The organism is Cellulomonas sp. A375-1 (assembly GCF_001040865.1).
Lineage (GTDB): Bacteria > Actinomycetota > Actinomycetes > Actinomycetales > Cellulomonadaceae > Cellulomonas > Cellulomonas gelida.
This window is the reverse complement of the sequence record NZ_LFKW01000012.1, coordinates 1-41,144: the sequence shown is the minus strand read 5'-3', so window position 1 is coordinate 41,144 and position 41,144 is coordinate 1. Positions and strand designations below refer to the sequence as shown.

At 71.7% G+C, this 41,144-nt stretch carries 32 protein-coding genes; 30 read left to right on the top strand and 2 right to left on the bottom strand.

What is annotated here, in order from left to right:
- The first annotated feature begins 284 nt into the window (after positions 1–284).
- From CWIS_RS01410 to pyk, 11 genes are all read left to right on the top strand, one after another.
- The gene (locus tag CWIS_RS01410; protein WP_048341442.1) at positions 285–590 is read left to right on the top strand and encodes an HGxxPAAW family protein; all 306 of its coding nucleotides are present in this window, start codon (positions 285–287) and stop codon (positions 588–590) included.
- A gap of 88 nt (positions 591–678) precedes the next feature.
- Positions 679–1,695, top strand: a complete 1,017-nt coding sequence (locus CWIS_RS18560; protein ID WP_197080740.1) for a hypothetical protein — start codon at positions 679–681, stop codon at positions 1,693–1,695.
- Positions 1,696–1,728: 33 nt separating this feature from the next.
- Entirely contained in the window at positions 1,729–2,148 is a 420-nt protein-coding gene (locus CWIS_RS01400) for a DUF2752 domain-containing protein (RefSeq protein ID WP_229747527.1), read from the top strand.
- 86 nt (positions 2,149–2,234) lie between these two features.
- Positions 2,235–2,786, top strand: coding sequence for a DUF4190 domain-containing protein (locus tag CWIS_RS01395; protein WP_048341441.1), 552 nt, complete (start codon positions 2,235–2,237; stop codon positions 2,784–2,786).
- Positions 2,787–2,936: 150 nt separating this feature from the next.
- Positions 2,937–3,749 carry an indole-3-glycerol phosphate synthase TrpC gene (trpC, locus tag CWIS_RS01390; protein ID WP_048341440.1) on the top strand — a complete coding sequence of 271 codons (813 nt, stop codon included), beginning with the start codon at positions 2,937–2,939 and terminating at the stop codon, positions 3,747–3,749.
- A gap of 26 nt (positions 3,750–3,775) precedes the next feature.
- Positions 3,776–5,029: a tryptophan synthase subunit beta gene (trpB, locus tag CWIS_RS01385; protein WP_048341445.1), complete on the top strand. Its 1,254-nt coding sequence runs from the start codon at positions 3,776–3,778 to the stop codon at positions 5,027–5,029.
- Positions 5,030–5,034: 5 nt separating this feature from the next.
- Positions 5,035–5,886, top strand: a complete 852-nt coding sequence (gene trpA / locus CWIS_RS01380; RefSeq protein WP_141368527.1) for a tryptophan synthase subunit alpha — start codon at positions 5,035–5,037, stop codon at positions 5,884–5,886.
- Positions 5,883–6,848, top strand: a complete 966-nt coding sequence (gene lgt / locus CWIS_RS01375) for a prolipoprotein diacylglyceryl transferase (RefSeq protein WP_048341438.1) — start codon at positions 5,883–5,885, stop codon at positions 6,846–6,848. Before trpA ends, lgt begins: the two co-directional genes overlap by 4 nt.
- A 181-nt stretch (positions 6,849–7,029) precedes the next feature.
- Complete coding sequence (gene gltB, locus CWIS_RS01370; protein ID WP_048341437.1) at positions 7,030–11,589, top strand: glutamate synthase large subunit; 4,560 nt, start codon at positions 7,030–7,032, stop codon at positions 11,587–11,589.
- A complete protein-coding gene (locus CWIS_RS01365; protein ID WP_048341436.1) occupies positions 11,582–13,051 on the top strand; it encodes a glutamate synthase subunit beta in 1,470 nt (489 codons plus the stop codon). Before gltB ends, CWIS_RS01365 begins: the two co-directional genes overlap by 8 nt.
- Before the next feature lie 81 nt (positions 13,052–13,132).
- Positions 13,133–14,560, top strand: coding sequence for a pyruvate kinase (gene pyk, locus CWIS_RS01360; protein ID WP_048341435.1), 1,428 nt, complete (start codon positions 13,133–13,135; stop codon positions 14,558–14,560).
- 100 nt (positions 14,561–14,660) lie between these two features.
- Here the strand turns inward: pyk and CWIS_RS01355 are convergent, their stop codons facing one another.
- Positions 14,661–15,548: an alpha/beta fold hydrolase gene (locus tag CWIS_RS01355; RefSeq protein ID WP_082156129.1), complete on the bottom strand. Its 888-nt coding sequence runs from the start codon at positions 15,546–15,548 to the stop codon at positions 14,661–14,663.
- Positions 15,549–15,627: 79 nt separating this feature from the next.
- On the opposite strand from CWIS_RS01355, the gene CWIS_RS01350 reads away from it, so the two are divergent.
- The 15 genes from CWIS_RS01350 (at position 15,628) to aroC (ending at position 34,162) form a co-directional block, all read left to right on the top strand.
- A complete protein-coding gene (locus tag CWIS_RS01350; RefSeq protein WP_048341434.1) occupies positions 15,628–17,301 on the top strand; it encodes a GspE/PulE family protein in 1,674 nt (557 codons plus the stop codon).
- A 139-nt stretch (positions 17,302–17,440) separates the two neighbouring features.
- On the top strand, positions 17,441–19,228 hold the full coding sequence (locus CWIS_RS19750) for a type IV pilus twitching motility protein PilT (protein WP_082156128.1): 1,788 nt from the start codon (positions 17,441–17,443) through the stop codon (positions 19,226–19,228).
- Positions 19,228–20,451 carry a type II secretion system F family protein gene (locus CWIS_RS01340; protein ID WP_048341433.1) on the top strand — a complete coding sequence of 408 codons (1,224 nt, stop codon included), beginning with the start codon at positions 19,228–19,230 and terminating at the stop codon, positions 20,449–20,451. The genes CWIS_RS19750 and CWIS_RS01340 overlap by 1 nt, the downstream gene beginning before the upstream one ends.
- A 262-nt stretch (positions 20,452–20,713) precedes the next feature.
- Positions 20,714–21,160, top strand: a complete 447-nt coding sequence (locus CWIS_RS01335) for a type II secretion system protein (RefSeq protein ID WP_048341432.1) — start codon at positions 20,714–20,716, stop codon at positions 21,158–21,160.
- 203 nt (positions 21,161–21,363) lie between these two features.
- On the top strand, positions 21,364–22,428 hold the full coding sequence (locus CWIS_RS01330) for a prepilin-type N-terminal cleavage/methylation domain-containing protein (protein WP_048341431.1): 1,065 nt from the start codon (positions 21,364–21,366) through the stop codon (positions 22,426–22,428).
- A complete protein-coding gene (locus CWIS_RS01325) occupies positions 22,428–23,186 on the top strand; it encodes a PilW family protein (RefSeq protein ID WP_048341430.1) in 759 nt (252 codons plus the stop codon). Before CWIS_RS01330 ends, CWIS_RS01325 begins: the two co-directional genes overlap by 1 nt.
- A gap of 20 nt (positions 23,187–23,206) precedes the next feature.
- The gene (locus CWIS_RS01320; RefSeq protein WP_229747526.1) at positions 23,207–25,135 is read left to right on the top strand and encodes a hypothetical protein; all 1,929 of its coding nucleotides are present in this window, start codon (positions 23,207–23,209) and stop codon (positions 25,133–25,135) included.
- A gap of 164 nt (positions 25,136–25,299) precedes the next feature.
- A complete protein-coding gene (locus CWIS_RS01315; RefSeq protein ID WP_048341428.1) occupies positions 25,300–27,072 on the top strand; it encodes a prepilin-type N-terminal cleavage/methylation domain-containing protein in 1,773 nt (590 codons plus the stop codon).
- Positions 27,065–27,757 (top strand): PilW family protein, encoded by a 693-nt coding sequence (locus CWIS_RS01310; RefSeq protein WP_170210849.1) that lies wholly within the window; start codon positions 27,065–27,067, stop codon positions 27,755–27,757. The genes CWIS_RS01315 and CWIS_RS01310 overlap by 8 nt, the downstream gene beginning before the upstream one ends.
- Positions 27,758–27,774: 17 nt before the next feature.
- Positions 27,775–29,346 carry a hypothetical protein gene (locus CWIS_RS01305; RefSeq protein WP_048341426.1) on the top strand — a complete coding sequence of 524 codons (1,572 nt, stop codon included), beginning with the start codon at positions 27,775–27,777 and terminating at the stop codon, positions 29,344–29,346.
- Positions 29,347–29,350: 4 nt separating this feature from the next.
- Positions 29,351–30,136, top strand: a complete 786-nt coding sequence (locus CWIS_RS01300) for an A24 family peptidase (protein ID WP_048341425.1) — start codon at positions 29,351–29,353, stop codon at positions 30,134–30,136.
- 130 nt (positions 30,137–30,266) lie between these two features.
- Positions 30,267–31,331, top strand: coding sequence for a type IV pilus assembly protein PilM (pilM, locus tag CWIS_RS01295; RefSeq protein WP_048341424.1), 1,065 nt, complete (start codon positions 30,267–30,269; stop codon positions 31,329–31,331).
- Entirely contained in the window at positions 31,328–32,083 is a 756-nt protein-coding gene (locus CWIS_RS01290) for a PilN domain-containing protein (RefSeq protein WP_048341423.1), read from the top strand. Before pilM ends, CWIS_RS01290 begins: the two co-directional genes overlap by 4 nt.
- Before the next feature lies 1 nt (position 32,084).
- Positions 32,085–32,882 (top strand): hypothetical protein, encoded by a 798-nt coding sequence (locus CWIS_RS01285; protein ID WP_048341422.1) that lies wholly within the window; start codon positions 32,085–32,087, stop codon positions 32,880–32,882.
- 92 nt (positions 32,883–32,974) lie between these two features.
- Entirely contained in the window at positions 32,975–34,162 is a 1,188-nt protein-coding gene (gene aroC, locus CWIS_RS01280; protein WP_048341421.1) for a chorismate synthase, read from the top strand.
- A gap of 115 nt (positions 34,163–34,277) precedes the next feature.
- Here aroC and CWIS_RS01275 read toward each other — a convergent pair whose 3' ends face one another.
- Positions 34,278–38,177, bottom strand: a complete 3,900-nt coding sequence (locus tag CWIS_RS01275; protein ID WP_048341420.1) for a fibronectin type III domain-containing protein — start codon at positions 38,175–38,177, stop codon at positions 34,278–34,280.
- Positions 38,178–38,384: 207 nt separating this feature from the next.
- Between CWIS_RS01275 and CWIS_RS01270 the strand changes: the two genes are divergently transcribed.
- The 4 genes from CWIS_RS01270 to CWIS_RS01255 form a co-directional block, all read left to right on the top strand.
- The gene (locus CWIS_RS01270; protein WP_048341419.1) at positions 38,385–38,990 is read left to right on the top strand and encodes a shikimate kinase; all 606 of its coding nucleotides are present in this window, start codon (positions 38,385–38,387) and stop codon (positions 38,988–38,990) included.
- Positions 38,987–40,108 (top strand): 3-dehydroquinate synthase, encoded by a 1,122-nt coding sequence (gene aroB, locus CWIS_RS01265; protein ID WP_048341418.1) that lies wholly within the window; start codon positions 38,987–38,989, stop codon positions 40,106–40,108. Before CWIS_RS01270 ends, aroB begins: the two co-directional genes overlap by 4 nt.
- A gap of 91 nt (positions 40,109–40,199) precedes the next feature.
- Positions 40,200–40,631: a type II 3-dehydroquinate dehydratase gene (locus CWIS_RS01260; protein ID WP_048341417.1), complete on the top strand. Its 432-nt coding sequence runs from the start codon at positions 40,200–40,202 to the stop codon at positions 40,629–40,631.
- A 63-nt stretch (positions 40,632–40,694) separates the two neighbouring features.
- The coding region (locus CWIS_RS01255; RefSeq protein WP_048341416.1) for a hypothetical protein at positions 40,695–41,144 on the top strand (450 nt) is incomplete at its 3' end.

Sequence of the window (41,144 nt, the reverse complement as noted above, 5' to 3'; positions counted from 1 at the left end):
CCGGCGCGGGACGGCACGACCGGACCGCTGGGGCAGCCGCCACGGGTGCTCGCGACGGCGCGGCGGCGGGGTCGACGGCGCGTGCTGCCAGGCCGGTCGACGAGCGGGACCAGTGGGACGCGCTGTCGCGCGGCGACGACCCGACCGAGCAGGCGGACGACGAGCCCCACTGACACCGCGTGACCCGGTACGCAGGCGTGTGTCCACCGTCGCAGCGGACGTGCCACGAAGCGCCCTGGCCTGCACGCTAGGGTGAGCGCAGAACCACTGGAGAAGGGTCGACCATGGCCGACAACACCCTCGCGCACCGCGCGCAGAACCCCACCGTCACCGAGGCGGTGCACCTGCCGCCGAGCGCTCCGCCGACGAACCACGGGCACACCGTGGCGGCGTGGACCACCACCTGGGTGGTCGTCGCGGGCGCCGTGATCGCCGCTCTGGCGATGGTCTTCGCCCAGGTCTGGCTCGTGTGGGCCGGGCTCGGGGTGTGCGTGCTCGGGATCGTGATCGGCAAGGTGCTGCAGGTCCTCGGCTACGGCCAGGGCGGCGCCGCGACCCTCGCCAAGCAGTCGGCCCGCGGTGGTCACTGAGCTCTGGGCGGACGGCCGGTAGGGCGCGGACGCGGTCCGGTCGCGCCCGGTCGGTCGGCGTGATCGTGTTCCCCGACGAAGAGGACAGATGAGCACTCCTGCGCAGCCGCCCAGCCCCGACGAGCCACAAGAGCCGTCCGCACCGCTGGACCCGTCCAGGCCTCTCGCCGACCCGTCGGAGCCCGAGCCGCCGTTGCTCGAGCCGTCGGAGCTCGTGCCGTCGGAGCCCGAGGTCGCGAAGGTCGAGCCAGCGAAGGTCGAGACAGCCAAGGCTGAGGTCGCGGGTGCCGAGGCGCCCGGCCCCGGTCCGGAGACCGGCTCGGCGGCCTACACCGCCCCGCCGGCGTACGAGCCGCCGCCGACGTACACCGCGCCCCCGGGCTACCAGGCGCCCGCGACGTTCGGGGCCGCCGTGGCGGACCTGTCGTCGCCCGCGGGCCAGTCGCGTGCCGGCGAGGCGCCCGGTCACCACGTGCCCGGTGGGCACGTGTCCGGTGAGCAGGCGTCCGGTGAGCGGGGGTCCGAGGAACCGCCGACTGCCCTGCCCGGATCGAGCATCCCGGAGTACGGGACACCGCCGCCGAGCCCGGCGCACGACGCTCCCGCGTACGGCCCGCCCGCCGGCTACGGCACGTCGCCGACGTACGGGACGCCCCCGCCCTACGGGACGCCGCCCGCGTACGGCGCGGGCTCCGGCCAGCCCGGGCAGTCGCCCTACGGCCCACCACCTGCCTACGGCCCACCGCCTGCCTACGGGCCACCGCCCGCGTACGGCGCTCCGCCCGCGTACGGCGCTCCGCCCGCGTACGGCGCTCCGCAGCATCCCGCCGGGCCGGGCAGCTCGAGCGGCTCGCTCTCGACCTGGGCGCTCGTGCTGGGCATCCTGAGTGTCGTGCTCGCCTGCGCGTGCACGTTCCCGGCGCTCGGTGCGGCGATCGGGGCGATCGTGGTGGGTGGCCGGGCGAAGGCGTCGGCCGCGCGCGGCCTGCCCGTCAACCTCGGCGCGGCGAAGGCGGGCGTCGTGCTGGGGTGGGTCGGCGTCGGCCTGACCGTCCTGACGTTCGTCGCCCGCGGAGCCAACTCGCTGAGCTCGAGCGGGTTCTAGGTCGGTCTCCGGATGCATCGGGAGGGGGCGCACGTGAGCACGGTCGAGCACCGCGTCCGACGCGACGTGCGCGCGTGGCGCGGCCCTGCGCTGACGGCGGGCGTCGTCGGTGTCGCGACCCTCGTCCTGGCGGTCCGTGACCCGCACCAGTCGGGCAGCTACGGGTTCTGCCCGTTGGCCGCCGTGACGGGGTTGGCGTGCCCCGCCTGCGGCGGTCTGCGGGCGACGCACGACCTCGCGCACGGCGATCTCGCGGCCGCCTGGTCGATGAACCCGCTGTGGGTCTCGATGGTGCCGGTGCTGGTGGGTCTGTGGTTCTGGTGGGTCGTGCGGGTGAGCCGCGGGCGCGGCGCGCCCGTGCTGCCCTCGTGGTCGGCCTGGCTGCTGCTCGTGCTCCTCGTCGGGTTCGGCGTGCTGCGCAACCTGCCGGGCTTCGAGGTCCTCGCACCCTGACCGGCGCGCTCCCGCGTCGCAGGGGCCCGGCCTGGCAGAGTGTGACCTGAGAGAGCCGTCCTGAGATCCGAACGGGAGAACGCCTGATGAGCACGCCGGACCAGCCCACCGACCCGCAGCAGCCGAGCGAGCCGGGTGCCGGCTCGTCGCCGTACGCCCCGCCGCCCGAGGGCGCGTCGTCCCCCGCGGTGCCCGAGCCCGGTGCGGCCCCCTCCTACGGCCAGCCGCCCGCGTACGGGCAGGCTCCCGCCTACGGCCAGCCGCCCGCGTACGGTCAGGCACCCGCCTACGGCCAGCCGCCCGCGTACGGGCAGCCTCCGGCCTACGGCCAGGCGCCCGCGTACGGGCAGGCCCCGGGCTACGCGGGTGGCTACCCGGCCACGCTGCCGAAGAACAGCCTGGGTGTCTGGTCACTCGTGCTCGGCATCGCGAGCATCGTGCTGTGCGGGTTCTTCTCCGGCATCCCCGCGATCATCGTCGGGAACAACGCCAAGCGCGCGGTCGCCGCGGGTGAGGCGAACAACGAGAGCCTCGCCACCGGTGGCATCGTCACGGGCTGGATCGGCACGATCCTGTCCGGCGTCGGGGTGCTCATCGCGATCGTCGGCCTGCTGTCGGTCTGGCAGACGTCCCCCTGAGCCCGTCCGGGCGTTCCCGGGTCCCGGGGTCCACCAGGCGGGCCGTGTTCGGGGTCACTCTCGGGCCCCTCTACGATGACGGTGAGAGGACCCGCACGCGCCGCAGTGCCGTGGGGTTCCCCGGGGTCGTGAACGAGGGGTGAGGCTGCCATGAGCGTGCTCGACGAGATCGTCGCCGGTGTCCGGGAGGACCTGGCCGCACGAGAGGCTCTCACGCCGCTGGCGCAGGTCAAGGAGCTGGCGGCTCGCAGGCCGTCGGCGATCGACGCCGTCGCGCGGCTGCGGGTCGAGGACGCCGTCACGGTGATCGCCGAGGTGAAGCGCTCGAGCCCGTCGAAGGGCGAGCTCGCCGCGATCTCGGACCCGGCAGCCCTGGCCGCCGAGTACGAGACCGGCGGTGCCGCCGCGATCTCGGTCCTCACCGAGGAGCGGCGGTTCAACGGGTCGCTCGCCGACCTCGACGCCGTGCGGGCGCGGGTGGACATCCCGGTGCTGCGCAAGGACTTCGTCGTGACGCCGTACCAGGTGTGGGAGGCGCGGGCGCACGGTGCCGACCTGTGCCTGCTGATCGTCGCCGCGCTCGAGCAGACCGTGCTGGAGTCGCTCGTCGAGCGGGTGCACTCGCTCGGCATGACGGCGCTCGTGGAGGTGCACGACGAGGACGAGGTGGCGCGCGCGGTCGACGCGGGCGCCCGGGTCATCGGCGTGAACGCTCGCGACCTGCGCTCCCTGGAGGTCGACCGCGGCACGTTCGCGCGCGTCGCGCCGTCGATCCCGTCCTACATCGTCAAGATCGCGGAGTCCGGCGTGCGCGGCCCGCACGACGTCATGGACTACGCCCGTGCGGGCGCCGACGCGGTGCTCGTGGGGGAGGCGCTCGTCACGGACGACGCGCCCCGCCGCTCGGTCGCCGACCTCGTCGCCGCAGGTGCCCACCCGTCGCTGCGCGCGGTGCGCCAGTGACGGCGGACGTGGGCGGTCGCCCGCTCGTGCCCGGTCAGGAGGAGCGCGTCGGATCGCTCGCGACGCACGTCGGGCCGTACTGGGGTGAGTTCGGCGGCAGGTTCGTCCCGGAGGCGCTCATCGCCGCGCTGGACGAGCTCGACACGGCGTACCACAAGGCGTTGGCCGACCCGGCGTTCGGCGCCGAGCTCGCACGCCTGCACCGCACGTACACGGGACGGCCGAGCCCGCTGACCGAGGTGCCGCGGTTCGCGGCGCACGTCGGCGGCGGCGCGCGGGTGTTCCTCAAGCGTGAGGACCTGAACCACACCGGCTCGCACAAGATCAACAACGTGCTCGGCCAGGCGCTGCTGGTCAAGCGCCTCGGCAAGACCCGCGTGATCGCCGAGACCGGGGCGGGGCAGCACGGCGTCGCGACCGCCACGGCGGCTGCGCTGCTGGGCCTCGAGTGCACGGTCTACATGGGCGAGGAGGACACGCAGCGCCAGGCGCTCAACGTGGCGCGCATGCGCCTGCTGGGCGCCGAGGTCGTGCCCGTGACGATCGGCACGCGGACGCTCAAGGACGCGATCAACGAGGCGCTGCGGGACTGGGTCGCGAACGTCGAGACCACGCACTACCTGCTCGGCACCGTGACGGGGCCACACCCCTTCCCCGAGATGGTGCGCGACTTCCACAAGGTCATCGGCGAGGAGGCCCGCGCGCAGCTGCTGGCCGAGATCGGGCGCCTGCCCGACGCGGTGGTGGCCTGCGTGGGCGGCGGGTCCAACGCGATGGGCATCTTCAACGCGTTCCTCGACGACGAGGGCGTCCGCCTGTTCGGCTTCGAGGCGGGTGGTCGGGGGCTCGGTCACGGCGACCACGCTGCGCGCTTCCAGGGCGGTGCGCCCGGCGTGCTGCACGGAGCCCGTTCCTACCTGCTGCAGGACGAGGACGGCCAGACGATCCCCAGCCATTCGGTCTCGGCGGGTCTCGACTACCCGAGCGTCGGTCCCGAGCACTCGTGGCTGCACGACATCGGCCGCGCGACCTACCTGCCCGTCTCGGACGACGAGGCGATGGAGGCCTTCCGGCTGCTGTGCCGCACCGAGGGCATCATCCCGGCGATCGAGTCGGCGCACGCCCTCGCGGGCGCGATCCAGCTGGGTCCGCAGGCGGCGCGGTGGTCCGACGAGCCCGTGATCCTGGTGAACCTGTCGGGTCGCGGCGACAAGGACGTGGCCACGGCCGCTGCGTGGTTCGGCCTGCTGGACGAGAACGACGGCGAGGGAGACCGGTGAGCGCGGTGGAGGCGACGACGAGCGCGGCAGGTGCCACCTGCGGGCCCCTGCTCGACGGGCTCGCGGAGCAGGGCCGTGCCGCGCTGGTGGGCTACCTCCCCGTCGGCTACCCCTCCGTGCCGGGATCGGTCGACGCGGTCCGCACGCTGATCGACGCGGGCGCTGACGTCGTCGAGCTCGGCATGCCCTACACGGACCCGGTCATGGACGGTCCGATCATCCAGCGCGCGGTGGACCACGCGCTGCAGGGCGGCACGCGCGTGCGCGACACCCTGGCGGCGGTCGAGCAGACGGCCGGGCGCGGCGCGCCGATCCTCGTCATGACGTACTGGAACCTCGTCCTGCGCTACGGCGTCGAGGCGTACGCGCGCGATCTCGCCGCCGCAGGCGGCGCGGGGCTCATCACGCCGGATCTCATCCCCGACGAGGCGCAGGAGTGGATCGCCGCGTCCGACGCGCACGGGCTGGACCGCGTGTTCCTCGTGGCGCCGAGCTCGACGCCCGAGCGGCTCGCGAGCACCGCCGCGGCGTCCCGCGGCTTCGTCTACGCGGCCTCGACGATGGGCGTCACGGGGGAGCGGGCCACGGTCGGCGCGCGCGCGCAGCAGCTCGTGGCCGACACGCGTGCGGCCGGCGCCGCGCGGGTCTGCGTCGGTGTCGGCGTCTCGACGCCCGAGCAGGCGACGCAGGTCGCGACGTATGCCGACGGGGTGATCGTGGGCTCCGCCCTCGTGCGAGCGCTCGTGGACGCCCCCGACGAGAAGACGGGCCTGGACCGGCTCGCGACGCTGACGTCCGAGCTCGCCGCGGGCGTGCGTGCGGCGGACCGCACGACGTCTCGCGGAGCCGGCCGATGACCGCGTCCGCGCTCCTGGCGAGCGTGCCCGCGGCGATCCCCAGCCCGTCCCAGGGCGTGTGGCACCTGGGGCCGTTCCCGGTGCGGGCCTACGCGATCGCGATCCTCATCGGCATCGTCGCCGCCGTGCTCATCACGCAGCGGCGGTGGAAGGAGCGGGGCGGGGATCCCGACCAGGTGGTGGAGATCGCGTTCTGGGCGGTGCCGTTCGGCATCCTCGGCGGTCGCATCTACCACCTGATCACGTCGCCGGACGCGTACTTCGGCAAGGGCGGTGACCCCTGGAAGGCGTTCGCGATCTGGGAGGGCGGACTCGGCATCTGGGGCGCGGTGGCGCTCGGTGCGGTCGGTGCGTGGATCGGCTGCCGTCGCCTCGGTGTGCGGCTGACGGTGTTCGCCGACGCCCTGGCCCCCGGCTTGCTGGTCGCCCAGGCGGTCGGACGGCTCGGCAACTGGTTCAACCAGGAGCTCTTCGGCGGTCCGACGACGCTGCCGTGGGGCCTGCGCGTCGACGACGCGGTAGCGGTCGCGGCGGGGCACCCCGCCGGGACCCTGTTCCACCCGACGTTCCTGTACGAGATGGTGTGGAACCTGCTCGGTGCCGCGCTGCTGGTGTGGGCGGACCGCCGGTTCCGGCTGGGCCACGGCCGCGTGTTCTGGCTCTACGTCGTCGTCTACACCTCGGGACGGCTGTGGATCGAGGCGCTGCGGATCGACCCCGCGCACGGCTTCCTCGGGCTGCGCCTCAACGTCTGGACGTCGATCCTGGTGGGCCTCGGCGCGCTGGTAGCGTTCATCCTGGTCGGACGTCGCCATCCCGGACGTGAATCGACCGTGACGCTGGACGGCCTGGAGGTACCCCCCTCGCAGCAGGAGGACCAGCGCGAGGACGTCCCGCAGGGCGCGGAGGCCGACGAGGCCCCTGTCCCGGCGGACGACGAGGACGGTCGCCTGGCCACGTGACGGCAGGCGCGGACCGCCTGAGAACCGACCAGCTCCCTGTGAGCCAGGTCACACAGGGCGATGCGGCTCCCCGTTCCGACGGGTTGTATCGTCGCCCAGCACAAGGGCCGACGACGTCCCGATCCCCCCATGTTTTCGTGCGAGCCCCGGTCCGTTCCGGGGCACTGTGAGGACGGTAGAGATGACGTCGCCCAGCGGTCTGCCGAGCACGTCGCTCGACCCCGCGTCGTACCCCCTGTACGACGCGTCGGCCGAGCACGACGCCTGCGGCTTCGCGTTCGTCGCGACGCTGCGCGGGACGCCCGGACGCGACATCGTCGACGCCGGCCTGACCGCCCTGCTCAACCTCGACCACCGCGGCGCCGTCGGCGCCGAGGAGGACTCCGGTGACGGCGCGGGCATCCTCACCCAGATCCCCGACGCGTTCCTGCGCGACGTGGTCGACGCCGACCTGCCGCCGGTCGGCTACTACGCCATCGGCATGGCCTTCCTGCCGCAGGACGAGGCCGAGCGCGCCGCGGTCGTCGCCGCCGTCGAGGCGGTCGCGGCCGAGGAGAAGCTCGACGTCCTGGCCTGGCGCGACGTCGTCGTGACGGCCGACCTCGTGGGCCCGACCGCACGCGCGTCGATGCCCGTGTTCCGTCAGCTCGTCGTCGCGGACCCGTCGCGGGAGCTGTCGGGGATCGCGCTGGACCGGCGGGCCTACCGCCTGCGCAAGCGCGCGGAGCGCGAGCACGGCGTGTACTTCGCGTCGCTGTCTGCGCGCACCATCACCTACAAGGGCATGCTGACGACCGGCCAGCTCGAGCCGTTCTTCGCCGACCTGTCGGACCCGCGGTACGCCTCCGAGATCGCGCTCGTGCACTCGCGCTTCTCGACCAACACGTTCCCGTCCTGGCCGCTCGCGCAGCCGTTCCGGATGGTCGCGCACAACGGCGAGATCAACACGGTGCGCGGCAACCGCAACTGGATGGCGGCGCGCGAGGGCATGCTCGCGTCCGAGGAGCTGGGTGACCTGGCGCCGCTGCTGCCCGTCTGTACCCCGGGTGGGTCGGACTCGGGCAGCTTCGACGAGGTGCTCGAGCTGCTCCACCTCTCGGGCCGGTCCCTGCCGCACGCGGTCATGATGATGATCCCGGAGCCGTGGGAGAACCACGCGCAGATGGACCCGTCCACGCGCGCGTTCTTCGAGTACCACTCCACGCTCATGGAGCCGTGGGACGGGCCGGCCGCCATGACGTTCACCGACGGGACGCTCATCGGTGCCGTGCAGGACCGCAACGGGCTGCGCCCGGGTCGGTACTGGGTGACCGAGGACGGTCTCGTCGTCTGCGCGTCCGAGGCGGGCGTGCTCGACCTCGACCCCGCGTCGATCGTCGCGAAGGGCCGCCTCGAGCCGGGCCTGTTCTTCCTCGTCGACACCGGTCAGGGCCGGATCGTCGCGGACTCCGAGGTCATGGCGAGCCTCGCCGCGCAGCGGCCCTACGCGCAGTGGGTGCAGGAGAACTCGGTCTACCTCGAGCAGCTGCCCGAGCGTGACCACGTCGCCCACTCGGCGGCCTCGGTCCGCCGGCGGCAGCGTGCGTTCGGCTACACCGAGGAGGAGCTCAAGGTCCTCCTGACGCCGATGGCGGCGAACGGCGCCGAGCCGCTCGGCGCGATGGGCTCCGACACGCCGGTCGCGGTGCTCTCGCAGCGCCCGCGGCTCCTGTTCGACTACTTCACCCAGATGTTCGCGCAGGTCACGAACCCGCCGTTGGACGCGATCCGCGAGGAGCTCGTCACCGCGATCGGTGGTGCGATCGGTCCCGAGCCGAACCTGCTGGCCGACGGCCCGGAGCACGCGCGCAAGCTCGTCCTGCCGTTCCCGGTGCTCGACAACGACCAGCTCGCCAAGATCGTGCACGTCCACAAGGAGCCGAGGCACGGCTTCCGCGCGACGACGATCCGCGGCCTGTACAAGGCGTCCGGCGGGGGAGCAGCCCTCGAGGCGCGGCTCGAGGAGATCTTCGCCGAGGTCGACCGCGCGGTCGCCGACGGCGTCAGCTTCGTCGTGCTCTCCGACCGCAACTCGGACGCCGAGCTCGCGCCGATCCCGTCGCTGCTGCTCCTGAGCGCCGTGCACCACCACACGCTGCGCCGGCACACGCGGACCCAGATCTCGCTCGTCGTCGAGGCAGGCGACGTGCGCGAGGTGCACCACGTCGCGCTGCTCATCGGCTACGGCGCGGCCGCGGTGAACCCGTACCTCGCGATGGAGACGGTCGAGGAGCTCGCCCGCAACGGGTACCTCGGTGAGGTCGGCCCGGAGAAGGCGGTCAAGAACCTCATCAAGGCGCTCGGCAAGGGCGTCCTGAAGGTCATGTCCAAGATGGGCATCTCGACGATCGCGTCCTACCGCGGCGCGCAGGTGTTCGAGGCGATCGGGCTGTCGCAGCCGCTCGTCGACCGGTACTTCACCGGCACGACGAGCCGGCTCGGGGGCATCGGCCTCGACGTGATCGCGGCCGAGGTCGCGGCGCGGCACGCCGACGCGTACCCGGCGTCCGGGAACCGGCAGCCGCACCAGCGCCTCGCGGTCGGTGGCGAGTACCAGTGGCGCCGCGACGGTGAGGACCACCTGTTCGACCCTGAGACGGTCTTCCGCCTGCAGCACGCGACGCGCACGCGGCAGATGGACGTCTTCCGCCAGTACACGCAGCGCGTCGACGAGCAGAGCAAGCGCCTCATGACGCTGCGCGGGCTGCTGAGCTTCAAGGAGGGCGTGCGCGCGCCCGTCCCGCTCGACGAGGTCGAGCCGGTGAGCGAGATCCTCAAGCGGTTCAGCACGGGTGCGATGTCCTACGGCTCGATCTCGGCCGAGGCGCACGAGACGCTGGCCGTCGCGATGAACCGGATCGGCGGCAAGTCGAACACGGGCGAGGGCGGCGAGGACCCCGAGCGCCTGCACGACCCCGAGCGGCGCTCCGCGATCAAGCAGATCGCCTCCGGCCGGTTCGGCGTCACCTCGGAGTACCTGACGAACGCCGACGACATCCAGATCAAGCTCGCGCAGGGCGCCAAGCCAGGCGAGGGTGGTCAGCTGCCGGGCCACAAGGTGTACCCGTGGATCGCCAAGACCCGGCACTCGACGCCCGGCGTCGGCCTGATCTCGCCGCCGCCGCACCACGACATCTATTCGATCGAGGACCTCGCGCAGCTCATCCACGACGCGAAGAACGCGAACCCGCGGGCACGCATCCACACCAAGCTCGTCTCGGAGTTCGGCGTCGGCACGATCGCGGCCGGCGTGGCCAAGGCGCACTCGGACGTGGTGCTGATCTCGGGGCACGACGGCGGGACGGGCGCGAGCCCGCTCACGTCGCTCAAGCACGCGGGCACGCCGTGGGAGATCGGCCTCGCCGAGACGCAGCAGACGCTCGTCATGAACGACCTGCGCGACCGGGTCGTGGTGCAGGTCGACGGTCAGCTCAAGACCGGCCGTGACGTGGTGGTCGGTGCGCTGCTCGGCGCCGAGGAGTTCGGCTTCGCGACCGCGCCGCTGGTCGTCTCGGGCTGCATCATGATGCGCGTCTGCCACCTCGACACCTGCCCGGTCGGCGTCGCGACCCAGAACCCGGAGCTGCGTGCGCGGTTCTCGGGCAAGCCGGAGTTCGTCGAGGCGTTCTTCGAGTTCATCGCCACCGAGGTCCGCGAGCACCTCGCCGCGCTCGGCTTCCGCTCGATCGAGGAGGCCGTCGGCCACGTCGAGCTGCTCGAGACGCGTGCGGCGATCGACCACTGGAAGGCGGAGGGTCTCGACCTGTCGCCCGTCCTGGCGGTGCCGCAGCCCAAGCCCGGATCGGCGCTGCACCACACCAAGAACCAGGACCACGGTCTCGACCGCGCGCTCGACAACCGCCTCATCGCGCTGTCGGCCGACGCGCTCGAGCGCGGTGAGCCGGTGCGCATCTCGCTGCCCGTGCGCAACGTCAACCGCACGGTCGGCACGATGCTCGGGCACGAGGTCACGCGTCGCTACGGCGGGCAGGGACTGCCCGACGACACCATCGACGTCACGCTCACGGGATCGGGCGGGCAGTCGTTCGGCGCCTTCCTGCCTCGTGGCGTCACGCTGCGCCTGTTCGGCGACGCGAACGACTACGTCGCCAAGGGCCTGTCCGGCGGTCGCGTGATCGTCCGGCCGGACCGCAGCTCGGTGCTCTCGTCGAGCCACAACGTCATCGCGGGCAACGTGATCGGCTACGGCGCGACGTCGGGCGAGGCGTTCCTGCGCGGCCTGACCGGTGAGCGGTTCGCGGTGCGCAACTCCGGCGCGACGCTCGTCGTCGAGGGCGTGGGCGACCACGCGTGCGAGTACATGACCGGCGGCACGGTCGTCGTCCTCGGCCGGACGGGCCGCAACTTCGGCGCCGGCATGTCGGGCGGGACGGCGTACGTCCTCGACCTCGAGCCCGAGCTCGTGAACGTCGACGCGCTGCGCTCGGGCGAGCTCTCGCTCACGCCGCTCGACGACGACGACGCGGCGCTCGTCGGCTCGCTCCTCGTGCGGTACGCACAGGACACGGGCTCGCCCGTCGCCGCCGAGCTGCTCGAGGGTGACTGGCGCTCGCGCTTCACCCGTCTCCTGCCCACCGAGTACGCACGCGTCCGACGCGCGCTCGCGCAGGCCGAGGCCGACGGCCTCGACCCCGCGGCGCCCGGCGTGTGGGACCAGATCCTGGAGGTGGCCCGTGGCTGACCACCGTGGCTTTCTGAAGGTGCGGGAGCGCGAGCTCCCGCCGAACCGCCCCGTCGAGGTGCGGCTGCGTGACTGGAAGGACGTGCACGCGCACCTCGAGGAGGGTCAGCCGTTCCTCAGGGAGCAGGCCGGCCGGTGCATGGACTGCGGCGTGCCGTTCTGCCACAACGGGTGCCCGCTCGGGAACCTCATCCCCGAGTGGAACGACCTCGTGTGGCGCGGCCAGTGGGGCGACGCGATCGAGCGCCTGCACGCGACCAACAACTTCCCCGAGTTCACCGGGCGCATCTGCCCGGCCCCGTGCGAGTCGTCGTGCGTGCTCGGGATCAACCAGCCGCCGGTGACGATCAAGAACGTCGAGGTCTCGATCATCGACGAGGCGTTCGACCGCGGCCTGGTCACGCCGCAGGTGCCGCAGCGCCTCACGGGGCACACGGTCGCCGTCGTCGGCTCAGGCCCGGCGGGCCTGGCGGCCGCGCAGCAGCTCACGCGCGCCGGCCACACGGTCGCGGTGTACGAGCGGGACGACGCGATCGGCGGGCTGCTGCGCTACGGCGTCCCGGACTTCAAGCTCGAGAAGATCCACATCGACCGTCGCCTGGCCCAGATGGAGGCCGAGGGCACGCGCTTCCGCCCGGGTGTCGAGATCGGTCGCGACCTCACCTGGGCGCAGCTGCAGGCGCGCTACGACGCGATCGTCATCGCGACCGGTGCCACGGTGCCGCGTGAGCTGAGCGTGCCGGGCAACGACCTCGAGGGCGTCATGTTCGCGATGGACTACCTGCACCCGGCGAACGCCGTGGCCGCGGGCAAGACGGTCGCGGACCAGGTCACTGCCGAGGGCAAGCACGTGGTCATCATCGGCGGCGGCGACACCGGCTCGGACTGCCTCGGCACCGCGCTGCGTCAGGGTGCGGCCTCCGTCACGACGCTCGCGATCGGCAAGCGCCCGCCCACGGACCGTCCGGCGAACCAGCCCTGGCCGACCGACCCGATCCTGTTCGAGGTCTCGTCCTCGCACGAGGAGGGCGGCGAGCGCGCGTACCTCGCGTCGACGGTGGCCTTCGAGCCCGACGAGACCGGCACGCGCGTCGCGTCGCTGCGCCTGGCGACCACGCAGTACCTGCCGGACGGACGTCGCGTCCCGACCGCGGGCACCGAGCGTGAGCTGCCCGTCGACCTGGTGCTCGTCGCCATGGGCTTCACGGGCCCGGAGACGCAGACCGCGGTCGCCCAGCTCGGTCTCGGCCTCACGTCGCGCGGTGCGTTCGCCCGCTCCGACGACTTCGCCACGGCGGTGCCGGGCGTGTTCGTCGCGGGGGATGCCGGTCGCGGCCAGTCACTCGTCGTGTGGGCGATCGCGGAGGGCCGCGCCGCGGCCGCCGCCGTCGACACGTACCTGTCAGGTGCGACGGAGCTCCCCAGCCCCGTCGAAGCCAGCACTCTGGCTCTTCGCCCCTGACCCCCCTACCCGCGGGCCTCGGTGGTCCGACGGGACGTTCGGACCCAAGCACAAATCATCGAAAGGCATAGGCTCGCCTTCATGCGTAGAGCAAAGATCGTCTGCACCCTTGGCCCGGCGACGGAGTCGCTCGACATGATCCAGGCGCTGGTCGACGCCGGCATGGACGTCGCCCGGATCAACCGGAGCCACGGCGAGCCCGAGGAGCACGCCAAGGTCATCAAGAACGTCCGTGCCGCCGCCCAGGCGTCCGGTCGCTCGGTCGCGGTCCTCGTGGACCTGCAGGGCCCCAAGATCCGCCTCGGCCGTTTCATCGAGGGCAAGCACGACGTCGCCGTGGGTGACACGTTCACCATCACGGTCGACGACGTCGAGGGCACCAAGGAGCGCGTCTCGACGACGTTCAAGGGCCTGATCGGCGACGTGAAGCCCGGCGACCCGATCCTGATCGACGACGGCAAGGTGCTCGTCCGCGTCATCGAGGTCGTCGGCAACGACGTCGTCACGCGCGTCGAGGTGCCCGGCACCGTCTCCAACAACAAGGGCCTCAACCTGCCCGGCGTGGCCGTGTCCGTCCCCGCCATGAGCGACAAGGACGAGGCCGACCTGCGCTGGGGCCTGGCGCAGGGCGCCGACTTCATCGCGCTCTCGTTCGTCCGGGCCGCCTCGGACTACGACCGCGTCCGCCAGATCATGGAGGAGGAGGGCCGGGTCGTCCCGGTCGTCGCCAAGATCGAGAAGCCGCAGGCCGTCGAGAACCTCGCCGAGATCGTCCAGGCGTTCGACGGCATCATGGTCGCCCGCGGCGACCTGGGTGTGGAGCTGCCGCTCGAGCAGGTCCCGCTCGTGCAGAAGCGCGCCGTCGAGCTCGCTCGTCGTAACGCCAAGCCGGTCATCGTCGCCACCCAGGTGCTCGAGTCGATGACGACGAACCCCCGCCCGACGCGTGCCGAGGCCTCCGACTGCGCCAACGCCGTGCTCGACGGCGCCGACGCGGTCATGCTCTCGGGCGAGACCAGCGTGGGTGACTACCCGATCGAGACCGTCCGCACGATGGCTCGGATCATCGAGGCCACCGAGCAGCTCGGTCGCGAGCGCATCGCGCCGCTCGGCTCGACGCCCCACACGCGTGGTGGCGCGATCACCCGTGCCGCCGCCGAGATCGGCGAGCGGATCGGCGTGAAGTACCTCGTCACGTTCACGCAGTCCGGCGACTCGGCGCGGCGCATGTCGCGCCTGCGTTCGCCGATCCCGCTGCTCGCGTTCACGCCGGTCGAGTCGGTGCGCAACGTGCTCTCGCTGAGCTGGGGCGTGCAGACCTACCAGGTCCCGACCGTCTCGAGCACCGACGAGATGGTCGACCAGGTCGACAAGACGCTGCAGGCCAACGGTCTCGCCGAGACCGGTGACTACGTGGTGGTCGTGTCCGGCGCGCCCGTGGGCGTGGTGGGCTCGACGAACTCGATCGTCGTGCACAAGATCGGCGACGAGTCCGAGCGCATCGCCTGACGCCCTGACCTCGACGGGCCCGTCGCCCGGTCCACGTGACCGGCGCGGCGGGCCCGTCGTCGTACGCGCCCGTCGTCGTACGCGCAGGACGGCCCGAGCGTCAGGGGGTGTGCGGTGGCGCGAGCTCGCGCAGGGCGTCCACCAGGACGCGGTTGAACGCGTCGGGAGCGTGCGTGTTGACGTCGTGCCCGGCACGGGGGACCACGGTGAGCCGCGCGCCGGAGTGTGCGCGCAGGTAGCGACGCTCCTCGAGGCGCAGCGGGTCGCGACGACCGTTCACGAGCCAGACGGGCAGCGTCAGACGGCGCAGGTCGGACAGCGGCGAGTAGGCGGCGAGGGCGCGCAGCATGTCGGTGACGACGTGCCACGAGCCGCCGCCGAGCCGCAGCGCGCGGGTGACACCGGTCGAGACCCGGCTGTAGCCGCGCAGCAGCGGCCCGCGGGTCTGCGTCGAGCACCCCGCTGCGACGACGCCGGCGATGCGGTCCTCGTGGCGACCGGCGTAGGCGAGGGTCACGTACCCGCCGAGCGAGAGCCCGACCAGCAGCGGGGGAGCCGAGCAGCCCGCGACCGCCGCGTCGACGGCCTCGAGCGCGCCCTCGAGCGTGAACCGCTCGTGGGACCGCGCGCCGTGCCCGGGAAGGTCGATCGCGACGGCGACGTGCCCGAGTCGCTCGAGCTCGGCGACCTGGGGCGCCCAGATGGCCGACGACGTGCGCGTGCCGTGCACGAGGACGATCGGGCGCGCCTCGGCGCCGATCTGCCGTGCGGCGTGGGCGACTGCGGCGGCGTCTGGGGCCGGGTCGACGACGAGCGTGGGGCGGGTCGCGCGGGGGGACGCGGCGGTGCGGGGGAGTGCAGGGGTGCTGATGACGAGCTCCTGGCGTGGGGACTGGCGCGAGCATACGCGCGCCGTCTGGGAGCGCCCTGATGGACGGCCGGCGTGCACGAGGTCTCCCCACGGCGGACGCACGACCCGCCCCGCCATCGATCGTCCCGTTCTGCTCAGGCGCGGTCGGTCGGGTGCCGATAGGTCGATGACGGCCGTCGTGTCACTGGGAGGTGCTGTGAAGCAGCTGGGCGAGATTCTGCTCGAAGAGGGTCTGGTCACCGAGGCGCAGCTGCTGTCTGCGCTCGACGAGCAGCTCGTGTCGGGCACGTCCCTGGGGCGCACGCTGGTCGAGCTCGGGATGCTGACGGAGAACCAGCTCGTCCAGGCGCTCGCCGCGCAGGTCGGGATGCAGTTCATCGACCTCGACGAGCACCCCGTGGACCGCGCCGCGGTCGCGATGGTCCCCGGCGCGCTGTGCCGTCGGTACAGCGTGCTGCCCATCGCCATCCAGAACGGCGTGCTGATCCTGGCGACGGCGGACCCGGGCAACGTCATGGCGGTCGACGACGTGCGCACGATGTCGGGGATGCAGGTCACCCCGGTGATCGCGACCTACGACAACGTCGTGCGCGCGATCGACCGGTTCGTGCGTGCCGACGGCGAGATGGAGAACCTCTCGTCGGCGTTCGAGGACGCGCAGGTCGAGCCCGAGGCGGACCTGTCGAAGATGGGCGACTTCGTCGACGACGACGCGCCGATCGTGCGGTACGTGAACCTGCTCGTGACGCAGGCGATCACCGACCGCGCCTCGGACATCCACATCGAGCCGTCCGAGCACGACCTGCGGGTGCGCTACCGCATCGACGGCGTGCTGCACGAGACGCAGCGCTCGCCCAAGAACATCACCGGCGGCGTCATCTCCCGCGTGAAGATCATGAGCGACATCGACATCGCCGAGAAGCGCAAGCCGCAGGACGGCCGCATGTCGGTGGTGCACAACGGTCGCAAGATCGACCTGCGCGTGGCGACGCTGCCGACGGTGTGGGGCGAGAAGATCGTCATGCGCATCCTCGACAACTCCACCGCGAGCCTGGACCTGCGCGACCTGTCCTTCCTCGACCACAACTACGAGACGTACAAGGAGTCGTACACCAAGCCCTACGGCATGATCCTGGTCACCGGTCCCACCGGCTCGGGGAAGTCGACGACGCTGTACGCCACGCTGAACGCCGTCTCCAAGCCGGACATCAACGTGATCACCGTCGAGGACCCGGTCGAGTACCGCCTCGCGGGCATCAACCAGGTGCAGGTCAACCCGAAGGCCGGGCTCACGTTCGCGGCCGCGCTGCGGTCGATCCTGCGCTCGGACCCGGACGTGGTGCTGCTCGGTGAGATCCGTGACCACGAGACCGCGCAGATCGCCATCGAGGCAGCCCTCACGGGACACCTCGTGCTGTCCACGCTGCACACCAACGACGCCCCGTCTGCCGTGACGCGTCTGACGGAGATGGGCATCGAGCCGTTCCTCGTCGGGTCCGCGCTCGACTGCGTCGTCGCCCAGCGCCTCGCGCGGCGCCTGTGCTCGAAGTGCAAGGTGCCGTACCAGCCGTCCGTCGAGGAGATGGAGGCCGCACGGTTCCCGTGGGTCCCGGGGGAGCCCGTGCCCGAGCTGTTCCGGCCGGGCGGGTGCACGGCATGCTCCAAGACCGGCTACAAGGGACGGCTCGCGCTGCACGAGGTCATGCGGGTCACCGAGGAGATCGAGCGGCACGCCGTCGCGCACTCGTCGGCCGCCGACATCGCGAACACCGCCATGCAGCAGGGCATGACCTCGCTCCGCAACGACGGCTGGTACAAGGTCGTCATGGGTCAGACCTCGATCGAGGAGATCCTGCGCGTCGTCGCCTGACCTGGTCTCCGGCGTGGGTCCGGGGTCGAAGTACCTGGGGCGATCTGCTCAAGTCGGGTGCGGCGACCGCCGATGAAGCGACCGGGGCCAGGAGGCCGACCTGACGTCGCGGGCTGCGCGACACCCGGGAGGAAATGACGTGAGCGAGTACTACCAGCCGCAGGGCGAGCCGACGCGCCCCCTGCCGCCGTACCGCCCGGCAGGGCCGCAGGCCGGAGCCCCCGCGGCGGGCGGTCAGCCGACGTTCTCGCCGATCCCCTCCCAGTCGGTCGGTGCGCCGTTGCCGCCGACTGCCCAGCAGCCCGTCGCTCAGCCGCAGCCCGCCGCGGCGGGAGCGACGCTGTCGGTCGCAGCGGCGCGCGAGCAGTTCCGCACCCCGGCGTCGCCGGCGACGGGGAGCGTCGCGCACCCGACCTTCACGCCGGCCGGCGCCGCGTACGCGCCCGGGGGCGGCACGCCCGGCCCCGCGGCCGTCTTCACGCCCGGTGGAACGACGCCCGCACCGGCCGCGACGTTCCACCCGAACGGTCCGGCGGCGCCCGCCACCTTCACCCCCGGCGGTGCCACGTTCAGCCCGGTGCCGTCCCAGTCGCAGCCACCGGCACCCGCGGCCGCCGCACCGGTCGGCACCTTCACGCCCGCACCGGCGCAGCAGGCACCGGCCGCGCCGCAGGGGCCGCGCCCGGGGCAGGCGCCCGCAGGCGGCCAGCCGACCGCTCAGCGTCGTGACCGTGCCGCAGCGCGGGTCGGCATGGCGCAGGAGGCGCAGGAGGGGGACATCTCGATCGACGACGTGCTGACCCAGATGGTCGAGCTCAACGCGTCGGACGTCCACTTCACCACCGGCGCGCCGCCGATGGTCCGCATCTCGGGGGCGCTCAAGCCGCTCGAGGGCTTCCCGGCGATGATGCCGGAGCCGCTGCGGCGCACGCTGTACTCGATCCTCACGCAGAAGCAGCGCGAGACGTTCGAGACGAACCTCGAGCTGGACTTCTCGCACGCGGTGCGCGGGCTCGCGCGCTTCCGAGTGAACCTCTACCAGCAGCGTGAGTCGATCGGTGCCGCGTTCCGCGTGATCCCGTACGAGATCAAGCCGCTCGAGGAGCTCGGCGTCCCCGCGGTCGTCGCGAACTTCGCGGGCCTGCCGCGTGGCCTCGTCCTGGTCACAGGCCCCACGGGCTCGGGCAAGTCGACGACGCTCGCCTCGATCGTCGACCTCGCGAACCGCACGCGCGAGGACCACATCATGACGGTCGAGGACCCGATCGAGTTCCTGCACCGGCACAAGAAGTCGCTGGTCAACCAGCGCGAGGTCGGCGCGGACACCCTGTCGTTCGCCAACGCGCTCAAGCACGTGCTCCGGCAGGACCCGGACATCATCCTCGTCGGCGAGATGCGCGACCTCGAGACGATCTCGGTGGCGCTCACCGCAGCCGAGACGGGCCACCTGGTCTTCGCGACGCTGCACACGCAGGACGCCGCGCAGACCATCGACCGTGTCATCGACGTGTTCCCCGCGCACCAGCAGGACCAGGTCCGCACGCAGCTCGCGGGCGCGCTGCAGGGCGTCGTCTGTCAGACGCTCTGCAAGCGGGCGGACTCGCCCGGCCGCGCGGTCGCGACCGAGGTGCTCGTGGCCACGCCCGCGATCCGCAACCTCATCCGTGAGGGCAAGACGCACCAGATCTACTCGTCCATGCAGGCCGGCGCGAAGCAGGGCATGCACACGATGGACCAGCACCTGGCCGAGCTCGTGAAGCAGGGCAAGATCACCTACGAGGTCGGCCTCGAGAAGTGCCACCACGCCGAGGACTTCAACCGGCTGACCGGCCGGTTCTCCGGTGCCACGCAGGGCAGCGCCAACCTGGCCGACCCGGTGATGACCGGTGAGCCGATGCTCGGCGCCACGCACGGACAGGTGATGTGATGTCGAACGAGGCGAAGACATTCGAGTACGCGGTCCGCGACAAGAGCGGCAAGCTGGTCAAGGGCCGCGTCGAGGCGCCGAACCAGGCGGCGGTCGCGAACCGACTGCGGGACATGGGCCTGGCCGCGGTCTCGATCTCCGAGGTCAGCTCCGGGGGCCTCAACCGCGAGATCAACATCGGTGGGGAACGCGTCGGGCTCAAGGACCTCGCGGTCATGTCGCGCCAGATGGCGACGATGATCGACTCGGGTCTGTCGCTGCTCCGCGCGCTGTCGATCCTGGCCGAGCAGACCGAGAGCAAGCCGCTCGCCCGGATCATCGGCCAGGTCCGCAACGACGTCGAGGTCGGCACCGCGCTGTCGATCGCGTTCGCGAAGCACGACCACATCTTCCCGCCGCTCATGATCAACATGGTCAAGGCGGGGGAGGTCGGCGGCTTCCTCGACAAGGCGATGGTGTCGATCGCCGACAACTTCGAGGCCGAGGTCAAGCTCAAGAACAAGATCAAGTCGGCGATGACCTACCCGGTCGTGGTGTTCGTGGTCGCGATCCTCGCGACGATCGGCATGCTGCTGTTCATCGTCCCGGTCTTCGCGGGCATGTTCACGACGCTCGGCGGCGACCTGCCGCTGCCGACCAAGATCCTGGTCCAGCTCTCGGAGCTCATGAAGATCACCATCATCCCGCTGGTGATCGCCCTCGCGGTCTTCAGCGGCTGGTGGGGCAAGCACAAGAACGACCGCGCGGTGCGCGAGAAGTTCGACCCGCTCAAGCTGCGCCTGCCGGTGTTCGGCAACCTGTTCCGCAAGATCGCGGTCGCGCGGTTCACTCGCAACTTCGGCACCATGATCAGCTCGGGTGTCCCGCTGCTGCAGGCGCTCGAGGTGGTCGGCGAGACGAGCGGCAACATGGTCGTCGAGCACGCCGCGAAGGACGTGCAGGAGTCCGTGCGCCGCGGTGAGTCCCTCGCCGGCCCGCTGGCGCATCACGCGGTCTTCCCGCCCATGGTCGTGCAGATGATGGCGGTCGGTGAGGACACCGGCGCGCTCGACACGATGCTCGGGAAGGTCGCCGACTTCTACGACGACGAGGTCGAGGCGACCACCGACCAGCTCACGAGCCTCATCGAGCCGATCATGATCGTCGTCATCGGCGCGATCATCGGCAGCATGGTCATCGCGATGTACATGCCGATCTTCGGGATCTTCAACCTCATCGAGTAAGCCGCGGCCGCAGGCCCGAGTACCGGGCCCTGTCGACCCCTGACGCAACGCCGCCGGACCCTCCCGGCGGCGTTGCGTTTTGTCCGTCGTTGCCCGGCAAAGGAGCACGGTGCGCCGTTCGGGTGAATCTGCGCCGAACTGGAACCCACGCTTAAGTCGAGGGCGAGAGCGGACGATCTTGCGGGAGTAGTTCTGAACCGGCCCTGCGGCCGGACTGAGTTGGACATCCACAGCATTCGCACTCGACTTCAGGAGCTCAGCAATGATCGCTCGCATCCGCAAGTCCATGCAGGAGAAGGACCAGGGCTTCACCCTGATCGAGCTCCTCGTCGTCATGATCATCATCGGCATCCTCGCGGCCATCGCGATCCCGGTGTTCCTCAACCAGCGCAAGAAGGCCGAGGACTCGGCTGCCAAGGCTGACGTGTCGACCATCGGCAAGGAGGTCGCCACCTACTACGTCGACAACGACGACGACTCGACGCTCACCGTGGCGATCACCTCGGAGCGCTACGTCCTGTCGGGCGCCGGCGTCGCGTCGGGCAGCGGCGACCTGGGCAAGGCTTCGAACAACGTCGTGATCGACGGTTCCACGGACCTCGGGGTCTCGGACGACTGGTGCGTCGCGGTGACGAACGACAAGGGCGACAAGGCCGTCGACGGCTACAAGTACTCGGCAAAGGGCGGCCTCGAAGAGGGCACCTGCTGATCTGACGCTCTGACGAGAAAGGGCGGGAGTTTCGACTCCCGCCCTTTCTCGGAGGTTCGATGCCCGATTGATGTCCGGTTATCGGATTCGTACTCTAGACCCCGTGATATCACCCTTCCGGCCGATTCCCATGCGATTCCCACCGCAGTTGGATGGGGACGGCCGCGAGTGCGGCCGCTTCAAGGAAAGGCGTTGGAAGTCAGATGCCTGAACGTGCGACGAAGCGCGACGAGCGCGGGGACGACGGCTTCTCGATGGTCGAGCTGACCGTCGCGATGCTCGTCCTGGGCATCCTGTCGATGGTCGTGGTCGGGATAGTCCTGCAGACCCAGGCGATGAGCGTCTCGAACCGCAGCAGGGTCGCTGCGGCCAACCTCGCGGCGCGCGAGCTCGACATCGTGCGCGAGGAGTTCAGCCGGGACGCCGACGCACCGGCCGAGGTCGCGGACGAGGGCACGGTCGACAACCCGCACCCGCTCACCGGTCAGGTCGCGGGTCAGCCGCTCGTCGTCGACGGAACGTCGTACACCGTGCGCCGCACGAGTGCCTGGAACCTCACCGGGCACGGGGTCTCCGCGTGTGACGGCGGCTCGGTCGTCAACTACCCGACGCTGCGGGTGGCCGTCGAGGTCACCTGGGACGGCATGGGTCAGGTGGCGCCGGTGACGTCGGTCGCGGCGCTCGCGCCGCGCAAGGACGACAAGGTCGTCGGCACGCACGGTTACGTGGCCGTCAAGGTCTCGACCGCCAAGGGGGCACCCAGCTCGGGCCGGTCGGTGATCGTGTACTCGGCCACGGAGACGCGCTCGGGCGTCACCGACGCGTCCGGCTGCGCGGTGGTGCAGGTGAACCCTGCGAGCTCGGGCACCCTGTACTCCGCCAGGCTGTCGGACTCCGGCTACGTCGACGTCTCCGGCACGGCCGAGCCGGTGAAGTCCGTAGGACTGGTGGAACGCGGCAAGCTCAACAACAACACGACCTTCGCGTACGACAAGGCCATGGCCCTGCGGATCCGGTTCGTCGACGCGGCCGGCGACCTCGTGGCCGACTCGGAGGTCGCGGGCCAGCCGTACACGCTCGTCGCGGCGGAGTACGCAGGAGCCTCGGGCGCCCGGCTCCTCGTCGCCGACGCCGCGGTCGTCGACCTCACGGGGCTGTGGCCGACGCAGTACGGCGCCTACCTGGGCACCCTGCCTCCCGCAGGCGGCTACGCCACGGTCGCCCCGGGCGGACCCGGCATCCCGACCATCGACGTGGTGGTGCCGTGATGAGACCACGTCTGGACCGCCTGCGCCGCGACGAGCGCGGCACGAGCCTGGCCGAGCTGCTGATCGGCATGACCATCTTCTCGATCCTCATGGCCGCCCTCACGACGCTCGCGATCGGGTACCACCGTGTGAACGCGCAGAGCATCGCCCGCCAGGACCAGGTCGACGCGGCGCGCACGGCCGCTGAACGGCTCACGAAGGTGGTGCGCACGGCCGTCAAGCCGAGCCAGCTCATCAACTGCGTGACGTCGACGTGCTCCGAGCTCGACGCCTTCGTGAGCGCGTCGTCGACGTCCATGAAGTTCTACGCGAACCTCGACAACGCGGGGAACGCCGTGGGGCCGCGTCAGGTGACCTACACGCTCGAGCCGACGGGCGCGGGCGAGGCGCGGCTCGTCGAGCGCGTGCAGCGCCCGGACTCGTCGACCCCTGGGAGCAACGGCTACAGCTACTGCGACGCCCTCGCGGCGGGCGCCTCCGGGACGTGCAAGGCGCGCATGACGACGAAGGTCCTGGCCGAGGGCGTGCAGACGGACGGGCCGGTCGCTCCGCTCGTCTACTTCAACAACGACGGCGACGCGATGACCCCCGGGTCGGGCGGTGCCTTGACGGCCCTGCAGATCGACCAGGTCCTGTCGATCGAGTTCACCCTGCGGGTCCGGTCCGACGACCGGAACTCCACGGGACCCACGACCTACATCCAGCGCGTCCTGCTCCCGAACTCGCAGGCCGTGCTGCGTCCAGGGGAGGACGAATGAGCCCGGCCCGAGCAGTCCGCGTGCGGCAGCGTGTGCGGACGCGGGTGCTCGCACCCCGCACGGCACCCGACGGGGAGCGCGGGTCGATCCTCGTGGTCGTCGTCGGGACGATGCTCATCCTCGGCATGCTCGCGATGACCGGGCTGACGTACACGATGAGCAGCCAGAAGTTCGCGCGGTACGACCAGGACTACTCCTCCGCGATGGCGGCGGCGCAGTCGGGCGTGGACGACTTCATCAGCCGGATCAACCGGATGGACGCGTACGGCTACACCCCGGACTGCACGAACGCGGCGTGGCGCGGCCCGATGCCGGCGAGCAGCAACGCGTGCGGCTGGGGCCCGTCGACGGCGGTGGGCTGGTTGCCGGTCGAGCCCGGGCAGACGAACCCGCGCGCGCCGCACTTCCACTACACGGTCGACTCCTCGCAGCGGGCGCAGGGCACCTACCGGCTCGTCGTCACGGGCCGGGTCCGCGACACGTACCGCACGATCGACACGACCGTCGGCAAGGGTGGCTCGACCGACTACGTCTACTACACGGACTTCGAGTCGGCCGACCCCGCGAACGTCCAGGCGTACGGCGCGGGCGGCACCTCGGTCGTCGCGTGCGGCAAGGACGGCTCGTCGAGCGCGTCGTACTGGCACTCGGTCCCGAGCCGTTCGGGCAAGGGCTGCACCGAGATCACGTTCATCGGCGGTGACTCGCTGGACGGCGAGGTGTTCACCAACGACACGATCCTCGGCACCGCCTACTCCGGTCTGAAGCCGCGCTTCGTCAAGCAGGTCTGGACCGCCGACCCCAAGTGCGCGACGGCCACGGCGTCGTCGTCCACGTGGGAGTCCAAGTGCCTGCGCTCGGGGAGCGTCGCCGACTTCAACGGGGTCAGGCCGAAGTACCACGACCCGCTCTACCTGCCGGACAACTCCGCGGCCTTCGCGTCCACGCCCGGCTGCCACTACTACGGCTCGACGCGCGTCGTGTTCGCCGCCAACGGCACCATGCGGGTCTGGAACAAGACGGCGGTGAACGGCGGCAAGGCGCCGACGCCGACGGCCGCCCCCGGCGGCACCGCACCGACCTGCGGGACGCTCGCGCAGCTCAACAGCGCGTCCGGCGCGACGGTGCCCGTGCCGACCGACATGGTCATCTACGCGGACCACTCCGGCGCTGCGAACCGGCAGTGCTTCGCCGGCGAGCTCGGCGGACCGACGGGATCGACCCTCCCGGTCGGCTCGTTCACGGGCGCCAACCCGACGTCGGCGAGCTCGACGTACACGGCCGACGAGAACATGCTCGAGCTGACGAAGCAGTGCGGCCGGGGCAACCTCTACGCGGAGGGCGTGCTGAACGGCCGCGTGACGCTCGCCTCGGCCCAGTCGATCATCGCGACCGGTGACCTGGTGCTCAACGGCGGGACGGTCACCGGCACGGACCTGCTCGGCCTGGTCGCGACCGACTCCGTCGAGGTCTTCCACCCGCGGCTCGGCACCATGAAGGCCCAGGCGAAGTGCGCGGTCTTCTACTCCAACGGCACGTGCAAGACGTACAGCTCGACGCAGTTCGAGTGGAAGAGCGCGCTCGAGAGCGTCGGTGAGGTCTCGGGCTGGCCCCAGCGCTACAAGGAGCCGGGCGCACCCGCGTACGTCCCGACGAAGGGCATCCAGATCGCCGGGTCGATCCAGACCCTGCTGCACTCGTTCTACGTGCAGAAGTACAACGTCGGCGGGGACAAGGGCACGCTGTTCGTCAAGGGCTCGATCGCGCAGCGCTGGCGCGGCGTCGTCGGCCAGACGGTGAGCGGGACCCAGAACGGCTACACGAAGCTCTACCAGTACGACACGCGCCTGCAGTTCACGACGCCGCCCTACTTCCCGAAGTGGGCCAACGCGAAGTACACGCTGCGTTACTCCGGAGAGGTGAACACGCCCGCCGCGACCCGGACCTGATGCCGCGTTCCTCCTGCCGCGTCGCTTTCGCCCGTCTCGTCAGCCAAGACGTGCGTGTGCACGCGGCCGGCGGGGCTCATGGTGGCGCCGAGTTGCGCCGATACGTCGGTCAGGACTCCTGGACGACTGTCCGTGGGAGCGGTGTCATGAGTGGGAGGTCGTCCGTGGCCGAGGTTCGACCGCCGACGAGCGAGGACGACTCCGGGTTCACGCTCATGGAGCTCCTCGTCGCGATGATCATCATCGGCGGGGTGCTGCTCGGCCTGGCCGCGGTGCAGACCTCCGCACTGGTGACGACCGCGCAGACGCGGCAGCGCACCCTCGGGACCGCGGTGACCAACCAGGTCATGGAGCAGCTGCGCGCACTGCCGTGGAACACGCTCAACAAGGGCCTGCACGCGGGCTTCGCGAGCGCCGACGGCGTCGACCCGAACGTGTCCGGCACGCACCTGCGCCCGCCGATGGAGCCCAGCATCGACGAGGTGCTCATCACGAGCACCGCTCAGGCCACCAACCGCGCACCGTTGTCCGGCGCCAGCGGCTCGAACGTCACGCGCACGAGCAACCCGGAGGCACCGGGGATCCGCTTCACGTCGCGCTCCTACGTCACCCGGGCCGCAGCGGATCCCGACGTGCTCACGCTGACCGTCATCACGACCTGGAAGGCGAACCAGCAGGCCAAGCAGCGTCACGTGGTCATGCGCTCGAGCGCCTACGCGCCGCAGGGCGGCTGCGGTGACGCCAACAACCAGCCGTACCTGGGCGCGTGCCAGGCGTTGTTCTCGTCCAGCGCGGGTGGCACCGGACCGCAGACGACCATCACGGCCGCGTTCGGCGGAGTCGTCGGCGACCCCGCGGTCGACTCGACCACGCCGATCCTGCCGGGCACCGACACGACCGTCGCCTCGTTGCGCGTCGGTCAGGCCGGCGTCGGCGTCACGGCGCAGCAGTCGACGAACGCGGAGTCCAGCGCGCTGCACGCGAGCGGCGCGCTGACCGCCGCGGGCGCGACCGACCCGAGCGCGACGACGGGCGGCGACAAGGCCGCGATCCAGGCCTCCAACGACGTCGGGTCGGCTGGCGCCGCTCCGCTCGACCCCGCGCCGGTGACGTCCGTGGGTGTCGCGGGCACGCTCGCGGTCGACACCGGCCCGCTGCGGCTCGCCCTCACGCCCGGCTCCGGGGACCAGGGGAAGGTCAGCTCCTCGACGGTGACGTCGTGCGCGACCGGGATCCCCGCGGCGGCGCCCTGTGCCGCCTCGGTCCTGACGTCGTCCTCGCCGTCCGTCACGGCGCTGACGATCACCGGGACCACGTTCGAGCTCAGCCGGATCGGCAGCTCGAGCATGACCACGTTCGGGGCGCGCCTGAGCACGGCCGTGGGCGCCTCCGCCATCGGCTGCACCACGTTGTCGGGCCCCGGCTGCACGGCGGCCGGTGCATCGCGCAGCCTGGGCACCGTCACCTCCGGCTCCGGGCCGTGGTCCGGGGGCAAGGCGAGCAGCGGTCTGCTGCAGGTCACGTCCTACACGGACGCGACGCGGGTGGACCGCGGCCTCGCGCAGCGGACCTCGGCCGCCGTCACGACGCGCTCGGGATCGGTGCGGTACTGGAACGGCTCGGCGTACACGACCGTGACGCTCTCGGGGGCGACGAACATCACCGCGAACACGGGCGCGGTCACCTGGGCCAGCGGCGCCTACACCGTGACCGCGAGCGGTCAGGTCTCCGTCACCCCGGTCTCGTCGCTCGCGTCCGCGGCGGATCCCGCGGGCTGCACGGGCGAGGGATGCTCGATCTCGTCGGAGACCGGCGCGATCACCCTCGCCGTGCACTACCGCGTCACGGGCCCGTCCGGCACCTTCGCGTTCGTCGTCACGACGAGCCTCGGCGGTGCCCGCGCGGCGGCCGGCTTCAAGGCGGCTCCCGGTGCGTGAGTCGATCGCGCGCGTGCGCGCGCTGCAGCGGCGTGACGAGTCGGGCTACACGCTCGTCGAGCTCCTCGTGGTCATGGGGATCTTCATGGGTCTCATGACGATCGTGTTCGGGATCATGCTCACGATGGCGCGCCAGACGAAGGACAACCTGGCTCGCACCGAGGCGACCGAGCAGGTCCGGATCGGGCTCATGCAGATCGACCGGCAGGTGCGCTCGGGGAACGTGATCTCCGACCCGGCCGCCGAGACGTTCGCGATGTCGGGCGCCGACACCCACTACTCGCTGCGCGTGTACACCCAGACCGACGGCGTCTACCAGTGCGTGCAGTGGCGCGTCGTGTTCGGCGCGACCTCGGAGTTCGGGCGCCTGGAGTACCGGTCGTGGAAGCCGTCGTGGCAGTCCACCGGTGGCGTCGAGTCGTGGCGCACGGTCGCTCGCGACGTCGTGCGGCCGACGTCGGCGACGGTCGTCGAGACCGACCCGAGCACCTGGCCGCCGTTCTTCGTCGAGCAGACCAACGCCGAGTCGTCGTCCAACGCGCAGACCATCCGCGTGACGCTGCGCGTCAAGGACCCCGACCAGCGCGAGGACTCGAAGGCCGCGACTGTCACGTCGACGCTCACGGGGCGCAACACGATCTTCGGCTACCCGGCCGACACCTGCTCGCCGGTCCCGCCGGCGTGAGGACGAGGAGGAGCAGCATGCGTGCAGTCATCCGCCGCCGGCTCGCGGGCTTCCGCGACGACCGGGGCAGTGTGCTCGTCGCCGCCGTCGCGGTCGCGATCGTCGGCGTGATGCTCGCGCTCACGGTGGTCGGCTCGGTCATCGTCGCGACGCGCAGCTCGGGCAAGGACCGCGCGCGCAGCACCGAGGTGCACGCGGCCGAGGGCATCGTCGACCACGTCTACGCCGACCTCGAGACCGCGACGCCGTGCCGCTGGCCGGCCACGGGGAGCGCCAGCGCGGGCACCACTCCGTCGCGCGTCACGGGCAACGCGACGATCGCGTACTTCGACAAGGACGGCAAGGCGCTCACCTGCGCGTCCGGCGCGGTCACCGGCGGGACGGCCGCCACGGCCGTCGTGACGGCGACGGCGAAGGAGGGCGACGGCTCGACGCGCACCATGCAGTCGAAGGTCGCGCTGACGCCCTCGGTGATCACGGGGCGCGGAGCGGCGATCTTCGCGGCGAACAGCATCATGACGACCAACTCGTTCACCGTGACGACCGCGCTGCCCGACACCGCCGTCGACGTGTGGGTCGACTCGGGGGACGTCGACTGCAACTCGGGCGTCACCGTCAACGGCAACCTGATCGTCGTCAGCGGGGGGGTGCGCATCTCGGGGGCCTGCCGGGTCACGGGCAACCTGTGGAGCAAGAAGGACGTCGAGATCTCCCAGGCCCACACGGGTGGCCTGCAGAGCGTCGGCCAGTCGCTGTTCGCGACCGCCAACGCGCGCATGAACTCGGGCGTGAAGATCGGGCAGGACGTCGTGCTGACCGGTGCGCTCACGCAGTGGGGCCCGATCCAGGTCGGCGGCGCGATCCGCACCGGTGTCGGCGCCGCGCAGATCCCGCAGTACATCAAGAAGGGCCTCCCCGAGGTCACCTACCGCCCGTCGGACTGGGTCGGCTTCGCGAACACGGGGGACCGGCAGGCGGCCTACCGCACGTGGGTCCGGGCGAACGCGGCCGCGAACGGCGCGCCGAGCTGGGCGAGCTCCATGAACGCGAGCGGCACGCAGTGCACGGTCGCCGGCGCGAGCTACGACCTCAACGGCCCGCTCGTCGGCCCGACCGTGCCCACGGTGTTCGACACGCGCAACTGCGCGACGACGCAGTTCGAGAACGGTCTGAACATCAAGCTCCGGTCCGACATGGTGATCTTCGCGAACAGCTTCTACTCGACCGGCAACTTCCGCGTGACCTCGGCCGACGGCGCCCAGCACAAGTTCTGGATCATCGTGCCCGACAAGAACCCGAACGGCGTCGCGGAGTGCGCGGGCGGGATCGGCAACATCAAGGGCGACTCGGGCAGCCTCGCGGTCGCCCCGATCACGGTCTTCATGTACACGCCGTGCACGATCGACACGAACAACGACACGCAGATCCACGGACAGCTCTACGGTGGCACCGTCAACCTTCGCAACCCCGTGACGATCAACTACGTCCCGATCGGCATCCCGGGCGTCGACCTGCCCTCGACGGACCCGGTCGGCAACGCGGGCTATCGCGTGGACGTCGTCTACAAGCGCGAGATCGGAACTCCCTGAGCGCATGAGCGCAGCACTCGTCCTCCTGTCGGGTCTCGTCGGCCTGGCGATCGGCTCGTTCCTCAACGTCGTCGTCTGGCGTGTCCCGCGGGGTGAGTCCGTGGTGCACCCGCCGTCGGCGTGCCCGAGGTGCGGGCACGCGATCCGCGGGCGGGACAACGTCCCGGTGCTCTCGTGGCTCGTGCTGCGTGGTCGCTGCCGCGACTGCGGGGAGCCGATCTCGCCGCGCTACCCGCTCGTCGAGCTCGGGACCGGCGTGCTGTTCGCGCTGACGGCCTGGTGGACGGGCCCCGAGTGGGTGCTGCCGGCGCTGCTGTACCTCGTGGCGATCAGCGTCGCGCTCGCGCTCATCGACATCGACACGCACCGCCTGCCCAACGCGATCGTGCTGCCGTCGTACCCGGTCGCTGTGGTGCTGCTCGCCCTCGCGAGCTGGAACCCCACCGGGGACGCGGACTGGCAGGCGCTCGTGCGCGCGCTCATCGGCGGCGCGGTGCTGTACGCGGTCTACTTCGTGACGGTGCTCGTCTACCCCGCGGGCATGGGCTTCGGCGACGTCAAGCTCGCCGGGGTGCTCGGTCTCTATCTCGGGTGGTTCGGCTGGGGCGCGCTCGCGCTCGGCTGGTTCGCGGCCTTCGTGCTGGGCGGCGTCTACGCGGTCGCACTGCTCGCGCGTGGGCGGGCCGGGCGCAAGTCGGCGATCCCGTTCGGGCCCTGGATGCTGCTCGGCGCGGCCTTCGGGATCGTCGCGGGGGAGCCCCTGTGGACCTGGTACCTGGGCAGCATCTGACCTGCGTCTGAGGCGCGACCGGAGCAGCGCGGACGAGCCGCAAGCGATCACCGATTCCGCTCAAGTCGGGAGTGATCGCTCCCGATAGGTCAGAGGAATCCGCTCGCCGTCTGCGCATGAAGGGACACCCGTGGCCAACACACGTGTCATCGGCCTCGACATCGGCACGTCCGCGGTTCGCGCGGCCGAGCTCGAGTTCGGCGCCGGTGGACCGAAGGGGAAGACGCCGCCGACTCTGGTGCGCTACGGAGAGGTGCCGGTGCCGCTCGGCGCCGTCCGCGACGGCGAGGTCATCCAGCCTGAGAGCGTGGCCACCGCGCTGCGCCAGCTCTGGTCGCAGGCCAAGTTCGAGTCGAAGGAAGTCATCCTCGGCGTCGGCAACCAGCGTGTCCTCGTGCGCGAGCTCGAGGTGCCGTGGATGCCCGTCGCGCAGATCAAGGAGTCGCTGCCGTACCAGGTGGGCGAGATGCTCCCGATGGCGGTCGACGACGCGCTCCTCGACTTCTACCCGACGGGCGAGACGGACTCGCCGCAGGGCCGGCAGGCACGCGGCATGCTCGTCGCCGCCCAGCGCGACACCGTGACGGCGAACGTGCTCGCCGCGGAGGCGGCCGGTCTGCAGCCGCAGATGGTCGACCTGAACGCGTTCGCGCTGCTGCGCGCGCTGGCCCGCGGAGACCTCGCCAACGCGACCGCGGCCTTCGTCGACATCGGTGCGACCATCACGACGGTCGTCGTGGCCGCCCGCGGGGTCCCGCGCCTGGTGCGCTCGCTGCCCTCCGGTGGTCAGCACGTGACGAACGCGCTCGCGACCGCGCGGAGCATCTCCGCGCCGGAGGCCGAGGCGCTCAAGCGCGAGATCGGCATCGGCTACGCGGTGTCCCCGGACCGGCAGGACGCCGCCGAGGCGGTCACGCACGTGGTGCGCGGGCTCGTCGAGTCCGTCCGCAACACGTTCGTCTACTACGCGGGGAACAACCCCGGCGGCGCCATCGACGTCGTCGTGCTGTCGGGCGGCGGTTCGCACCTGCCCGGCCTCGGCCAGTATCTGTCGAGCGCGAGCCGGCTCCCGGTGACGCTCGCCGACCCGCTCGCCGGTCTGCGCATGGCGAAGACCGCGCGCCGCGACCAGATCACCGGACGTGAGTCGTGCGTGGCTCTCCCGGTCGGACTCGCCTACGGAGTTGCCGCATGAGCGCGCTGCTGGAGCGTCCCCGCCTCAAGACCAAGGGTGGGGCGCAGACGATCGTCGGAACCACCCTCCCGCAGGTCAACCTGCTCCCGCCCGAGGTGCGTGCGGCCCGCGGGCTGCGCAGGACCAAGCGGATGCTGGTGTTCGTCCTGCTCGGCACGCTCGCGTTCTGCGCGCTCGCCTGGGTGTTCTCGCTGTTCGAGGCCTCGACCGCGCAGTCGGACCTGGATGCCGCCGACGAGGACACGCTGCGGATCCAGGGGCAGCTGGCCGACCCGAAGTACGCCGAGGTGCCCAAGGTCCTCGGCGCGCTCGACGCGAGCAAGCTGGCGCTGCCGCTCGCGATGTCGACCGACGTCAACTGGTCGGGCTACGTCGGGGCGATCGCCGCCGTGCTCCCGGAGGGTGCGAGCATCGACTCGTTCACCGTGACGTACGCGACGCCCATGGAGGGCGCCCCGGAGCCGACCTCCCCGCTGCAGGCACCGAGCCTCGGCCAGATCGCCTTCTCGGGTCGCTCGGTGGCGGTTCCCGACACGGCCGCATGGCTCAAGGCGCTCAACTCCGTCCCGGGCTTCCAGGACGCGTGGCTGGACTCGACGGCGGTGACCGGCGACGAGGAGAGCGGCGACTACTACGCGTTCTCGTCCACGGTGCAGGTCTCCGACCTGGCGCTGACGCACCGCTTCGGCCCAGTCCCCACGGGCGACGCGGCCACGGACAAGGCGGCCGACGACACGAAGACGGAGAACTGACATGGCTTCCAACGCGAAGCGCGCCTGGATCGGCGGCACCGCGTTCGCCGCCGCCGTGCTGGCCGCCGGCTCGTGGTTCTTCGCCGTCTCGCCGAACCTGACGGCGGCCTCGGAGCGCCGGGCGGAGGCCGAGGACACGCGCGCGTTCAACGATGTCCTCAACCTCAAGCTCGCCAAGCTCAAGTCCGACTTCGGCAAGCTCGACACCTACAAGGCGGACCTGGCCGCGGCCGAGACGCAGATCCCGCCGCAGGCGCAGCTCGAGACGTACCTGGACGGTCTCGACGCGATCGCGGTCGCCCGCGGGGTGACGATCACGGCCGCGACCGCCGGGACGCCGGAGGAGTTCGTCCTCGCGGAGGTCGAGGAGCCCACGCCGACCCCCTCGGAGTCCGCGGACTCCGAGGACGCCGCGACGGACGAGGAGACCTCCGACTCGAGCGCTGCGGACAAGGAGAAGAAGAAGGGCCCGAAGATCCCCGAGGGGCTCACGGCGATCCCGGTCTCCGTGACGGTCCTGGGCACGTACGACAGCACCATGGCCTTCCTCGACGACGTGTACCGCACGACGCCCCGGGTCTTCCTGGTCTCGGCGCTCACGGGCACCTCGCAGAAGGAGTCCGAGGGCACCGCAGGGAAGCCGGCGACGGCGAGCGGCGACCAGGAGCTCGTCATCACGGGGTACATCTACGTGCTGCCGAACAAGCTGACCCCGGAGACGAGCGAGCCCCCGGCCGGCCCGATCGAGCTCCCGTCCAAGCCCGGCAAGAACCCGCTGCTCCCCGTCCAGGGCGACTGACCGGGTCACAGCACTTCTCGCACGACGACAGCGGGCGCCCGCGGTGTGGACCGACACCGTGGGCGCCCGTTGCCGCATGAAAGGATCACGGCATGCTGCGGTGGTTGACGGCTGGTGAGTCGCACGGTCAGGCGCTGGTCGGGGTCCTCGAGGGGCTTCCGGCCGGCGTCGAGGTCGTGACGGCGGACATCCAGGAAGCGCTCGCGCGGCGCCGGCTCGGGTACGGGCGCGGCGCACGCATGAAGTTCGAGCAGGACGAGGTGCGGATCCTGGGCGGGCTGCGCCACGGCGTCAGCCAGGGCGGACCGCTCGCGATCGAGATCGGCAACACCGAGTGGCCCAAGTGGGTCGAGGTCATGTCCGCCGACCCGGTCGAGGACCCGAGCGTGCTCGAGCGCGCGCGCAACGCGCCGCTCACGCGCCCGCGACCGGGCCACGCCGACCTCGTCGGCATGCGCAAGTACGCGTTCGACGACGCGCGGCCCGTGCTCGAGCGCGCCTCGGCGCGTGAGACGGCCACCCGCGTCGCACTCGGCACCGTGGCGGCGAAGCTGCTCGAGCAGGCCGCGGGCATCCGGCTCGTCTCGCACGTCGTCGGCATCGGTCCGGTCGCCGTGCCGGACGACGCCGACCTGCCGACCCCGGACGACGTGGCGGCACTCGACGCGGACCCGGTGCGCTGCCTGCACGCCGCGACGTCGGCCGCGATGGTCGCCGAGATCGACGAGTGCCACAAGGACGGCGACACGCTCGGGGGAGTGGTCGAGGTGCTGGCCTACGGCGTGCCCTCCGGGCTCGGTTCGTACGTCCACGCCGACCGGCGCCTCGACGCTCGCCTCGCGAGCGCGCTCATGGGCATCCAGGCGATCAAGGGCGTCGAGGTCGGCGACGGCTTCCGCACGGCCACGCGTCGGGGCTCGGCCGCGCACGACGAGATCGACCGCGTCGACGGGCGCGTCCAGCGGCGCTCCAACCGCGCCGGCGGGCTCGAGGGTGGCATGACCAACGGCGAGATCGTCCGCGTGCGCGCCGCCATGAAGCCGATCTCGACGGTGCCTCGTGCGCTCGCGACGATCGACACGAGCACGGGTGAGCCGGCCAAGGCCCAGCACCAGCGCTCCGACGTGTGCGCCGTGCCGCCCGCCGCGGTGGTCGCCGAGGCGATGGTCGCCCTCGTGCTCGCGGACGCACTGCTCGAGAAGACCGGGGGCGACTCCGTCGCGGAGGTGCGCCGCAACCTCACCGCGTACGTCGCAGCGATCCCCGAGCTGCTCCGCTGATCCGCGGCTCGCTCGCGCCGCGGCAGTGCACGCGGTCCCCGGGCCGCTGAGCACCCCTCGACGACGAAGGTCCGGTCACCCCGCTCGGGGTGCCGGACCTTCGTCGTCGGTGCGATCAGCGGGCGACGACCGAGACCGCCGAGCTCGCCGCGCTGCTGCCGATGTTGCTGCGCGCCACGACGCGGAACCAGTACCGCTTGCCCTTCGTCGCCGACGTCCAGCTGTAGCTCGTCGCGCTCGCCGTCGTCGTCTTGAGCGTCTTCCACGTCGAGCCGTTGGTCGAGTACTGGACGGCGTACCCGGAGATCGTCGAGCCGTTGGTGAGCGACTTGGTCCACGTGACCTTGATCGTCCTGGAGGCCGTCGCGGCCGCCTTGACGCCTGTCGGCGCGTACGGCTTGCCGGCAGGCTTGACGGACACCCCGCTCGAGTACGTGCCCGTGCCGAGCTGCGACCGCGCGGCGACCCGCACCTGGTACGTCGTGCCGTTGGTCAAGCTGGACAGGCTCGTGGTGAGGGTCGTGGCGCTGGTCGTGCGCACCGAGGTCCACGCGCTCCACTTGAGCGTCTTCGGGTCCTGGGCGCGTCGCTCGACGACGTACCCGGTGACGGCCGAGCCCCCGTTGGACGAGGGTGCGGTCCAGGAGATCGCCGCGGACCGGTCGCCGCGGACCGCCTTGACGTAGCGGGGTGCGGTGGGCAGCCCGAGCGTCGCGGCGCTGAGCGTCGCGGCGGGGCCGGCACCGATCACGTTGAGCGGCGCGACGCTGATCGTGTAGCTCGCCTTGGCCGACAGGCCGGTCAGCGTGACCGACGCGGAGGTCGACGTCCGGGCGGCCGTGACGGTGACCCAGCTGCCGGTGCCCTTGCGGTACTGCACCGCGTAGCCCGTGATCGGCGAGCCGCCGTTGTTGGTCGAGCTCGGTGCCGTCCACGAGACCTTGAGCGTGCTCGTGGTCGCCGTCGCGGCGAGGTTGGTGACGCCCGCCTTCGGCGCACCGGGGGTGGCCGCCGACTTGATGCCCGACCACGCGCTCGCGCCCTGGGCGTTGTACGCCTGGAGCTGGAACTCGTAGGTCGTGGCGACCGCGAGGCCGGTGAGGGTGCGCGACTCGACGCCCGGGTCGATGTCGAGCACCTCCCACTCGGTCGTGGCGCCGGTGCCGTTCGAGGCGCGGTACGCGAGGCGGTAGGCGGGTGCCTCGGACGAGCCGCGGTTGGCGCCCGCGGGCGTGACCCACTGCACCGTCGCCGACGTGCCGGTGATCGTGAGCTTCGAGATCGCGACGCCCGCCGGCGGGTTGACGACGCTGAAGGTCCCGACGCTCGACCGGCCGAGCTTGACTCGGGTCGTCGACGTGCTGACCTTCTCCGGCACGGCGGTGACCTGCCAGTAGTAGGTCGTGCCGTACGCGAGCGTCGTCGGGATGGTGTACGAGGTGGCCAGGGTCTCCGCGGCCGTCGCGCTGTCGAGCGAGCCGGCGGCGTTCGCGTACTGCACCAGGTAGCGCGAGGCACCCGCGACCGGTTCCCAGTCGAGCACGCGGTTCCCCGTCGTGAGCACGGCGCCGTCGACCGTGACGCGCGCCGGGACGGGCGCTGCGATCGTGAAGGTGCCCGACGTGGCCTCGAGCGACTGGTAGCCGCTGTGGTCGTACGAGAAGACCAGCCACTCGTACGTGCCGTCGTCGAGGTCGCGCACGGTGGTCGCGGTCTGCGTGACCTGCGTGATCGCGCTCGGCCAGGACGAGCCGACCGCGCGGACCTTGACGCCGTACTTGGCGGCCGCGGTGGTGCCCGTCCAGGCCAGGGTGGCGGACGTCCCGTCGACGGTCGTGGTGAGCGCCGCGGGAGCAGGCCCGGCCACGGTGAACGGCACGCTCGACGTGAAGTTGCCGGGGTTGCCGAGCGCGTCGAGCGCCGCGACCTTGAACGAGTAGCTCCCGGGCGCGAGCGGCTTCTGCGCGGCGTCGAGCGTCTTGGCGACGTACCACGGGTACTCGACCTTGAGCATGCCCAGCGACGTGTTCGACGAGTTGAGGATCGTCACCGCGTAGCCGCGGCTGCCGCCGTCGTTCGGTGCGGACAGCGACTGCGGGCGCCAGGAGAAGACGACGGAGCCGTCGGCGGCGGTCGTCACCGGGGTGACGCCCGCGAAGTCGATCGGCGTGCTGCTCTTCTGCCAGAAGCTCCCCGTGGTGAACGTCGAGCCGACCGGGATCGTGAACTCCGTGAAGGCGTCGTTCATCACGATGCCGCGGACCTGCCAGCAGTACTCGCCCGACGTCTCGTCGTCGAACACGCCGTTGATCTGCAGGTGCGTCTGCATCGTGTACTGGGTCGTCACGTGGACGCTGCAGTCGTAGTCGTGGAAGACCTTGACCTCGTACGCGTTCGCCCCGGTGACGGGGGACCACCGCATGAGCGGCGCGGGCTTGCCGATCGACGTCGTCGACTGGGTGGCCCACGACGCCTCGTCGACCACGGTCGTGGGCCCCGTGCCCTCGCGCGCCGCGGAGACCGTGAAGTACCGCTTGCGGCTCGTGTCGCCGTTGTCGACGTCCGACCACAGGGACTCCTGCGAGCCGGCGGGGGTCGTCGCCTGGAGGGTCGTCGATGCGTTCCCCGAGTAGTCGATCGCGCGCACGCGCCACTCGTAGAGGCCCCCGGCGTCCATGCGCTGCGACTTCGCCGAGTTCCACAGGCACTCGCGGTCGCCGTCGAGCGCCTGGCCGTCGTTGGTCCCCTCGACGATCTTCCCGACGATCGAGACGGAGGTCGACGCGGTGCGGCAGGTCAGGGCCTTGCGGTTGTCCTCGGGGCTGCTCAGGATCGGGAGGGCCTCGACCTCGTACAGCGTCGCGCGGGGGACGGGGTTCCACGTGAGGTGGACCTGGTCGAGCGCGACGGGCGTCGGGTTCGCGACGTCGGTCGAGCCGAACGTCGGGACGGGGTACGTCTTGGTGAAGCCCGCCGCGCTCGTCGTCGCGGCGTCCTGGCCGCCCCACGCCTTGCGGAACTCGACCGCGGTCGAGGGCTGGCCGGGCGCGCCGGCCGGGTCGTACGCCGTGACCTGCCAGAAGTAGTTGCCGTCGACGAGCTGCGTGAGCGGGACGTACGTCGTGCTCGTGGAGTCGCCGGTGATCTTCACGGTCGTGACCACGCCGGTCGCGCCGTCGACCGACTGGCCGATGGCGATCGAGTACCGCGCGGCGCCGGCCACGGGCGTCCAGCGGAAGGTGAGGTCGCTCTGGATCGTCGACGTGCCGATCGGGGACAGGAGCGTCGGAGCCGAGCTCGCCGCGGTCCAGCGGACGGTGAACCGGCCCGCCTCGGTCTGCGCGGGACCGGTCACGGGGTTGGTCGTCGCCGTCGCCGAGAGCGGGTTGGCGAAGACCGCCTGCACCTTCCAGTACAGCTGCACGGGGGCGCCGCTGGAGGTGCGCTCGAGCGGAGCGGTCGGCGTGTGGTGCGTGCCGGTGAGGTTGGGGACGACGGTCGTGACGCCCGAGGCCCACTCAGGGCTGGAGGAGTACGTCAGCGTGTACGAGACCGCTCCCTCGACCGGGCTCCAGCGGAACGACACGGGGTCCGGGTAGTCGAACACCGCGTCCTGCGCGGGCGCGACGAGGGTCGGCGTGCGGGCGGCGTCGACGTCCACGAACGCGGGCGCGGAGAAGTCGCCGCGCGTGGAGACGCTCGTGGTGGCCTGTGCGGCCACGCGCCAGTAGAGGCCGCGCGCCTCGGTCGAGCCGAGCGTGCGCTCCGGGATCCAGCTCAGCGCGGTCGTCGTGCGCGTGGCGATGACGTTCGACGTCGCGAACTGGTCGTCCGTGGCGACCTCGATCACGTACGTCGTGGCGCCGTCGACACCGTCCCACGTGAACTGCGTGTCGCCGTTGACGACGCGGGTGCCGAGGTTCTGCGGCGCCGGCAGCAGGACGGAGATGGTGGCCGCGGTGGCGGGCGCGACGAACGTCGCTGCGCCTCCGACCGCGACGAGTGCGGCTGCCACCAGGGCAGCGGCCGTTCTGCGCAGGATCACAATGCCTCCAGGCACGCTTGTCACACGGATCGTCGGCTCATCGGCACGTCAGGAGCCCCAGGTGAGCGCGAGTGCGCAGAAGCCGGACGATTCACTCGTCTGGCACAGCGTCGGGTGGTGGATCAGCAGCCGGGACGTGCACCGAGGTGCGCGGCGGGCTGGGCTAACCTCGCGGACGTGCCGAACACCGAGGGTCCCGGACCCCGCATCGTCCTCGTCGGGCCACCCGGATCGGGCAAGTCGACGGTCGGTGCGGCGCTCGCCGAGCGGTGGCACCTGGCCCTGCGGGACACGGACAGCGACGTCGAGACGACCGTCGGCAAGACGATCCCCGAGATCTTCTTCGACGACGGCGAGCCGGCGTTCCGCGAGCTCGAGCGCGCGGCCGTCGCCGCGGCGGTCGCCGAGCACGACGGCGTGCTCGCGCTCGGCGGCGGCGCCGTGCTGGACGAGCGCACGCAGCGGGTCCTGGCCGACTACGAGCACGGGGGCGGCGTCGTCGTCTTCCTGGACGTGACGCTCACGCACGCCGCTCCGCGCGTGGGGTTCAACCAGTCGCGGCCGCTGCTGCTGGGCAACCCGCGCGCGCAGTGGCAGGCGCTCATGGAGGCCCGCCGGCCCGTCTACGAACGGGTCGCGACGATGCGGGTGCTGACGGACGGTCTGCGGCCGGCTGACGTGGCCGAGGCCATCGAGGGGGAGCTGGCCGCGCTGCGGGTCGCGCGTGCCACGAACGACCCGGCGGCAGCGCGGGTGCCGACGACGAACGAGGGGGACGAGTGAGCGACGTGCGACGTGTCACGGTGACGGGCGAGCGCCCGTACGACGTGGTGATCGGCCGGAACCTGCTGGCCGAGCTCCCGGCGACGCTCGGGGAGTCCGTGCGGCGCGTGCTCGTCGTGCACCCGGCGGCGCTGGCGACCACCGCGGACGCGGTGATCGAGGACCTGCGCGCGCACGGGTACGAGACGTTCGGCGCGGAGGTGCCCGACGCCGAGGAGGCGAAGACCGCGCAGGTCGCCGCGTTCCTGTGGGGCGTGCTCGGCCAGGCGGACTTCACGCGGTCCGACGCGATCGTCGCGGTCGGTGGCGGTGCCACGACCGACCTGGGCGGGTTCGTGGCCGCGACGTGGTTGCGCGGCATCCAGGTGGTGCAGGTCCCGACGACGGTGCTCGCGATGGTGGATGCGGCCGTCGGAGGCAAGACGGGCATCAACACGGCCGAGGGCAAGAACCTCGTCGGCGCGTTCCACCCGCCCGCCGCCGTGCTGTGCGACCTCGCGGCGCTCGAGTCGATGCAGCCGTTCGACTTCGTGGCAGGGCTCGCTGAGATCGTCAAGGCGGGCTTCATCGCCGACCCGCGGATCCTCGAGCTCGTGGAGGGTCACGTGGACCTCCTGAAGGACCCGGTGGCCGCTGCGCGATCGGAGGTGCTGCTCGAGCTCGTCGAGCGGGCGGTCGTGGTCAAGGCCGAGGTTGTCGGCGAGGACCTCAAGGAGGCCGGCCTGCGCGAGATCCTCAACTACGGCCACACGTTCGGCCACGCCATCGAGCACGTCGAGCGGTACCAGTGGCGGCACGGCGCGGCCGTGTCCGTGGGGATGGTCTACGTGGCCGAGCTCGCGCGGCTCGCCGGCCGGTTGCCCGACGACGTGGTCGCGCGGCACCGCGCGGTGCTCACCTCGCTCGGCCTGCCGACGACCTACCGCGGCGACCGCTGGGAGCGACTGCTGGCTGCGATGCGCCGGGACAAGAAGACGCGCGGGGACCTGCTGCGGTTCGTGGTGCTCGAGGGGATCGGGAAGCCCGTGCGGCTCGAGGGCCCGGACCCGACCCTGCTGGCCGCGGCGTACGCGGAGATCGCCGAGGGTGCGACGTCGTCGACCGCGATCTCGTTGTGACCACGTGCGCGTGCGCCGGGACTCGGGCACGCAGCGCGTGTCGGTGGAAGCGTGACGGTGACGTGCGGCGGGCCTGACTACGCTGACGCCCATGACACGAGTGCTGGTGCTCAACGGCCCGAACCTGTCCCGGTTGGGCACCCGCGAACCCGAGGTCTACGGCTCCGCGACGCTGGCCGACCTGACAGCGGCCGTGCAGGCGTGGGCGGCTGAGCGAGGGCTCGAGGCGGACGTCCGGCAGACCGACGACGAGGCCGTGCTCATCGGCTGGCTGCACGAGGCGGTCGAGTCGCGCTGCGACGTGGTGCTCAACCCCGCGGCGTTCACGCACTACTCCTACGCGCTGCGTGACGCTGCGGCCCAGGTCACCGGCGCGCACCTGCGGCTGATCGAGGTGCACCTGACCAACCCGTACGCGCGAGAGACGTTCCGGCACCACTCGGTGATCGGACCGGTTGCGACGGGCACGATCGCCGGGTTCGCGCTCGACTCCTACCGTCTGGCGCTGGCCGCGCTCACCTGAGTCGCCGGGCCCGCACAAGTCATTGCGCTTGTTGGGAGTCTGACAAGGTTCTATCCTGGTGCCATGTTCGCCGTGACGATCGACCAGCGGGGGAGCCGCCGCGACGGCGACCGTGTGCCCGACCTTCTGCGCGCCCTCGAGGAGCGCTGGCCGGGGATCGTCGCCGACTCGACCGTCGCGCGGCCGTCCGGCTGCGTGCGGGGCTTCGAGCGCACCGTGGGGGACGAGGTGCAGGCGGTGCTCGAGGACGCCGGGCTGGTCGTCGAGGTCGTGTCGTGGGTGCTGCGGCACGGGGGGTGGAGCGTCGGGGTCGGCGCCGGGCGGGTCGACGAGCCGCTGCCCCCGAACGCGCGTGCGGCGTCCGGGCCGGCGTTCGTCCTCGCGCGCGAGGCGGTCGAGGCGGCCAAGAGCCGGCAGCGCGTCGTGCCGCTCGCGGTGCGCGGTGCGCACCACCAGGCGGGCCTGGACGCCGAGTCGGTGCTCACGCTGGTCGCCGCGACGGCTGCCCGTCGG

Bases quoted from the DNA above. Each gene is read 5' to 3' on its own strand.
- CWIS_RS01410 (WP_048341442.1), top strand. From the start codon at position 285: ATGGCCGACAACACCCTCGCGCACCGCGCGCAGAACCCCACCGTCACC.
- CWIS_RS18560 (WP_197080740.1), top strand. From the start codon at position 679: ATGAGCACTCCTGCGCAGCCGCCCAGCCCCGACGAGCCACAAGAGCCG.
- CWIS_RS01395 (WP_048341441.1), top strand. From the start codon at position 2,235: ATGAGCACGCCGGACCAGCCCACCGACCCGCAGCAGCCGAGCGAGCCG.
- trpC (WP_048341440.1), top strand. From the start codon at position 2,937: ATGAGCGTGCTCGACGAGATCGTCGCCGGTGTCCGGGAGGACCTGGCC.
- lgt (WP_048341438.1), top strand. From the start codon at position 5,883: ATGACCGCGTCCGCGCTCCTGGCGAGCGTGCCCGCGGCGATCCCCAGC.
- gltB (WP_048341437.1), top strand. From the start codon at position 7,030: ATGACGTCGCCCAGCGGTCTGCCGAGCACGTCGCTCGACCCCGCGTCG.
- pyk (WP_048341435.1), top strand. From the start codon at position 13,133: ATGCGTAGAGCAAAGATCGTCTGCACCCTTGGCCCGGCGACGGAGTCG.
- CWIS_RS01355 (WP_082156129.1), bottom strand. From the start codon at position 15,548: ATGGCGGGGCGGGTCGTGCGTCCGCCGTGGGGAGACCTCGTGCACGCC.
- CWIS_RS01340 (WP_048341433.1), top strand. From the start codon at position 19,228: ATGTCGAACGAGGCGAAGACATTCGAGTACGCGGTCCGCGACAAGAGC.
- CWIS_RS01335 (WP_048341432.1), top strand. From the start codon at position 20,714: ATGATCGCTCGCATCCGCAAGTCCATGCAGGAGAAGGACCAGGGCTTC.
- CWIS_RS01330 (WP_048341431.1), top strand. From the start codon at position 21,364: ATGCCTGAACGTGCGACGAAGCGCGACGAGCGCGGGGACGACGGCTTC.
- CWIS_RS01325 (WP_048341430.1), top strand. From the start codon at position 22,428: ATGAGACCACGTCTGGACCGCCTGCGCCGCGACGAGCGCGGCACGAGC.
- CWIS_RS01305 (WP_048341426.1), top strand. From the start codon at position 27,775: ATGCGTGCAGTCATCCGCCGCCGGCTCGCGGGCTTCCGCGACGACCGG.
- CWIS_RS01300 (WP_048341425.1), top strand. From the start codon at position 29,351: ATGAGCGCAGCACTCGTCCTCCTGTCGGGTCTCGTCGGCCTGGCGATC.
- CWIS_RS01290 (WP_048341423.1), top strand. From the start codon at position 31,328: ATGAGCGCGCTGCTGGAGCGTCCCCGCCTCAAGACCAAGGGTGGGGCG.
- CWIS_RS01285 (WP_048341422.1), top strand. From the start codon at position 32,085: ATGGCTTCCAACGCGAAGCGCGCCTGGATCGGCGGCACCGCGTTCGCC.
- aroC (WP_048341421.1), top strand. From the start codon at position 32,975: ATGCTGCGGTGGTTGACGGCTGGTGAGTCGCACGGTCAGGCGCTGGTC.
- CWIS_RS01260 (WP_048341417.1), top strand. From the start codon at position 40,200: ATGACACGAGTGCTGGTGCTCAACGGCCCGAACCTGTCCCGGTTGGGC.